The sequence below is a fragment of the Methylobacterium sp. UNC378MF genome, assembly GCF_900103195.1.
Taxonomy (GTDB): domain Bacteria; phylum Pseudomonadota; class Alphaproteobacteria; order Rhizobiales; family Beijerinckiaceae; genus Methylobacterium.
The window spans coordinates 56,626-113,229 of sequence record NZ_FMWU01000011.1 but is presented as its reverse complement, the minus strand read 5'-3'; the positions used below and the strand labels follow the sequence as shown (position 1 = coordinate 113,229).

The window sequence follows — 56,604 nt, the reverse complement described above, 5'->3', positions numbered from 1 at the left end:
TCGGCGAAGAGCGGCAGCAGCACCTCGGCGCGGGCGCGGCTGCGCAGGGCCTCGGCCCGGAGGAAGGCGGCCATCCGGTCCTTGGCGACCCGGCCCCGCAGCACCTGCAGCATCACGATGCGGGCGAGGGGGATCAGCCGCGCGAAGGCCGCCTCGCTCGCCACGGCCTGCTCGGTCAGGAGTTCGGTGAGCAGGAGGTGCATCGACGGGGCGGGGTGCTCCAGGAGGCGCAGGACCTGCGTCTCCGCGTCCTCGGGCCGGAGCCGGCCGCGCAGGAGGTGGCGGGCGAAGGCCAGGACCTCGGGCTTGACGCTGTCGGTGACGACGGCGAGCGCCTCCGGCGTCCAGGCAGACTCCGGCCAGGACTCGAACAGGCCGCGGGCGAAGGCGAGGGTGTCGGGCCAGTCGCTCTCCACGAGGAGCACGGCCTCGGCCGCTGCGGCCTGGAACCGGGCCGGATCGGCCGCGACGGCCGCCATCGCCCAGTCCCGCACCGCCCGGTACGGGTGGCCGCCGAGCCGGGCGATCTGGCGGACGCTGAGGGCCTCCGGGCGCCGATCGGGCAGGAGGGCGGCGCCGAGGCGGCGGGCCCCGTCGGCGCGGGCCTGCAGCAGGCGCCACAGGGTGGCGTCGTCGAGGGCGGCGCACGCCCCCGGCAGGGACTCGCGCAGCAGCGCCACGACGTCGGCTGCGTAGGCGTCGTCGGGCGCCGCGCGGAACAGGCTGCCGATCAGCTCCCGGGCGAGACGTGGCGCGAGACCCGGATCCGCCGCCGCGAGGCGCGCCACCAGGGGCCGGGCGGCCTGCCGGACGGCGCTGCCGGGCCCGCTGGCGAAGGCGACGACCCGGTCCGCGTAGGGCCCGAGCCGCGCGTCGTCGAGGCGCGCCAGCAGGACCAGGGCGGCGATCCGGATGTCCTCGGATTCCGCGCCGATCAGCGCGTCCCAGCTCTCCGGCGGCAGGCCGGCGGCCCCGGCTTCGGACTGCGCCAGGAGCGCGAGGCCGGCGGACCGGACCGCGGCAGCCGGGTGGGCGATCAGGGCGGCGGCGGTCTCGGACGCGACCGGCAGGTCGCGGTCCGGCCACAGGAGGGGCAGGGCGGCGCGCAGGCCCCGGATCGCGGCCGTCGCGGACGCGTCGGGCTCCGGCGGCATCGCCCGCAGCCACGCCACGAGCCGCGCCACCAGCGGCGCCGCGAGCCCGGGGGGCAGCGCCCGCGCCCCGGCGAGGCCCGGGAGAGCCGCCTGCACGTCCGGCTCCGGGCTCGTGAGCAGCGCGGCGGCGAGGTCGGGATCCGACCAGGCGACCGGCGCTCCGGCCTCGAGGCGCCGCAGGGCCAGCGCCCGCGCCTCCGGCAGCGCCGCGGCCAGCAGCGCCACCACCAGGGCAGCGAGTTCCGCGGGATCGGCGATCCCGGCGGCGAGGCGCGCCTGGGCGGTCTGAAAGGCGAAGGTCCGCACGGCGTCGTGCGGCGCCGCCAGGAGGCGCCCGATCTCGGCGGCGTCCAGGGCCGCGCACGCCCGCGGATCCGCGCGCAGCACCCGCAGGCCGAGCCGCGCCACCGGCTCGATCCGCCCCTCGGCAGCGAGGCGGAGCGCCAAGTCCGGGCGGGCGCTCCAGAGATCCGGGAAGGCCTCGTCGCGCCGGTCGGGATCGATGGCACCGGTCTCCAGGAAGGTCAGCGATCCCGCCCGCGGCCGGGCCTCCGGGGCGTGGCGGTACAGGAGCTGGCTCGCCGTCCAGTTGCGGGCGAGCGGCCCCCGCGTCCGTGCCTGCCGGCCCCAGGTCCCGTCCGGCTGCCGCCCCCAGACGGTCCAGCGCGCAGGGGGATCGAGGTCCTCCGGCCCGAGGGCCAGCAGGAAGCCCGCCGCCAGCGCCACGAAGGCCGGGTCCCCGACGGCGCCGCGCTTGCGCAGCGCGCGCCAGATCCGCCGCTTCATGTAGGCGCGGGTGGCGGTGGACAGGCCGAGCCGCGCCTCCGGTCCCTGGCGCGCCGCGTCCACCGCGACGTAGCGCCGGAGGTCCGGGACGTAGGCGTGGCTCCGACCGGACTGGTACATCGCCTGCGCGGTCTCGAAGCGCTGGGCAGTCGCGCCGAACAGGGCGGCGTCGTCCGCCATCTCGGCGTGCTTGAACAGGCGCCGCAGGCCGATCAGGTAGGGCGGCCGCGCCGGCAGGCGGAGCAGGGCCGCGCAGAGCGTCGCGTGCAGGCCGGGCGCCGCCTGCGCCTGCCGGCCGAGCGCCACCAGGGCCGGCCCGACCCGGCCCGGATCGTGCCGGGCGAGGCCGTCCAGCGCCCCGCACAGGCCGTCGACGTCGGCCGCCTCGGCCGGCCGGGCGACCATGCCGGGCAGGTCCGGCTCGGCCTCCGGCGGGCGGTAGGCCCCGGTGAGCGGGGCGGCCAGCGCGAAGCGGGCGAGGTCGCGGACCACGCTTCCGGGCGCGTCGGCGGCGATCGCCGCGAGCACCGGACCGGCCTCCGCGCCCGCCGCCCGGGCGAGCGCCCAGACCAGGGCGTAGCTCGCCCGCGCCGGACCGAGGGTCCGCGCCAGGGCGATCAGGTCCGGGGCGGCCGCGGCCAGCCGCAGCTCGCCGATGCGCCAGAGCAGGCGGTCGCGGTCGCGCTCGGCCCAGCTCTGGTGCAGGCAGGCGGAGAGCCGCGCCAGCAGCACAGCGGCACGGCCGTCGGCCGTCGCCTCGGGCGCGGCGGACGTCTCCGGGCCGTCGACCCGCCGGTAGCCGCCGTTGATCTTGGAGACGACCACGCTGTCGAACACCCGGGCCGCCGCCTCGGCGGTCACGGGCTGGGGCGTCTTGGAGCCCTCGCGCAGGGTCGTGCCGCGCCGACCGTAGCGCGTGTTGACGAAGTAGCGCTCGGGCGTCCCGAGGGCCTCGTTCTCGATCAGGTCGACGTCGTAGACCTTGTCGGAGGTGGCGTCCCGCAGGTGGAGGCGCGCCGCGCGGACGACCCTCATGCCGCCGCGCCGGCGCGCGCGGCCGGGCAGGGCTGCGTCGCAGGGGCGCGACGATCGACGGGTCCTCGCATCCGGGCTCCTCGCGAAACGACCGGGACGGGCCGGCCGGCGAATCGCGGCGCCCGAAGCCGCGGCAACCTGCCCCAGCGGGGCCGCAGGGGCAACCGCATCCACACGGTTCCGTGATCAGGCCTCCGCCGGTCCGGGATCGTCGCGCATCGCGGCGACCCAGAGGGCGGCCCGGGCGAAGGGCTCGGACTGCGCGCCGGAAGCGAGGAAGGCCGAGAGCCGCGCGGCGCTGGCCGGATGCCCCGCCGCGGCGAGCCGGGCGACCAGATCGGCGCCGGCGCGGGCGTTGGCCGCGAAGGCCCGCCGCCCGGCATGGAGGGCGTTCGCCAGGAGCGCGGCCGCCTCGTCGAGGAGCGTGGCCGGCCCCAGTTCCGGCGCCGGCGGGACCGGGTGGCCGGCGCCGTCCGGGACGGCGAGGTCGGGCACGACGAGCCGGTCGACCGACACCGACCAGGGATCGCAGACCAGGGCGCCGTCCTCGATCCGCACCGGGCCGGCGACCTGCCGCACGGGTCCCCAGCGCCCCGAGCACGCGCCCGCGAGGGCGTCCAGCGCCTGCGGCGCGGCGGGATCGTAGGCGCGGGCGAGATGCAGCGTGCCGCCCGCCTCCGGCAGGTCGACGGCGGCCTGCCACGTCTGTGCGCCGGGCGCCCAGGCCTGTCCCAGGACCGCGTCGACGGCGAAGACGTGGAAGGCCTCCAGCCGATCGCGCGGGCGCAGGAAGGCGGGCGGCCGGTCGGCGAGGCGGCGCCGGATCGACGGGACGTCCCGCGCCGCCAGGGGGGCCGGGAGGTCCACGCGGGCGTCCCGCGGCAGCAGGGCCGTCCGGCCCCGGGTACCCTGGCCGAGGGCGAGGAGCCCGTCGGCCCGGCGCCGGGCGACGCTGGTCAGAATCTGGCCCTGGCCGGTGCCCGAGACGGACAGGCCCGGGCTCAGGAGGCGCCCGGGCAGGCCGGCCACGATATCCGCCTCGGCCTCGCCCGGCGCGAACTCGCGCTCCAGGGCCAGGAGCGCGCCGGTGTCGGTATCGGCCAGCGCCACCCGGGCGGTGGCGCCGCGCCCACGGGCGAGGAGCCGGGCGCCCAGCGAGACGAGGCGGGTCTTGCCCATGGCGGTCTCGTAGGGCTGGCCGAGGCCGAGGGCGGCCTCCCCGCCCCGGACGCGGCCGAGGAGTTCCGTGGCGAGCGCCAGGACGACGACGGCGTCGTAGGCGGCGTGGCGCCCGGCATAGGCCGCGAGCTGCCCGGCGAGATCCGCCTCCGCCAGCAGGATCTGCGTGGCGCCCCGCGCCTCGGCCGCCCGCCGCAGCCGGACGAGCGCCCCGTCGTGGGCCTCCGGCCCGGACACCACCCCGGCCTCCAGCAGGCCGGCGACCACCCGGTCGACGGCCTTGGCGAGTCCCTCCTCCGCCGGCGTCGCGGCCGTGTCGGTCCTGGCCGGCGCCGCGCCGCCCAGGCGGATCTCGGCGGCGCCCGCGGCCTCCCGGAAGGCGCGGATCGCCAGCGCTACGTGGGCGCAGCTGCCCCCGGCCGCGCAGTCGCAGCGGGCGTAGCCGACGGCGTCGGGCACGAGGAAGCGCACGGTCGCGGTCGGGAGCCGCGCGGCCGGCACGGCGCCGCGCTCCAGCCCGACCGTAATCCCCACCGCCAGGAGGCGCCGCAGCTCCGCCGCCGCCGCGCCGCCGAGCCCCGCCTCGAGGGCGGCGCCGTCGAGGGTGCCGGGATCCCAGGCGACCGCCTCCGCGGTTGGGATGGCCGCCCCGTCGGCGGTCCCGAAAGCGGCTCCTCCAGCCGGCCCGTCCGCGACGGCCGCGGCCCGGTAGGCGACGACGAGGGCGACCCGGTGGCGGCACATCCCGCTCGCCGGGCAGGTGCAGGTGGCTTCGCCCGGGGGCCGGCCGGGGCCGAGCCGCGTGATTGTGCCGTCGGCGAAGCGCGCCTCGACGGTGCCGTCCTCGGCCTCCGCGAGGGCCGGCCCCGCGCCGGCGGCCACCTCGCGCAGCGCCCGCTTCACCAGCCCGGCATTGGCGAGCTGGATCAGGCCGTCATCCGTGAGGGCGCGGAGGTCGGGGCGGGCCATCGGCGCCGCTCAAGCCCGGATCGCGGCGGCGAGCCAGCCGGCGAGCTCGCCGGGCGTCATCGCGGCGATCTCGGCGCCGGCCGCCACGAGCCGCTGGGCCATCGCGCAGTCGTAGGCGGGCCGCGCCGCCGAATCGAGCGCCGCGAGCCCGAGCACGCGGGTCCGCTGGCCGGCGAGCGCCCGCACCTGCTCGACCAGGGCGGCCTCGCTCGCGCCCTCGTAGAAGTCGGAGACCAGCACCACGATCGCCCGCTCCGGCGCGGTGATCAGCCCGGCCGCGTAGCGCACGGCGCCGCCGATATCGGTGCCGCCGCCGAGCTGGACCTTCATGAGCATCTCGCAGGCGTCGTCGCAGTCGCGGGTCAGGTCCACCACCGCCGTGTCGAAGGCGACGAGGTGGGTGCGGATGCCGGGGAGCTTCCACAGGCAGGCGGCCATCACCGAGGCGTGGATCACCGAATCGAGCATCGATCCGCTCTGGTCGACGAGCAGGATCACCTGCCAGGGCCGCATCTGCCGCCGGTTCCGGGCGAAGAAGTGCAGCCGCTCGACGGTGATCCGCCGGCTCTCGGGATCGTAGTGGCGCAGGTTGTCGCGGATCGTCCGGTTGAGGTCGAGGTCGCGGGCGCCGGGCAGGCGCGTGTGCCGCCGCCGGTCGAGCACCCCCGAGAACGCCACCGCGAGGTCCCGGGCCAGCCGCTCCATCAGCTGCCGCACCACCGCCTGGACGAGCTTGCGGGCCATCACCAGCACGTCGGGCGCCATCAGGTGCTTGGTGCGCAGGACCGCCTTCAGCAGCGTCTCGTTCGGCTCGACCCGGGCCAGCACCTCGGGATTCGTGACCACGTCGTCGATGGCGTAGAGCTCGATCGCGTCGCGCTCCAGCCGCTCGATCGTCTCGCGGGGGAAGAGCGTGTGGACCGCGTTGATCCAGCCCGGCACCGTCAGGGTCGAGCCCTCGCGGCCGCCCTGGCGCCGCTCCCCCCGCGCCGCGCCCTCGGCGTCGCGGCCGTAGAGCCAGTCGAGCGCCTGATCCATGGCGGCCGCCTCCCCCGACAGGGCGCAGCCGGCCCCCGCGCAGGCCGAGTCCGCCGCCTCGCCCAGGATGAGCCGCCACCGCGTGACCGGGTCGAGGCTCACCGCAGCCGCGTCCCGGCGAGGAGACTCGGTCCCCGCAGGAGCTCGCTCGCCGTGACCGGCGCGAGTTCGCCGAAGGTCCGCTGGCCCGGATCCGTCCGGTTGCTCCAGGGCGAGCCGAGGGTCAGCTCACCGAGGGTCTGCTCCCGGTCCTCGAACTCCACCGCGCCGGTGAACAGGCCCTCCGAGAAGGTCAGCGACGCCTGGCCGGCGGCGCCGCCCGGGAAGGTCACGGCGCGCTCGATCCACCACACCACCCCGCCATCCTGGGGCGCCCCGAGGGGCCAGCCGCGGGCGGCCATGCCGCGCAGCCGGTTGGCCTCCACCACGGTCCCGGCGAAGCGGTCGGTCGTGGCGGCGACCGCCTCGGCCTCCGTGAAGGCGTAGGTCTCGCGGGCGAGCTGCGGGAAGGGCTGGACGATCTCGTAATCGCCGAACAGCGCCCCCCAGGCGGCCAGCGCTCCGGCGTCGAGCTGCAGGGGATGGACGAGGCCGATCAGGCCCGGGGCCGCCCCGGTCAGGTCGAGGTCGAGCGGCGCGTCGTCGGCATCCGTGAAGGTCAGGTCCTCGGCCACCCGGAAGGTCAGCCCCGGGCCGGTCCGCGGGTCGGCATCCGCGAAGGTGGCCCAGACGAGGCGCTGGGCGAGGTGGCGCACGAGCGGATGGGCGGCGAAGCAGGGGCCGAACAATGTCGGCTGGACCCGGCGGGCACCGGCGAGCATCGCCTCCAGGCGGGCCACCTGCAGGCTCGCCACGGCCCGCGCGTCCTTCTTCAGGGCACCCCAGCGGGCCACCGCCGCCGCGGCCTTGCCGGCATCGTCGGCCTTGGCGGGCTTGGGCAGGTCCTTGAGCCTCTGGCCGGCGGCGTCCCGCACCCAGGGCTTCAGGGTCTCGTCGAACCCGACCCGGAACCCGCGGGGGCCGAAATCGAGGTCGAGGCCGCCGCGCTCGTCGAGGTCGAGGTCGGGGGCGAGCCGGTCGGCCAGCTCCTCGGGGGTGAGGCCACGGGCCTCGGCGAGCTGGGCGATCTTCTGCCGGGCCTTCTCCTGGAGCCCCTTGAACTTCAGCTTCTCGGCGATGCCGTTGAGGTTCATCAGCGCGACATCGGTGCCGATATCGACCAGCACGTCGAGGCCGGTGACCGCCCGGGCATGGGCGGCCTCGCCCGGCCAACGGCGGATCAGCCGGGTCAGGTCGCGGGCCGTGGCGTCGGTGCCGAACCAGCCCAGCGCGCGCAGGGCCCAGCCGTCCTTGGACGGCGTCCCGGCGGCGATCCAGGCAGAGAACAGGTCCCACGCGAAGGCCGCGAGGCTCGCCTCGGTGCAGGCCTCGCGCACCATCGGCACGCCGGCGTAGACGGCGTCCGGGTTGGTGAAGGACAGCATCTCGCAGAGGGTCAGGATCGCGGCGTCCGGCAGGGCGGTCCCGTCCCGCAGACGCGGCCGGGTCAGCATGGACGGCACGATCCAGGCGGGCGGCCTGCCGACCTTGGCGGGGACGCGGGCGAGGGGGTCACGGTCGAGCACCTGCGCGACCGCCTCGGTCACGTCCGGTGCCTGGTCCGCGTAGCGCGCGGCCACGGACGCGATGAGGGCGCGGCCGTCCGCCCGGTCCTGCGCCAGCACGCGCAGGGCGTGCTCGGCGGCGTCGCGCAGCGATCCGGGCCGGCCCACGGCGTCGGGCAACAGGCGGGTGAGGGCGGTCTCGGGATGGCGGCGCAGCCAGGCCAGGGCCGGCTCACGGGCCTTCTTGAGCTTCGTGAGGGCGCGGGCGGCGGGCACGGCGAGGCGGGCATCGTCCACGGCCAGGACCGCCGGCAGGAGCCCGACCGGATCCGTCTCGACCAGGTCGACGAGGCCCGGCATTGCCCGCTCACCGAAACGCGACAGCGTCGCCCACACGATCTCCGGCCATTGCGAGACATGGAAGCATCCCGCAACGACGCGGGACTGGGCCCAGAGGGCGAGCGCGAGGGGCTCGGGCTGCCGCTCCAGGCTACCGACCAACTTGTGATAGGGCGAGTTCGCCCAGTAATGGCAGGCCCCGTCGATCTGGGCGACGCGCGCGGCCACCCAGTCGATCAGGGCCGGCAGGTCGTCGCGCGGCGGCTCGGAAAGGGGAGGCGGGATCCGGCTCCAGCCCTGCGTCGGGTGTGCCAGTTCGGCGGCCGCCACGAAGGCAGACAGCGCCTCCAGCCCGTCGAGGGTGACGGCGTTCCGCTCCCGCCAGTAGCTCGGGGCGACCTCCGGAACCGCGTGCGCGAACGGCGTCGGCAGGGGCGCGAGGGCGAGGACGAGGTCGTCCCGGGTCCGGCCCTTGGTCCGCCAGGGCGGGTCGCGCAGCACCCGCGGCCAGGCGGCGGGCTCCGCGAGAGGCACCGCACGGGCCTCCGCCAGGGCGTCGAGGATGCCGGCACCGCGCCCGCCCGACGCCGCCAGCCAGCCGCGGACCAGGTCAAGTCCGTGGACGTCCAGCGCGCGGTTCACCCGGGCGCGCAGGGCCGGCTCCGACCGGCCGCCCGCGAGGGCGGCGAGGCAGCGGGGCAGGATCGCGGCGGGATCGGCCTCCAGCGCGGCGTCGAGGGCCGCCGCGACGGGCTTCTCGTGGAGATGGGGCAGTAGGGCCGGCAGCGCGCCGGCCTCCCCGGTCGACAGGATCGCCAGGGCGACCGTGCGGCGCTGCTCGTCGAGGGCGTAGTGCAGCAGCCAGTCGAGGGAGGGCAGGGCCGGCTGCCCGGCGGCGCGGGCAACCGCCAGCAGGGTCGCGGCCGCCTCCGCCGCGTCGACGGCGCAGTAGACGAAGTAGAGGTGGTAGCTGCGCTTGGCGCGCCAGGCCGCGACCGCCTCCGGCGGCGCATCGGCGAGGAGCGGCAGGAAGACCGTGTCGGCCGTCACGTCGATCCCCGCCGACGCGGCGGCCTCGACCACCGCGACGGGCTGGAGCGGGTGCGGGGCGGGCCGGTCGTCGGCCAGGATGAACGCGAAGGCGCAGGCCGCCGGCCAGTCGTGGTCCTCGGCGATCCGCGCGTTCAGGAACGCGACGGCGCCGTCGTAATCGGCCTCCGGGGCGTGCACGAGGGCCGCCCGTAGGGCGAGGTGGAGCGGCTCCGCCCAGGACAGTCGCTGGTAGGCGCGCGGCGTCTTCGGGGTCGGGCGGCGCCGGTCGGCCAGCCGGGCGACGGTCTCCGTGCCGCCCTGGGCCACGGCGTAGCGCAGGATCGCCTCCAGCGCCCGCCGCAGGACGGCGTCGCCGGTGGCGGCCCGGGTCGGATTCCCCTGTCGGTGCGCCTCCGCGGCGTCGACAACCGCGTCCAGCCAGACGGCGAGGCCGTCCCGGTCCGGCGGCGCCCCGGCGAGGCGCGCGGCCTCGGCGTCACCGAGCGCGGCCGCCAGCGGCTCCGCGATCGCCTGCCAGGCCTCCGCCGCGTCCGGGCGCGGGCCGGGACGCAGGCGGGTCGGCAGCGGCACCGCCTCGAAGATTGCGGCCGGGGCGGCGGGGTTCGGGGCGGGCCCGGCCGGGGCCGGCGGAGCCGCGACGGGTGCCGTCTCGTCGGTGGCCGTCGCGGTAGCCGGTTCGGCGGGGATTTCGGCGGCGCTCTCCGGTCGCTCGTCCGTCCCGGACGCCTGAACCGCATCCGCCGTCCGGACCGAGGCGGCCGGGGCGGCGGCGGGTGCCGGAGCCGATCCCTCGGCGCGGACGTAGCCCTTGGCGGTCTTCTCGCGGACGAGCTTGTCCTTCTCCTTCGCGGCCGCGGCCGCGTCGGCGCAGGTCTTGTCCTTGCTCTGGCCCTGGGTGCCGAGGCGCCCGAAGCGGACGGTGAGCGTCGGGCCGGAGACGCCGACCTCCCAGAACTTGGCCGCGCTGCCCTCGACCAGCTCGTAGCGTTCCATCGGCTGTCTCCCTCTCACGCGTCGCCGGCGGCGGCGAGCAGGCTCGGCGTCCGCAGAACCTCGCTCGCGGTCACCGGGTCGAGGTCGCCGAACCGGTGGGTCGCCGCTGCGCGCCAGCCGGTCTCGGACAGGGTCAGGGTCCGCAGCGTCTGGATCCCGTCGCCCTCCGGGCCGGGCCGGTGCCAGAACCCGTCCTCGAAGCGCAGGACCGCGACGAGGCGGGTGCCGTCGGGCAGCGCGACCGGGCGCTGCACCGTCTGGACGTGCTCGCCCTCCATGTCGGTCGACCAGCCCTGGGGCCGCAGGCCCCGCAGGCGGCGGCCGCCCACCCGGACCCCGTCGAAGCGCCGGGTCTCGGCGCCGTCCCGCTCGGCCGCGGTGAACGCGAAGGTCTCGCGGGCGAGCTGCGGGAAGGGCTGGGCGATCTCGTAATCGGCGAACAGGCCGCTCCAGGCCGCCAGGGCGTCCGCGCCGAGGTGCAGGGGATGGACGAGGCCGACCACGCCCTCGGCCGCCGCGACGTCGAAGGTGAGGGCGTCGTCCGCGGCGTCGGTCGGTGAGAGATCCTCCGCGAGGCGGAAGACGCGCGCCGGCGGCGTCGCGGGCGCGGCGTCCGGATAGAGGCCCCAGACCAGGCGCCCGGCGAGGTGGCGGATCAGCGGGTGGGCGGCGAAGAACGGCCAGAACACCCCGGGGGCGACACGGCGCTGGGACGCCAGCATGGCCTCGAGCCGGGTGATTTGCAGGCCGGCCGCCGCCTCCGCGTCCTTGCGCAGAGCCGCCCAGTGCCGGGACGCCGCCTTGGCGGACTCGGGATCGTCCGCCTTGGTCGGGCGGGGCAGGGCGGCGAGCCGCCGGCCCTCGGCGTCGCGCAGGACGGGCTTCAGCGTCTCGTCGAAGCCGACCCGGAACCGGCGCTCGCCGAAGGACAGGTCGAGCCCGCCGCGCGCGTCGAGGCCGAGATCGGGGGAGAGCCGGTCGGCGAGGTCGACCTCGTCGAGGCCGCGCGCCTCGGCGGCGTCGACGATGGCGGCGCGGGCGGCCTCGCGCAGCTGCTGCAGCGGGCTCTTTTCGGCGATGGCGCTGAGGTTCATCAGCGCCACGTCGGTGCCGATCCCGGCGAGCACGGCGATGCCGGCCCGGCCGCGGGGCTTCAGGCCGGCCTGCCCCCAGGCGCGGATCTGCCGGGTGAGGTCGCGGGCGGCGTGGTCGCCGCCGATCAGGGCCAGCGCCTGCAGGGCCCACTCCCCCGTCGCCTTGGCGCCGGCGGCGATCCACGACTGGAACAGCGCGACCGCGAAGGCGTCGAGGCTCTCCGGCGTGCAGGCGGCGCGGACCTGCGCGACGCCCGCGTAGGGCGTGAGCGGGTCCGAGAAGGCGAGCATCTCGCACAGCGCGGTGACGGCGGCGTCGGGCAGGGCGCCCCCGCTCCGCAGGACCGGGCGGGGCAGGGCGGCGGGAACCAGCCAGTCGGGGAGCTTCGGCGGCTTGGCCGGCACCTGCTCCAGCGGGTCGCTGTCGACGCCGGCGGCCACCGCCTCGGGCACGCCGGGATCCCGCTCCGCGTAGGCCGCGACGGCGCCGTCGAGGGCGGCGCGCCCCGCGGGCTCGGCGGCGAGGAAGCGCAGGGCCGCGTCGGCGGCGTCGCGGTCCGGGCCGGCGGGCCCGAGGGTCTCGGGCAGGAGCCGCAGCGCGGCGGTGCGGGGATGGGCGCGCAGCCACGCGGCCGCGGCCGGCCGAAGCTTGCGGGTGCGGTGGAAGGCCCGGGCGGCGACCGGGGCGAGGTCGGCGGCGTCCACCGGCTCGACCTCCGGCAGGAGCTGCGCCGGATCCGCCGCGACGAGGCGGACGAGGCCGGGCACGGCCCGGGCGCCGAAGCGGGACAGCATCACTGCGATGGTGCGCCGCCACGCGACGTAATGGGCGCGCTGCGGCCCGGTCTTCTCCCACAGCATCAGCGCCAGGGGCTCGGGCTGCCACCCGACCATCCGGAACCAGGGCCCGTAGTTGAAGTAGAAGAAGCCCGTGAACTGCTCGCGGGTGAGGTCGAGCCGGCGATCGAGCCACGCCAGGGCCGCCGCGGGATCCGCGTCGGCGGCGGGGACGGGCTCGGCCGGCGGCGGGATCGGCATGTCGTACAGGGATTCCGCCTCGGTGGCGCGGATCCGCGCCGCGAGGTCCGTCATGGACTCCACCAGCGTTCCGGCCTGGAAGTAGAAGGTGCTGCGGTCGAGGGCCTCGTCGGGGTCGAAGCCGTGCGCGAAGGGCGTCGGGATCAGCGCCACCGCCCGTTCCGGCCGGGCGCGCGCGGCCCCGCGCCGCCGCCAGGGCGGGTCCCGGAGCACCGGCGGCAGGGCCTCCGGCGCCGCCTGCGGCGCGCTGCCGGCGGCGAGCAGCCGGTCCAGGCGCCCCGCGCCCCGCGCCCCGTCGGCCGCCGCCCAGGCGCGGGCGGCCTCGTGCCCGTGGCGCTCGGCGAGCGTCACGGCCCGCGGGCCGTAGGCGGGTTCGCCCTTCCCGTGCCCTTTGCCCTGGAGCGCGCCGAGATAGGCCCGCAGCATCCAGTCGGGGAAGGCCGCGTCCGCGGCATCGAGGGCGTCGCGGACCAGCTTGGTGCCCACGAAGGGCAGGAGCGCGTCGAGGGCGTCCGCAGCGCGGGTCTCCAGCAGGGCCCGGGCGATGATCGTGCGCTCGGGACCGACCGCCCCCTCCAGGAGCCAGACGAGGGCGGGGGTGGCCGGCTCGCCGGCCGCGTCGGCGGCGGCGATCACCGTCGCGGCGGCCTCCTCGGCCCCGACATCGCAGGTCGCCAGCGTCGCCCGGTGATACGGCGCAGCGTACCAGGGCGCGGCCTGCGCGGGCGGCAGGTCGACGATCAGCGGCAGGGCGACGTGGGAATTGCCGTAGGCCTTGGGATCGGGCGGGTCGCAGCGCGCCAGCACCGCGCGGGCGGAGAGGGCGTGATCGGCGCCGGGCCGGTCGTCCGCCAAGACCGTGGCGAGCCAGCGCGCGAGGGTGGGCTCCGGCTCCGCCGCGGCGAGCCGGAGGGCCGCCTCCAGGGCCTCCGCGTACCCCGCCTCGGGGGCGGCGGCCAGGGCCGCCCGGACGCCCAAGGTGGTGGGCAGGTCCCAGGCCGAGACCGGCAGGGAGCCGTAGCGGCCCGAGGGGCGGGGCCGCAGCCGGTCGAACAGGGTCACGAGCGTCCCGGTGCCGGAGCGGGCCACGAGCCAGCGGGCGAAATGCGTGAACGCCGCCCGGGCCACCGGCCCGTTCGGTCCGGGCTTGTCACCCCAGGGGCGCTGTCTCAGCGCCGGGCAGGCCGCCTCGATCTGCTCCAGCCAGTGCCGGGCCTCGGCCCGGTCGGGTTCCGGCGGCGCGTCGTCGAGCCGGGCGGCGAGAGCCTCGGCCGGCGCGCGGGCCTCGTCCGGGGCGGTGTCCAGCAGCGGACGGATCCGCGCCACGAAGGCGGCCCAGTCGGTCGCGGCGTCGAGGGGCGCGCCGGGGCGGCTGCGCGTGGGCAGGGGCGTGCCGGTGAAGATCGGGACGCGGTGCGCCTCCGCCCTGGCGGCGGGGGTGGGCGATGTCTCGGCGGCCGCGGTCTCAGCGGATGGGGAATCGACGTCCTGCGCTTCGGCCGCCGGGGAAGCGGCGGCGTTGCCTGTCGCCGCGGCAACCGCTCCGAAGGCCAAATCCGGCCCGGCCGGCGCGGCCTCACCCGCCGGGCGATACCCCTTGCCGGTCTTCTCCCGCACCAGCCGGTCGAGTGCGACCTGAGCCGCCTGCGCACTCGGGAAGGTCTTGGTCTTGGACTGCCCCTGCGTACCGATCCGCCCGAATCTCACGATGAGAACGCTGTCCTCGGTTCCGGCCTCCCAGAACTTCGCCGATGATCCCGCCGCCAGCTCGTAACGCTGCATGCAGTCCTCTCCCCGTGGCGCGGCGGTAAAATTTTCCTTGTCGCGTCTCAGGTCAACCCGTAGCGGGCGAGCCGCGCGGCCACCCGCGCCTCGCGGGCCAGGGCCTCCGCCTGGTCGGCCGGGCGCGCGCGCTGGCGCATCCAGGCCAGGGCCTCGACCTCGGCCCGGGCCGCGCCGAGGCCGCTCCGGCGCAGGATCGCGACGGCGATGCGCTCGCGCTCCCGCGGCGGGAACCACGAGAAGGCCATCCGCAGAGACGGCAGCGCCCGCAGAAAATCCGCGTCGCCCCAGGCGGCCACCAGCCCCTCGACGGACGCCAGGGTGGCGTCGGCGGCGATCTCCTCGCGGGCGAGGGCGAACAGGCCGGCGAGGAAGTCGCCCAGCGTCGCCGGCAGGCCGAAGCGGCGCAGCCGGGCCAGGGCGGCCTCCGGGTCCGATCCGGCCGCCCCGCAGGCGACCCGGAAGCCGAGCGCCGCCCCGGCGAGGGCCGGGGGCGTCTCCGGATCGGCGAGGCGCCGGCCGAGCATCGCGGCGAAGGGCCCGCGCAGGTCGTCGAGGCCCGGAACGTCCGCGCCGGCCTCGCGGAACAGGTCGCGGCAGGCGAGGACCAGGGGGATGGCGCCGAGCCCCGCACGGGGCTCCCGGATGCCCTCGACGACGAACAGCGCCCGGGCAGCCAGGGCGGCGCAGAGGCGGGCGAGGGCCGGCCGGGCCGGCGCGAAGGCGTCGCCGAACCGGTACAGCCGCACGATCCCGGCCCCGGCGGCGCCCAGGGCGGCGGCGTCGTGCGCCGCCGCGATGCCCGCGCTCAGGCGGGCCAGCAGCTCCCCCTCCAGGGTCAGGCCGGCGAACAGCGCGTCGGACAGGGCCCGGGTGAGGACGTCGACGGAGTCGGGCTCCGCCTCGACCCGGGCGGTGATCCGGGCGGACGCGGCCATCTCCAGGGTTCCGCCCCAGACCGAGGCCTCGATCAGGGCGCCGAGCCAGTGCGGGTGGCGCACGAGCGTGAAGCGCTCCCGCGGCAGGCCGGGCTCGGCCCGGTCCGGCCCCTCTCGGGCGATCCCCGGCAGCCCGAGCAGCACCAGCCGGTGGAGCAGGTGCGCCCGCGCCCGGTCGCCCGGCTCGGCCCAGTCGAGATCGATGCGGCGGCGCGCCGGCCCCGGTTCCAGGTCGGCGGCGCGCAGGCGCTCGGCGACGTCGGCCACGAGGGGCGGCTGACGGGTGCCGGGGGCGAGGCGTCCCTCGCGCCGGCCGCTGAGCGCCCGCAGCATCGCGGCGAGCGCGGGGTGGCCGGGTGCGGCGCCGCCGGCCGCCCAGGCGGGCGGGCGGTCGAGGGCGTCCTTCACCAGGGCGGCGAGGGCCGCGTCGATCAGGTCGGCGCGCAGGATCGCCGGATGGGCGCGCAGCCGGGCGAGGGCCTCGGCGTGGACCCGCCAGGCGATGCGGTCGGCGGTGGAGACGACCTGCCCGGCCTCGCGCAGGGCCGCGGTGATCGCGGTCATCGCCCAGTCGGCCGCGGGGGCGAGGCCGGCGGCGGCGACGCGCTCGTAGTAGCCCGGGGCCGGCATGCCGGCCGCGTAGCCCGAGAACCGGTCGAGGCGGGGATAGGCGTAGGGCACCACGTAGCTGCCGGTGCGCAGGTCCGGCTCCGGCGGCGCCGGCTCGGGCCGGGTCCCGTCCGCCCGCGCGGCGTGGCGCCGGACGGCGTCCGCGTGCCAGCCGCCGCAGACGAGGACGACCGGCCGGTCGCCGGCCGTGCGCAGGGCGTGGGCCGCGTAGGCGCCCATGAAGCGCTCGCGGGCCTCTTCGGCGGGATCGTCCGTGCCCGGCGGGCGCAGCAGGGCGAAGTAGCGGTCGAGCCGGGCCGGCAGCTCCGCCTCGGGCGCCGCCTCGGCGAGGACGTCCCAGAGGGCGTCCTGGTCGGCGACGCCGAGGGCGGCGGCGAGCGCCCGCTCGGCCGCCTCCGCGCGGGCCCCGTGCGGATCGGCGTAGCGGTTGGCGCGGCGCCCGAAGGCCGGATCCCAGGCCGGCAGGTCGCAGAACAGCGTCTCGGCACCCACCGCCCGGCCCGCCTCCAGGGCCTGCCATTCCGGCGAGAAGGCGCAGAACGGCGTGTAGGAGGCGGCGCTGCCCGCCGAATCCGCCCGGAACGAGAAGATCGCCACCGGCAGGTCGTGGCCAAGGGCGAGGTCCGGCAGGTGCGGGTTGAAGTCGACCGGCCCCTCGATCAGCACGAAGGCCGGCCGCAAAGCCGCGATCGTGCGCCGGACGAGCCCGGCGCAGGCCGGGGAATGGTGGCGCACGCCGATGACGGTCAGGCGGCCGGGATCCGGCGCGGCACCGCTCATTGCGGGGTGAGGAGGTGCCGCGCCGCGTAGAGCTGGCGCCACGCCGCGCCGGAGCGGCGGCTGACGCGCTGGTCGAGATAGCGGCGCAGGCGGGCGAGATCCTCGGCGTCGTCCTTGGCCGCGGTGCCGGCGAGGCAGGCGACGATGTCCTCCGGCTGGCCGGCATCGCCCCGCAGGAAATGACCCTTCACCCCGATGGCGTGGGCGACGCTGACCGCCTCCGCGGTGCTCATCACGGACGAGAGCCGCTCCATGCCCGTACCCTCCGTGTCCACGGCCTCGCGCAGCTCCCGGAAGCAGGTCACGAGGAGTTCGAGCACCTCCGGATCCGGGCTGCGGGGCACGCCGGAGCGGGTCAGCAGTGCGGTGGCCTCGCGCTGCACCAGGGCGAGCTCGGCCTCGAGATCGGCGATCGGGAACACGGTCTCGAAGCCGAACCGGCGCTTGAGGGCCGCCGACATCTCGTTGACGCCCCGGTCGCGGGTGTTGGCCGTGGCGATCAGGTTGAAGCCCTCCCGGGCGTAGACCATCCCGTCGGCGCCGGTGAGTTCGGGCACGGCGAGCACCCGGTCGGACAGGACCGAGAGCAGGCTGTCCTGCACTTCCAGCGGGCAGCGGGTCAGCTCCTCGAAGCGGACGATCCGCCCCTCGCTGAGGCCGGTATGGAGGGCGCCGGGCACCAGGGCGCGCGGGCTCGGCCCCTCGGCGACGAGCAGCGCGTAGTTCCAGCCGTAGCGGATCTGGTCCTCGGTCAGCGACGCGCCGCCCTGGATCGTCAGGGTCGAGCACCCGCTGATCGCCGCCGCGAGGAGTTCCGAGAGCAGGCTCTTGGCGGTCCCGGGCTCGCCGATCAGCAGGAGGGCCCGGGAGGTGGCGAGGGTGACCATGGCCCGCTCCACCAGCGCGGGCGCGCAGACCACCTTGGCGGGGGTCGCGCCGTCACCGCAGATGAAGCGCCGGACGGCCTGGAGCGAGAGCTGCCATCCGGGCGGTCGCGGCGCCGAATCCTCGGCGCGCAGGCGCGCGAGTTCCGCGGCGTGGACGTCCTCGGCGGGGGGTCTCTGACGCGCCTCGCGATCACCGCCCGCCCGCACCGCCTTCGCCATGCACCCGTCCCCTGCCGTCGCGCCGGCCCTGCCGACGCCTCCTGCGATCGGCAGACCATGCCCCGGCACGGGCGGATCTCTCAAGCGCCCCCGAGCCTCTCCAAGCATCGACGGCTCAGGTGGCGACCCGGAGCGGTCATCCAGTCCGTCCGCGCGGCATCAGGCGATCCAAAACGGCTGTATTTCCGAGACTGCTTACATCGAGACCAAGCACAGCATCAGGATCACGATCTCGAAGACGATCCATCCGCCGAAGACACCAACCAGTTCCCAATCGGTTCTTTCTTTGGACTTGGCCAAAGCGTACATGTTCGACCTCCTCACGGAGCCGATAGGCCGCAGGTGAATTCAATCACAGTGATGGGCTGCAACGTATCCGAATATTCAATCAGATTCTTCGCCCGATTGCAATTGCTCGTCTCGACGCCCGATTGAATGTAAATCAGTACATCGTCATCAGGATCGTACCGTCTCGCCAAAACCGACGCAGAAATATTGCATCGCAGCAGGTTATGTCCCGCGGCCCAATCCGGCCGGGCGTGAACGGGATCCGTCCGGTCGCGTTTCCCCAGGACGCCCGAAGAGGCGTCCTGGGGAAACGCTTGAGGATTCGCGCATGAAGACGTTGATCACCCTGACCGCCGTCGGCCTCCTGGCGACGGCTGCGGCAGCCACGGCCGCGGAAAATCCCGGTGCCGCCGGCGGCCAGGCACCGCACGGTGCCCGCATGCAGGGCTCGCCCAACGCGGCCGGCTTTCCCGGCAAGAGCGATGCCGGCAGGAGCGACACGACGGGCACGACCGGATCTCCGGGCTCGGAGATGCCGAAGCAGGACGGACGGATGAAGGGGCCGCCGAATGCGGCCGGCTTCCAGCCGGGCGGCGATAAGGCCGGCGGCTCGGCCGGGACCCCGGACCGTCGCTGATTCGCGTCCCGCCGCGGTGCGATCCCGGGCCGGTCGGCAAGCCCGGCATCGAAGCCGGAGCCTCGGCCGTGAAGGGCCGAGGCGGCAGCCGGACGGACGGCGCAATGGGGTCGCCCGGGATGCGCGGCGCGCACCACGACATCCCCGCCACGGTGACGGCGATCAAGCGCATCCTGTGCTGACCGACATCGAGGCGGCGCTGGCGGGCGGCGCGCTGGAGGAGCCGCGCCCCAGGGCAGGCGCCAGCGTCCAGGTGCACACCAAGGCGGTGAACATGCCGCTCGTGAATCCGTAGGGGCAGCACGGAATGTGCATCGGCGGGCCGCACGGCCCCCTCCGCTTCGGCGGATCGGTCATCCCGCTGTCATCGGGCTGGCCTAGGGCGGCGCCTTCCGAAGCCACCCGAAGCGATCGCTGGATGCATTTACCCGATGGATTGGTTCGACCCGCCTGACGATTCCCACCTGCCGTCCTCCGCCGATGGGAGCCGGATGCGGTTGTACATCGCCGCAGGGCTGATCGGCTTCGGGGCCCTCGGCATGATAGGCGGGATGCTGCACATCCTGCCCGCTTGACGGGGAACCGGCGCGCCCCGGCGGTCCCGCCGTCTCATGCGGCCTGGATGTCGCTCAGGAAGCCGTCCACCTCCTGCTTGACGGCCATCGACTGCTTGGCCAGCTCGGCGGCTGCGTTGAGCACCTGCGCGGCCGCACCGCCGGTCTCACCCGCCGCCGCCCGGACCCGGGCTACCGTGGCCGAAACGTCCTGCGTGCCCTTGGCCGCCTCGCCGGCATTGCGCGAGATCTCGCCCGTGGCCGCCGTCTGCTCCACCACCGTCGAGGCGATCGAGCCGCTGATCTCGCTCACGCTCGCGATCGTCTGGGCGATCTGCGCCATCGCCTCCGCAGCCTGACCGGTCGCCGCCTGGATCGCCGCGATCTGCCCGCCGATCTCGTCGGTCGCCTTGGCGGTCTGGCCCGCCAGCGCCCTCACCTCGGCGGCCACCACCGCGAAGCCCCGGCCCGCCTCGCCGGCCCTGGCCGCCTCGATGGTCGCGTTAAGCGCCAGCAGGTTCGTCTGATCGGCGATGCCGGTGATCGTCGTCACCGCCGCGCCGATCTGCTCGGCGGCCGCGCGCAGGCCCGCCATGGCGGCATTGGTCGCCTCCGCCTCCTGGGCGGCATGGGTGGCGACCGCGTTGGAGCGGACCACCTGCCGCTCGATCTCCTGGAGCGACGACACCATCTCCTCGGCCGCGGCCGCCACTGTCTGGACGTTGGAAGCGGTCTGCTCGGCGGCGGCGCTGGAGGCCACCGCCTGGCTGTTAGTGTCGTCGGCCACCCGGGTCATGGAGCGGGCGGTGGCGTCGAGTTCCATCGCCGCCGAGGTAACGATGTCCAGCGCCTGGGCGATCTTCTGCTGGAAGGTACGGACGAGCTGCTCGACACGGTCGGCCCGACGCCGGCGGGCCGCCTGGTCGGCGGCCTGGGCGGCCTCCAACTCGGCCTGGGTAAGGGCGTTCTGGCGGAACACCTCGACGGCCTTGGCCATGGCGCCCATCTCGTCGGTGGCGTCCTGAGAGGGCACCACGACGGCGGTGTCGCCCTCGGCCAGCCGCTTCATCGCCGCGGTCATGCCGGCGATCGGCCCGATGATGCTGCGCGCGATCAGCACGGCCAGCGCCCCGCCCAGTCCGAGCGCGAGCCCGACCAGGATGATCTGGACGTTGCGCGCGCGTGCCACCGCGGCGTCCACGGTGCGGGCGTTCTCCGCGACCGCAGCCTCGATCATGTCGCGCGCGACGTCACAGCGCGCGTCGATCAGGGTCGAGATCGGCTTGATGCCGGTCTCGAACACCGACTTCAGACCGTCCAGGGCCGTCACGGTCACCTCGAAGTTCGTGCGGTAGGCCGACAGGCTCTCGATGACCGCCTTGGTCAAGGCGGCGAAGCCGGCGGCGCCCTCGGAATTCTGAAAGGTCTTCAGAGCGGCTTCGGCCTTCTCGACATTCTTCGCGAAAGTGGCCGGCCCGTTCGTATCAAAGGTCGCCAGGAAGCGCCAGTTGGCGACGCGGACCAGCAGCACGGCGCTCTCCGCGGTCTGGGCACGGCCGAGCAGCGACTCGCTGGCGCGCGCGCGCACCTCGGCCACCAGGGTGTTGGTCGCGTTGGTCAGTTCGTCGCCGCCCGTGAACAGGCGCGCCTTAGCCTGGCTCAACGCGATGCCGGCCGCCGCGAGGCGATCCAGCTCCGGCTTCAAGGTGCGGGCTTTGTCGCGGATCTCGACGTAGAGCTTGCGGCGCTCCTGGACGAACGCGAGCCCGATCAGCTTCTCGGCGGTCTCCTCGATCTCGCGCCGCGTCTGCTCCAGGACGGCGAGCCGCTCGGGCGCGGGCGCGAGGTGGTACTGCTCGCCGAAACCGGTGAGGCGCACGGCGAGACCGTTGACGACCAGGATCGTCCGCGCGATCTGCTCCAGGCGCCCGCGGACATCGTATTGCTCGCTGACGACATCCTGCTGATGGACCGAGTACCCTCCGATACAACCAGCAATCAGAACAAGTAGAGCGAAGCCTACATAGAGGCGCCTTCGAATACCTATTCTCATAAAATCTCACTCCGAGCACAGATCAAGTCATAATCGCTCCATCTGTAATCCTTCCGCGACGCCCCATACAAGCATCAATTACAGGCTTGGAAAAGCAGCAATTTTACCATTCTGTCATGATCGCTTTTTGGAGCCCAATGCTATCGCAATCAGCAGATCAAACTGCATGGTCCACCCTCTCTCATCCTATCTCTGGAACGCGATAGGAATTGTTCTGGATTGGCCAACGTCGGCTTCCACGAGCGCGGCGCCTGCCCCGATCCCGTCCTCCGCCGCGCGGTCCGGAGAGCCCGCGCCGCCGCCCCGGCCGAACCGCGCGTAGAGCGCCGGCAGCACCACCAGCGTCAGCAGGGTCGCGCTGATCAAGCCGCCGATCACCACGGTGGCGAGCGGCCGTTGCACCTCCGCCCCGGTGCCGGTGGCGAGCGCCATCGGCACGAAGCCCAGGGAGGCGACGAGCGCGGTCATCGCCACGGGCCGAAGCCGGGTGAGCGCGCCCTCGCGGATCGCCGCCCGCAGCGGCCGGCCCTCGGCGACGAGTTGCTTGATGAAGGTCAGCATCACGAGGCCGTTCAGCACCGCCACGCCCGAGAGGGCGATGAACCCGACCGCGGCCGGCACGGACAGCGGCATCCCCCGCAGCCACAGGGCCGCGACGCCGCCGGTGAGCGCCAGCGGCACTGCGCTGAACACGAGGAGCGCGTCCCGCGCGCTGCCCAGAGCCGAGGTGAGCAGCAGGAAGATCAGGAAGAAGCAGACCGGCACCACCACGGTCAGCCGCGCCTGAGCCGAGGCGAGGTTCTCGAACTGCCCGCCCCAGGTCACGGAGGAGCCTGCCGGCAGAGTCACCTGAGCGGCGACCTTGCCTTGCGCCTCCGTCACCAGCGAGCCGATGTCGCGCCCGCGGACATTGGCGGTGACTACCACCCGGCGGCGGCCGTTCTCGCGGCTGATCTGGTTCGGCCCCTCGCTGACCGAGAACTGCGCCACCTGCCGCAAGAGCACGGAGGCGGCCTTGCCGCTCGGCCCCGGGGGGAGGGGGACCGGCAGGTTCTCCAGGGCCTCCCGGTCCTCGCGGACCTGATCGGTCAGGCGCACCACGATCGGCACGCGCCGGTCGCCTTCGAACACCGCCCCCGCGTCCCGGCCGCCCATGGCGGCGCCGATCACCTCCTGGATCGCGCCGGTGCTCAGGCCCAGCCGCGCCGCCTCGGTCCGGTCGATCCGGATCTCGAAGACCGGCAGGCCGGCGATCTGCTCGACCTTCACGTCATCGGCGCCCGGGATCCCGCGCAGGATCGCGGCGATTCGGTTGGCGGTCTCCAGCATCGGCTCGAAGGCGTCGCCGAACACCTTGACGGCGAGGTCGCCCCGGGTGCCGGCCAAGAGCTCGTTGAAGCGCAGCTGGATCGGCTGGGAGAACTCGTAAGTATTGCCGGCGAGCTCGCTTAAGGACGCCTCGATCTGCTCCCGCAGCGCGGCCTTCGACAGGGCCGGATCGGGCCACTCCGCCTGCGGCTTGAGCATCACGAAAGTGTCGGAGGAGTTTGGGGGCATCGGGTCGGTGGCGACCTCGGCGGTGCCGGTCTTCGAGAAGACGTAGGCGACCTGCGGGAACTTCGCGATCGCCTGCTCGACCTTGAGCTGCATCGCCTGGGACTGCGTCAGGGAGGTGGACGGGATCCGGGTGGCGTTGAGCGCGATGCTCTTCTCGTCGAGCTGCGGGATGAACTCGGTCCCGAGCCGGGCGGCGAGCAGGCCGGCGCCCACGAGGAGGAGCAGCGCCGCCCCCACGAACGGAGCCGGCGCCCGGATCGCCGCGGCGAGGAGGGGCCGGTAGAGCGCTTTCAGGCCGCGCATCAGCGGGTTCTCCGCCTCGGTGAGGCGACCGGTGAGCGCGATCGCGATCAAGGCCGGCACGAAGGTCAGCGACAGCACGAAGGCCGCGGCCAAAGCGAGGATGACGGTCACCGCCATCGGCTGGAACATCTTGCCCTCGACCCCCGTGAAGGTCAGGAGCGGGACGTAGACCAGGATGATGATCGCCTGCCCGTAGAGGGACGGCTTGATCATCTCCTCGGCCGAGGCCCGCACCGTCTCCAGGCGCTCCTCCAGGGCGAGCCCGCGCCCGAGGGCGTGCTGCCGCTCGGCGAGGTGGCGCAGCGCGTTCTCGGTGATGATCACCGCCCCGTCGACGATGAGCCCGAAATCGAGCGCCCCGAGGCTCATCAGGTTGGCCGAGATTTTTCCCTCGACCATACCGGTCACGGTCATCAGCATGGCGACCGGGATGACGAGGGCCGCGATCAGCGCCGCCCGGATGTTGCCCAGCAGCAGGAACAGGACGACGACGACGAGACCTGCGCCTTCCGCGAGGTTCCTGGCGACAGTCCGGATCGTCGCCTCGACGAGCTGCCTCCGGTCGAGGATCGTCTGGACGGCGATGCCCGGGGGCAGGGCGCGCCGGATCTGATCCAGGCGGGCGTCGACGGCGGCCGCCACCGTGCGGCTGTTCTCGCCGATGCGCATCAGGGCGGTGCCGATGACGGTCTCCTGGCCGTTCTCGCTGGCCGAGCCGGTGCGCAGATCGCGCCCGATCCGCACCGCGGCGACGTCGCGGATCCGCACCGGCACGCCGCCGCGGCTCGCCACCACCACGTCGGCGATCGCCTCCGGGCTCTCCAGGCGGCCGGCGGCGCGCACCACGTAGCTCTCGCCATTGTCCTCCAGGTAGCGCGCGCCCTGATTGGCGTTGTTGGCCTGGAGCGCCCGGGCGATGTCCGCGAAGGAGAGGTCGAGGGCGGTGAGCTTCGTCGGGTCGGGCTGGACGTGGTACTGCTTCTCGAACCCGCCGATCCCGTCGACGCCGGCGACCCCCGGGACCGCCTTGATTTGCGGTCGGATGATCCAGTCCTGGACCGTGCGCAGGTAGGCGACCCGCTCCAGCTCCGTGCGGAGGTCCTGTCCCTCCGGGGTCCGGTAGCTCCCGTCCGGCTGCCAGCCCGGCCGGCCCGCCGGCACGACGTTCCGCTCAGGGAGCGGCGCGTACTGGATCGACCACATGGTGATCTCGCCCAAGCCCGTGGAGATCGGGCCCATCCGCGGTTCGACCCCGGAGGGCAGGTCCTCCCGCACCTGGGCGATGCGCTCGGCGACCTGCTGGCGGGCGAAGTAGATGTCGACGGATTCGGCGAAGACCGCGGTGATCTGCGAGAAGCCGTTGCGCGAGAGCGAGCGGGTGTACTCGAGCCCCTTGATGCCGGCGAGCGCCGTCTCGACCGGGTAGGTGACCTGCCGCTCGACGTCGGCCGGCGACAGGGACGGGGCCAGGGTGTTGATCTGGACCTGGTTGTTGGTGATGTCGGGCACCGCGTCGATGGGCAGCTTCGTGAGCGCGGCGGCGCCGAAGCCCGACGCCAGCAGCACGAGGAGCAGCACCAGCCAGCGCTGGCGGACCGAGACGGCGAGGATGCGGCTGATCATCGGCCCAATTCCTCAATGATCGTGGTCGGCGTCGGCCTTGCCGAGCTCGGCCTTCAGAAGGAAGGAGTTGCCGACCGCGATCTCGGCCCCGGCCGCGAGCCCGGCGGTGACCTCGTAGGAATCGTCGTCGGACCGGCCGAGGGTGACCGGCCGCTTCTCGAACCCGTCCGGATTGCGCACGAAGACGACGCTGCGGCCCTCGATCGTCTGCACGGCTGCCTTGGGGATCCGGACCGGGACCGCATCCTGCGCGATCTCGATCTCGGCGGTGACGAAGGTGCCGGGCCGCCACGCGAGGTCGGCATTCGGCAGGGCGACGACCACGCGGGCCGAGCGCGTGTCGGGGTTGAGGAAGGGGCTGACGAAGATCACCCGGCCTTCCGCCCGGCGCTCCGGCTCCCCTGCCCGGCCGGGCGTGACCGTGACGCGGGCGCCCTCCCGCACCTGGGCGAGGTCGAGGGTCGGCACCGACAGCTCGATCCAGACGGTCGAGAGATCCGCCACCGTGTAGAGGTCCGCCGGATCGCCCTCCTTGCCGACCGCCGTGCCGACATCGACCTTGCGCTCGACGATGCGGCCGGCGATCGGCGCCCGGAGGGGGTAGCGGCGCAGGCTCGACTGGTTCGGCGTGGCCTCGTCGCGCTTCTGGGCGGCGGCGACTTCGGCGGCGTCGAGGCCCAGGGCGGAGAGCTTCTGTCGGGCGAGGTCGACCCGGAGCCGGTTCTCCAGATAGGCGGCGCGAGCGGTCTCGAAGGCGGCCTCCGAGGCGCTGCGCGAGGCGAGCAGCTTCTGCTGGCGCTCGAAGTTGATCGTCTGCAGCTCGGCCTGGACCAGGGCGGTGAGGTACTCGCTCTTGGCGTCGGCGACCTCGCGGCTGTCGAGGATGGCGACGACCTCGTTCACCTGCACGGCGTCGCCGAGGCGCTTGCGCATCTCGGCGACGGTGCCGACCACCCGGGCCGGAACCCGGGCGATCCGGTCGGTGTCGGGGGTGATGGTGCCGGGCACGAGGAGGTGGCGCGCCAGCGTGCCGCCCGTGACCGTCCGGGTGGTGATGTCCTGGCCCGCGACCTGATCGGGCCGCATTCGGATCGCGCCCTCGTCGTGGGCCTCACCGTCACGATGCGCGTGGTCGGCGTCTGCGTGGTCGCCATGCGCGGGACCGTCGCCCGCGTGATCGTCGGGCGTGGCCTTCGGCCGGTCCGGTGCGGCGGCGGCGTATTGATGATCGCGGCTGCCATCCGGCGCGCGTGCGCGCCCGGCGGCCGCGAGGGTCTGCCGGAGGAGGTCGGGCAGGGCGGGAACGGCGACGCCGAGTGCGATGCCGGCGGCCAGGAGCACCGCGGCGACGGCCACGGACAGGACAATGCGCATGGGAAAACTGCTCGGCCGGGACGCCGGCAGGCCGCGCGGAGCGGCCCCGGACGGTCCCGTTCAGGTGTCGTGAGGATGAACCCGGAGGCCGGTTCGGCGTCCGGGCGGGGCGCCGCAAGCGGGCGGCGTCAGCTCACGCTCGCGGAGGCCGCGGCAGCCGGTCGGGGCTGATGGAGGGGCGGCCCTGGGCGAGGGCGGCGGGCAGCGGCCGGCCCGGGACCGCGGGGGGCGCGACATCGGCCGCCTCCAGGCGGGCTGCCTGATGGCAGCCGCAATGGATGTGCTCCGAGAGGCCTGGATCGACATTCGCGGGCGCGGCCGGCGCGTCGAGCACCGGCCCCTGGCTTCGGCTGTGATGGCCGCCCGCATGGAAGGCGAGATCCGCCGCGAGGCCGGCAGGGGGGGTGGCGACGGCCAGGGCCAGAACGAGCGCGAGCATGCGGGCGACGAGCGCCCACCAGCCCCGCGCCCCGGCCGGACGCCTATGCCGAACCCTGAAGGTCATCGCCGCCCTTATGGTCCATCCGAGGCCGAGGGCACAAGGTCGGGGATCGCCAGACCAGGCCCGCTCAGGCCGCCAGCTTCAGGACCCAGTCGTAGAAGTCGGCCCAGGTCTCGGCCGGAGCCGGCGGCGCCGCGGCCGACGATCTCTCCGGCTCGGCCGCGGCCTGGGCGCGGACATCCCGGGGCGCGCAGCCGAACTCGGCGCGGAACGCCTGGGTAAAATGGGCGGGACTCTCGAACCGCCAGCGATACGCCACCTCGGAGATGCGGGCGAAGCGCCCGTCGCCGGTGGCGAGGTCACGATAGGCGCGAGCGAGCCGGCGCTGCCGGATATAGCCGGACACACCCCCGAGGGGGACGAACAGCCGGTACAGGGCGCTGCGCGAGACGCCGAACCGCCGCCCGATCGTCTCGGCGGTCAGATCCGTGGAGGCCAATTCGGCCTCGATGAAACGCCGGATGGCGACGAGCAGGGGCGCCAGCTCGGCTGACCCGGCGCCCCCCTCGTCCTGCGGCAGGCCCAGGGTCGCCGCACCGAGCAACGCGGCGGTCGCCTCGGCCGCCGCCGCGGCCTCCGGTGCCGAGAACCCGGTCGCGTGCGCGCTGAGGGAGCGCAGGTGGTCGTTGAGCATCCGGCCGAACGGGGTCGCACCGCGGATTACGGCTCCGTGCAGCGAGTCCAGCACGCTCTGGCGGGAGCCGAAGAGCGGACGCGGCAGCACCACCGTGATGGCTTGGTAATCGGTGGAGCAGGCGGAGAGCGGCTGCGACAGGTCGAGCAGGCAGATATCGCCCGGGGCGCACTCCCGCTCCTTGCCGCCGATCGTGACCCTGGCCTGCCCGGAGACGCGCATATGGGCGACGATGTGATCGATGCCCATCCGGGCCGCGAGGGCCCGCTCGCGCACGAACCGGAGGCCGGAGGCGCGGGCACTGCAGACGATCGCGGTGCCGAGATGCCGAACCTGGGACTGCCCGCGGAAATCGGACAGATCCTCCCGGCGGATCGTGAAATCCCAGAACGGCGCAACGGCGTCGCGCCACGCGTCGGCCTGACGATGGCCCGGGCTCTCGCCGATGAGCTGCAGGATCGGTTTGGTTCGCATCGCCTGCATAAGTCCGGACCGCGCGCACAGCGCCGGCCACAGCTTTAGTATGGCGATTCTGCCTGCTTAGAAAAGTGGCACTGCGTTCCAAACACCGGACCCTGGACCGCATCCCGGCCCGCCGGGCTAGGGCGCCGAGTAGCGGCACCAACCACGGGCCCCAGACTGGACCCGGAAACAGAACGTCCCGCAGGCCGGGTGGCCGCGGGACGGGAAGTTGCACGGTTGTGAGGATCGAGGGCTTCGACCCTTATGGTTAACCCGAGGTTACCGCCCGCTCGGCGCCGCACCGCTGCCGGTGGCGCCGTTGCCGGTGCTGTTGTCGCCCGCGGGGGCGCCGGAGGTGGCGGTGTTACCGTTGGGCGTGCTCTGCGCGGCGGCCATCCCGGCGCTGCCGGCGACGAGGGCGAGGGCGAGCAGAGCGGATTGAACGGTGCGGCTGGTCATGGCTCTCCTGAATCCCGATCGGGTTCGCGACGCGCCGGCCCATGCCGGCATGGGCTGGAGAACCGATGCCCGGCGCACTCCGTTCCCGCTCGGGTGAGGCCGGAGCGAATCGGCCGCAGCCCACAGATGTTCGCGCGGGCGCATCCGGCCCCTGCGGGAAGCCGCGCTGCCGCGATCGTGGATCGGGCAGCCGTTGGGCTCGGCCCGGCGGCGCGGGCCATGCGCCGCGAGTTTTCCACCGGGAACACCCGCCAGCCCCCCAAGCTTGTTCGAAGGTCGAGACCGGGAGCGGGGCGTGAAGGTGTTCCGGATCATGCAGGCGGCGACGGGCGCGATTGTCTGGATCGGTTCGGCGCTCGATCCCCTGGCGGCTCTCGACGCGATGGCGTGCGCCGCCGGCTTCGGCGACCGCACCCGGATCCCGAGCCACCTGCGGGCCGGAGGCCTCCACGTCGAGGAACGGGAGGCCTGATCCGCACCGCGCCCGCCAACGAGTCCGGAGGAGGATCATGACCAAGCTGTTCATCGCGCAGGTGCGCGACGCGGGGGGCGAGCGGCCGCTCGTGACGATCCGCGCCGAGGCCGAGGGCGAGGCGCGCCTGTTCCTGGCGGCGGCCTACCCGGACGCCGAGATCGCCCACGTCGCCGAGCCTGGCGACTGGACGAGCGATGCCGATACCGGATCCCGGGCCGGAGATATCCGCGAGCATCCCGGCGTCACGTGGCAACCCCCCTCAAGTCTGGCGGGCTGAGGCGCGTTCCGCGGGACCGACCGCCATGGCTGCCATGCGCATCGCGGAGAATCGGACGTTTGCCGACAATTGGAGCGATGTCATTCACGCGCCCTCAGGTCTGCGCACCGAGGGTGCGGTATGAATTCCGCCGATCCGACACCGCGGCTGTTTGCGGCCACGGCCGCCCTTACCGGCGCCGGGATCCTGATGTGCCGGACCGAGCCGTCCTGGGACGGCATCCTGATCGGCCTGTTCTGCCTCGGCCTCTGGGCTCTGGGCACGCTCGCGGCACGGCCGGGACGCCCGGCGCGGCCCGCGCGGGCGATGCGCCCGGTCGTGCTGGAGGCGGTTATCGTCGAGACGCCCCGGTCCATGCCGGAGCTGCTGCCCGCACCCCGACCGGTGACCAGCGATCGCCCTCGGCCGGGCGCTCCCCGCCTGCTGGACGTGCCGACGCATCGGCAGCGCGTGGTCGAACGCTACACGCGCAAGCGCGGATAGGGCGCCGGTCGCGAGCTTCTGCCGCACCCCCGATCCCGGTCTCCCTGCGTTGCCCGCAGCCACTCAGGAGATCAGCATGGCCGACAAGTCCGACGTGACGACCTATACGGTGAAGCAAGCCCTGGCGGCCCAGGTCGCCGACCATATCGAGATCGCGATCGAGGCCCAGGACGGCACCAAGCTCAAGCTCGTTGCGACCGCCGATCAGCTCGACGCCCTCGTGGGCGACCTGGAGACGATCCTGGATGCCGACGACGCGGAGGGCGAGGCCGTCTGAGCAGACCTGAAGCGGACCCGCATCGGCGAGCCGACGCTGCGTCCGCTCAGTTCCACGGCCGGTCGCAGGTCCTGACCGCTACACCGGTGGCCGCCTTTGCGAATCCCGCTCAGGCGGCCCCCAATTACGCCGGGGCAAGCAGGGGGCCGCCATGCGGCCGTCGCCGGATCGGATGAAGCGGCTAGGATTGCGCCCCACCCACCGAATCGAGGAGGCCTGGATGTCCCGCAGGGTTCCCACAATCCGGACCGGCCTCCAGCCCGCGCCCGGGATCCCGCTTCGCCGCTCCGGCGGCGCGCCGGCCCCGTGACCGGGCGGGAGATCGCCATGGCCCCGTCCGAGACCCCGGCCCCCTACCGGCTTCAATGCATCGTCCACCGGGAGAGCGCCGGCGGCATCATCATCCACGACGAACAGATCCCAGGTCCCGTCGAAGCGGCGGCGATCGATGCCGCGAAGGCCCGATTCGCACATCTGCTGGCCGGCCGGGCGGGCTCGGCGGCTTTGCGGGATCCCCTCGGTCGGGTCGTCTGGTCGGCCCGGCAGAACGCGCCGCCCGGCACGGCAGGATCCCTGCGCCCCTAGGATTCCTCGGGCGCGTGCCGTCAGGTGAGGTGGCGCGGCTCCAGATCGATCACCGGGCCGCCCACGTCGAAGAAGTCGTCCTCATAGGGGAGCACCTCTTCCAGCTCCTCGGTCTCCCGCCGCCCGAACGGCATCAGCGCGGACAGAATTCCGAGGCAGAGTGCGCCGGCAACGAAAGCAACCAGGATCGCGATGCTCATGACGGAACACTCGGGCGCAGCCGGCGGCTGCCTCAGGCCGTCGGAAGACTAAGGCCGGGCTCGGGCACGCCGCAATCGAAATCGCCCGATCGCCACCTCGGACGCCCCGGGAGCCCCTCCCGAGCGCCTCCGCCGGCGCGTCCGGGCAGGCCGGGCGGGGCGCCATGCGGTCCGGGCCGCGAAAACCGCCCCGAGTGATTCGCGCTTGCCTCACCGCGGCGCCGGCACCTTGTCCTTCTGGCGATCGACCTCGTCGCGGATGCCGCGGCCGGCCATGAGGATCTCGGTCATGAAGGCCGCGATCGCCGCCACGGTGCAGACCAGCGCGGCCCCGAAGCAGGCGAACAGGACGGAGGCGGTCGCCGCATCGCGCAACGCCCCGACGAACAGGGTCAGCACGGCCAGACCGATCAGCCCGCCCCCCAGCGAGGCCAGGACCACCGCCACGTCCAGCACGAAGGAGCGCCGCCGCAGGAAGGTCAGGCGGCGGGTGAGGCGGGCGGCCTCGGCTTCCGTCGCCCGGGCGGCTTCCGCCGAGAGGCCGTCGACCTTGTCGGAGATCCGGCCGAGGCGGGTCGAGAACACGTTGAGCAGCGTCGCCAGCGCCGAGAGCAGGAAGGCGGGTGCGAGCGCCACCTGGATGATGTGGGCGATGCTGTCGGGCTCGGTCGCGTTGAGGGAGAAGCCGAACATCGGCGCGCTACGCTCGCAACCGCGTCACGTCCCGGCAGGCCCGGGCACCGGCCCGGACGGACGCGCCGACGCGAAAATGGCCCTGGACCAAGCGGATCACCACAGGAGACCTTCCGCCTGCAGCCCGGCCACGAGAAGGAACAGCGCCGAGAGGAATGCGACCGCGATGTAGGGGGCCGGCGTATCGGTCACCGAAGCCTCACGGAGGGAGCGAGGCAGACGTCTCCGGTCCCGGTCCGGACCGGCATCGAAGGCAGCGCGACGGGAGCCATGCGCGTTTCCTGAAATCTCCACGGAAGACGACGGCAGCAGATAGGGTCCTGACGCGCGCCGGGGAAGTCGCGGCCGCCGTGCCCCTGCGGGCGTGGCGTCCTTTTCTCCACAGGCCGGCCGGAGCGGAGTCGGACCGATTTTCCGACGACGGGCCGCCGCGCGAGATCTTCCGATCCCCAGCAGATCCAGTGGCCGCGGCGACCGCCGAAAGAAACACGCGCGCCGGCCCAAGACCCGGATTGAGCCCGGATCACTATTCGATCACCCGAAACAGCCGCCGGATGCCGGAAGGTCCGGGCCGCGGCCGCGGCGAGCCACCGCGCAACGGCCCGATACCATCCTGAATCGCGGAACATCTCCGGCGCCGCGCCTGCGCGCGCGCCGGGACGTCGGCGGCGGTCGGTCGTAAATTAATGTTAACTGCTCTGCGGGGTGCCGGCGGGCTTGCGGGCTGCCCGTCGGTAGGATCTATTCAAGCCCGAAGCTTCCTGGTTGGTCCTGGGAACGTTCACCAACAAACTGCAGCCCCGTCCGCATCCGTGCGGCGGGGCATTTTGTTTCCCGAAACGCTCCGATACACTTCCTCGACTTGGCTTTGAACAATCCGTCTCGGGATGTGCTCCAGCGCACCTGGCTGTTGGGGGCTGAAAACCGCGATTCCGGGCTGTTGCAGCGATGCACTATCGCCCCGCCGCGTCCTGTCGTTCTGTCGCCGGGTAAACATCCCGTCCAACGGGAGACAGAGGACCAGATGATCAAGAAGCTTCTTCTCGCGAGCGCCGCCACGGCCCTCCTGACCGGCGCCGCCTCGGCCGCCGACCTGCCGCGCCGCGCCGCCCCCCCGCCGGTCTTCACCCCCGTCCCGGTCTTCACCTGGACCGGCGCCTATTTCGGTATCAACGCCGGCTACGCCTTCGACGCCAGCAGCAACAACACCAACAGCTTCGGCGTGCCCGCCCCGTACGGCAATGGCACCACCGCCTTCTTCAGCCAGCGCAACCAGGAAGGCTTCTCCGGCGGTGGCCAGGTCGGCTACAACTTCCAGTTCACCCCGGGCTCGGGCGTGGTGGTCGGCATCGAGGCCGACGCCCAGTACCTCGACTTCGGCCGCAGCCGGAACAGCGCGTTCCTCGTCGGCCCGCTGGCGCCCGGCTACTACGTCACCGATCCGCGCGGCCTCTCCAGCCTCGACTTCTTCGGCACCGTCCGCGGCCGCATCGGCTACGCCTTCGACCGCGTGCTGTTCTACGGCACCGGCGGCTTCGCCTACGGCTCGGGCAGCGCCGACCGCTCCTTCGGCGGCTTTGCCGGCAACGACAGCTTCCGCACCGGCTACGCCGTCGGCGGCGGCATCGAGTACGCCCTGCCCACCGACTCGTTCCTGAACTTCTTCCGCTCCTCGGCCGTGACGCTCAAGGTCGAAGGCCTGTACGTCAACCTCGACCGCAACACCCGCAACCAGGGCGCGTTCGTCATCAACGCCGCCAACAACTTCCCGGTGGCCTACAACAACATCGGTCGCCGCGACGACGAGTTCGCCGTCGTCCGCGCCGGCCTGAACTACAAGTTCGGCTCGTACTAAGATCCGCGTCCGATCGCGCCCCCCGCACCCGCGGGGGGCTGCGTCCCGGCGGCCAGATAGCGCGAGGCCCTGTCTGCGGACGGGCCGCATCGTCTCTCGACCTGAGCATCCCCAGCCCGATCAAACTGGCCGCTTGAGCCGAGGAGCGTCCCGGGAGCCATTCCCGGGACGTCTTGCGTTGGGCCGACGGCCCTCGCGCGTCGCGCCTCAGGCGTGGACCGCGTGCGCCAGTTGCGCCTTCGACATCCGCGAGCGGCCGGGCACGTTCTGCGCCCGGGCCTTGCGCATCAGCTCGGTCTTCGTCGTCTCCGACGTGCCGGATGCCGTGCCGGCCTTGCGCGCCGCGGCAGCCTTCTCGGCGGCGGCCTTCGGCTGCTTCGAGAACTGCTTGCCCTTGCGGGTATCGGCCCGCTTCTTGGCCGTGCTGGCGGCGTATTCCGTGTCGGTCAGAGTCTCGCGGGCCTTCTTGGGCAGGTAGCGCTCACCGGTCTCGCCGCTCGCTTTGCCCGACTTGGTGCCCCATTCCTCGTCGGTCCATTGCTGGAGATGGTTGTCAGCCGTCTTCTTGCCGGCGTAGCCGCCACCCTCCTTCTTGTATTCGGCAGTCGCGATCTGCGCCTTGCGCGCCGACCACTGACCAGGCTTCCCACCCTTCTCAGACTTCGTGACCTGCGTCTTGACCTTGTCCCACAGTTTGGGGTCGGTCTTCTTGGCGGTTCCTGACATCGTCGCGCCTCGCGAAAAAGATTTGGCGGACAACACGAGCCCGGCGGCTGTGTTCCTGCGGCGCGTTCGCCCCACCCGCGCCCGACGGCCTCCGTCGCCCCGGCTGGTATCGCTGGACCCGCCTGCCGCTTGATGGGTTGGCCCTAAGGATCGGCCGCTTGGCGCGATCCGCCGAGGGGCCCGATCGCGGCAGGCGGCGGCGCCCGTGGATCCGAATTATCGCGAGGGATGCAGCATGGCCGACGCGCCCGACGACACCCAGGCTCAGCGGCAGCCCCATGGCAAGCCGGAGAGCGCGGGACTGGCCAACACTCCCCTCGACACCGCCACCGGCACGGTCAAGCCGCAGGACGGCCCGATGGAGAGGGCGGGCACCGAGAAGGAGGAAGCCCGCCGCGGCGGGACCAGCCTCGGGGCGGAGCGCGACCGGCCGAGCGGCGGCCAGGGCTGAATGCGCACACGAGAGAGGAAGACGCAGCATGCAGATCCGGCACAAGCCCCTGCGCGAGCAGGTCATCGTCATCACCGGCGCCTCCAGTGGGATCGGCCTCGCCACGGCCCGGGCGGCCGCGCGCCGCGGGGCCCGTGTCGTCCTGGCGGCCCGGAACGGCGCCGTCCTCAATGACATCGTCCGCGACATCCAGGAGCAGGGTGGCGAGGCCCGGGCCGTGGTGACCGACGTGTCCCGTCGCGAGGACGTCGAGGCCCTGGCCGCCGAGACCCTGCGCGCCTATGGCGGCTTCGATACCTGGGTCAACAATGCCGGCCTCTCGATCTTCGGCCGCCTCGAGGAGGTCTCGGACGCGGATCATCGCCGCCTGTTCGACGTCAATTTCTGGGGGATCGTCTACGGGTCGACGGTGGCCCTGCAGCACCTGAAGCGCGCGGGCGGCGCGCTGATCAACCTGGGCTCGGTCGCCTCCGACCTCGCCTTCCCGATCCAGGGCATGTACTCCGCCTCGAAGCACGCGATCAAAGGCTTCACGGACGCGCTCCGGATGGAACTCCAGGAGGAGGGTGCCCCGGTCTCGGTGACGCTCATCAAGCCGGCCTCGATCGACACGCCGTTCCCGGAACACGCCAAGAACTACATGGCGCAGGCTCCGAAGCTGCCGCCGCCGGTCTACGACCCCGCGGACGTCGCGGAGGCGATCCTGTACGCCGCGGAACACGGGCCGCGGGACCTCTATGTCGGCGGCGGCGGCAAGCTGATGAGTTCGCTGCGCAAGCGTGTCCCTGCGGTGACCGACTGGATGGGGGCCCGGATTGTGGCGAAGACCCAGAAGGGCGGCGTGGCCGGCAAGGACCGGGACGGCGCCCTCCGCGCGGCTGGCCGCGACGGGGCCGTGCGCGGCAGCTCGCCCCACCATGTCATGCGCAGCGTCTACACGCGGGCCTCGATCAACCCGGTCCTGACCGGGATCCTGCTGGCTGGCGCCACCGCGGCCGCGGCCTCGCTCCTGGGTCGAGCCGACCGCCGATAGTGCCCTGCGCGGGAGCCCGCTCCGCCGGAGCGGCCTCCCGCTCGGCGGTGCGGGCTCCCGCGCAGGCCTCGGTCGGAATGTTTGTTTCTCGACGGTTATGGCGGAGGTCAGCCCATATTCAGGACCGATAACCATTCTACCCGGGTCTTGCGCCGGGCCGAACCGGCGCGGAACCGAACAGAAGGTCTGATGATGATGCACGTGAAGATGATCGCGGCCGCCGCGGCTGTCGTCGGCGGCCTCGGCCTGGCCTCCGCCGGCGCGGCGCCCCTGGCAGTCGCCGGCGCCGATACGATCAGCGGTCCCGCCGCGGTCAGCACCGTCGCTTTCGGCTGCGGTCCCGGCTGGGCACCCGGCCCATACGGGCGCTGCCGGCCGATCTACCGGCGGCCGCGCTTCTACGGCCCGCGCTGCTTCTTCCGTCCGACCCCGTGGGGACCGCGGCGCGTCTGCCGCTAGTGACGTGACGCGACGGCCTGGCGCCGAACCGTGACACGAGCCGTGGGTTGAGACAGGGGCAGGTCCCGCCTCCGAGGAGGCGGCGGCCTGCCCCGTCCCGTTGGTGACGCGGACGGATCGGGGCGGAATCGGACATCCGGCCCATCCGCCAATTCGGGCCTCCGACGATGCCGGGGATGTCACGATCGGGACCGCAGGCGGTTCCGCTCCGGTTGGAAGTACCGATGGCCCAGGATCAGAGCGGCGGCGCGAACCGCTCCGCGGCAGAACGTGCGGCGGCCGCGCGCGTCGCCCGCAAGCGTCTTGGCCCGGACGGCTGCCCGGTGCCGGTGCCCGACCGGCGCGATCCGGCCGAGCACGCGTGCGATACCGCGGCCCCGGAGCCGGCCCCCTCTGGCCAAAGGACGCCTTCGGGCTGGCCCGGAGAGCCGCGCTCCATGGGCCCGAAAATCCTTGCGCGGGCGCGGGAATAAACCCTGCCGCCGGGCGGTTCCAGATCGTGTGGCACAAGGCTGCAGGCTGGAGCACCAGGGCAGGGATTCCATGGCTTCGCAGGCTCTCGACGCGACGGCCCCGGACCGGCCGCCGACATGACGACCCTGGCGCGGGCGCGTTTCAGCCAGCTCGTTCTTCCGCGCCTCGATGAAGGCTACCGGCTCGCGCACTGGCTTACCGGCAACGCCACCGACGCCGAGGATGTGATGCAGGAGGCGTGTCTGCGCGCCTACCGGGCGATCGAGGGATTTGCCGAAGGCAATGCCCGGGCGTGGTTCCTGACCATCGTCCGCAACACCGGCTATTCCTGGCTGCAGCGGCACCGGCCGCGGGCGGTGGTCTTCGCCGACGACCTCGCCCCCGCGGCCCGCGCCGAACTGGAAATCGGGGGTGCCCTGACCGAGGCCGCGGAGACGCCCGAGGCGACCCTCATCGCCCGCGACGATGCGGGGCAGCTCGCCCGGGCGGTCGAGGCCCTGCCGGTGGCGTTCCGCGAGGCGCTGGTCCTGCGGGAATACCACGGCCTCAGCTACCGGGAGATCGCCGGTGTGACCGGCGTCCCGATCGGGACCGTGATGTCGCGCCTCGGCCGCGCGCGGCAGCACCTGCTTGTACGGCTCGCGAAGGAAGGGCGATGACCGACGACGAGACCCTCCTGCTCCTCAGCGCCTACGCGGACGGCGAATTGTCTCCCGGCGAAGTCCTGGCCATGGAGCGCCGTCTCGCTGCGGACCCCGACGCGCGGGCGATGGCGGAGCGCCTCCGCGCCCTCTCGAACACCCTGCGCGGAACGCTGGCCGGAGCCCCCGCCCCGGAATCCCTGCGGGCGCGCGTCATCGCGCAGATCGGCTTCTCCGACCCGCACCCGTCCCGCGTCGGGCTTCGGTCCTGGCTCGGATCCTGGCGGGCGCTGGCCGCGACCCTGCTCGTGGGTCTCGTCGGCGGGGCCGCGCTCGGCGGCGGAGCCGCCTATCTCGATCGCCCCGGCGGCGCCCCGGATACCGGTGAGGCCGTGCTCGCCGGCCATCTCCGCGGCCTCGCGGCTCCCCAACCCTTCGACGTCGCCTCCTCGGACCGGCACGTGGTGAAGCCCTGGTTCAACGGCCGGACCACCATCGCGCCCGATGCCCCCGACCTGTCCGACCAGGGCTTCCCGCTGGCCGGCGGCCGGGTCGACATCGTGGCCGGCATCCCCGTGCCGACCCTGGTCTATCGCCGCGACCGGCACGTGATCAGCGTCACGGTGATCTCCGCCACCGACGGCGCCGCCGGCGAAGAGCGGCGGGACGGATCCACGATCGAGCGCTGGCACCTCGGCGACCTCACCTACTGGGCGGTGTCGGATCTCAATCTGCGCGACCTGCGTGCCTTCGCCGACCTGTTCCGGACCCGCACCGGGGGCCAAGCCGGGTTGAGGCGGGAATAACGGCTCTCCGAGTCGGGTTATTGCTGATATCGTGATGTCGATCCGACGAGGATCCCAGCGTGATCAGTCAATCGCAACTGAAGACCCGCAGAGCCGAAAATCCATCCGAGGCCGGACCCGCCCGGGCGTGGCGGCATCAGGCCGGCGGCGCTCCGACCATCACGGACCCGTCCCTCGTGGAGGCGGCGCTCCACCTCCTGGCGGAGCATCTCGAGCAGGGGCTCGCGGTGACCGACCGGTGCGGGCGGGTTCATTTCCTGAACCACGCCGCGCGGGCCTTCATCGAGCAGGGCCTCCTGCGCCTGGAGCAGGGGGGCCTGCGCGGCGCGACCCCCGAGGACAGCGCGGCGCTGCGCCGGATCATCGCCCGCTGCACCGCCGGGGATCGCGGCGGCTCGCTGCGCCTGGAGAGTGCGGGCGGGACGCTCCTGGTCGCCGCCTGCGCGATCCCAGGGTCCCTCTGCCCGATTGCCGAGGGCGCCGTTCTCCTGCGCCTCATCGATCCCGCAGCCCCGAACCTGCCGGATCCCGGCGTTCTGCAGGACCTGTTCGGCTTCACGCCCGCGGAGGCGGCCCTGGCCGTCGACATCCTGGCCGGGAACGACCTCGCGGCGAGCGCGACACGCCGCCGGATCACCCGGAACACGGCGCGCGTGCATCTGCGCCACCTCTTCGAGAAGACGGGGACGCGCCGCCAGGCCGAGCTGATGCGCCTGCTCCTGCTGTGCCCGCAACCGATCGTCGGCGCCCAGCCCGGCACGTAATAAATATTCGCTCCGGTTGTCTCCAGTATTCCAAACAGGTGACGCGGATATTCTACAATAAAGCGACGCTGATCCGGCCGGTCGTGGACGAGCCACGGATCCTTCGGCGAGGCGGAGCCTGAATCATGATCCTCTCGGTCCTGGAATATGCTCGGAAAAACCGCATCGCGGCGCGAAATCTTCGAATCCTGTCGGCGCTCGACGACGAGATGCTGAGCGATATCGGGCTCGACCGGCGCACGCTCCGCACCTTCTGCGAGAACGGCTGCTCGCACGTGCCGCCCCCGCCGAGTCAGGCCGAGGCGCCCTGGGCAGTCGTGATGCCCGCGACGCTGGGGATCGCCTTCCGCTGAGGCGCCCCGGACCCGACCGGGACGTTCAAATCGCGATGCAGATCTTGCCGAAGTGGCGGTTGCTCTCCTGGTGGCGGAACGCCGCGACGAGGTCGTCGAGGGGGTAGCGGCGGTCGATGACCGGCCGCAGCCCGCAGGCCTCGATGCCGCGGATCATCTCGATCTGATGGCGCCGGCTGCCGACCAGCACGCCCTGCAGGCGGATCTGCTTCAGGAGTGCCGGCACCAGCGGCAGTTCGCCCGCCACGCCCGAGAGGATGCCGATCACCGAGATGTGGCCGGCGACCCGCACCGCGGCCATGGACTGCTCCAGCGTCCCCGGCCCGCCGACGTCGAGGACGTGGTCGACGCCGCGCCCGTCCGTCAGGCGCCGGGCGGTCTCGCCCCAGGCCGGATCGGCGCGGTAATTGATGACGTGGTCGGCGCCGAGGCCGCGCAGGTGCTCCAGCTTGTCGTCGCTGGAGGAGGTGGCGATGACGGTGGCGCCCGCCGCCTTGGCGAATTGGAGGCCGAACAGCGAGACGCCGCCGGTGCCCTGCACCAGCACGACGTCGCCGCTCTTCAATCCGGCATCGGCATGGAGCGCCCGCCACGCGGTCAGCGCGGCGGTGGTGAGCGTCGCCGCCTCGGCGTGATCCCAGCCCCGGGGCGCATGGGTGAAAGCGGCGGCCGGCGCGGTCACCCGCTCGCGGGCATAGCCATCGATCCCGTCGCCCGGGACGGTGGCGAAACCCTCGACCAGCGGCGTGCCCTCGGCCCAGGTCGGGAAGAACGTGCTGACCACCCGGTCGCCCACGGTGAATTCGGTCACGCCCGGCCCCACGGCCTCGACCTCGCCGGCGCCGTCGGACATCGGGATGCGCGGCTCGCTCGGCCCCCAGAGGCCGCTGACCACGGCGTAATCGTGATAATTGAGAGAACTCGCCCGCAGGCGGACGGTGATCGCGCCGGGCCCGGGCTGCGGCACCGGCCGCTCGCCGAAGCCGACCTTGTCGAATCCACCGCCCGGCTGGACGATCACGGCCCGTGCTGTCGATCCGGTCATGACGCACCTGTCGCTCCGCGGCCTCGGCCGCCGGGGGGCGGACACTGACAGGCCGCGCCGCCAACGTCGAGGGCCGTCCCCGTCCGCCGGGGCGGAGCGGGCAGCCGGGGCGGGATGTTCCGGCCCGGATCGGCGCGCATGCGCCGCGCGCCCTTGCCGCCGCGCGCCCTTGCCGCTGCGCGGCACCGGCGGCTAGGTCACGGATCACAGCCCGTTCGTGGAAGGAGGCTCGACCGTGTCGACCGAGCGCGTCGTTCTGACCGAAAGCATAGCGCCGACAGCGTCCAAGATCTTCACGCAAGCCGGGATCGGCGACATCCGGCAATTGCCTCGCGCCGTCAGCCCCGATGACACCCGCGATCTTGCCGATGTCACTGTCCTCGGCATCCGTTCGCGCACGCAGGTCACCGCCGCGCTTCTCGACGCCCTGCCGGATCTGACCGCCATCGGCTGCTTCAGCGTCGGCACCAACCAGGTGGACCTCGAGACGGCGCGTGCCCGCGGATTGCCCGTCTTCAACGCGCCGTTCTCGAATACCCGCAGCGTCGCCGAACTCACGATCGGCGAGATCGTGATGCTGCTCCGGCGCATCGTGCCGCGGTCGATCGCGGCACATGAAGGCGGCTGGGACAAGTCGGCCTCCGGCGCCTTCGAGGTGCGCGGCAAGACGCTGGGTATCGTCGGCTACGGGAATATCGGCGCGCAGCTCTCGAACCTCGCCGAGGCGATGGGCATGCGCGTCATCTTCTACGATCTCACCGACAGGCTGCGCCACGGCAACACCGAACCGGCCGAGAGCCTCGAGGCGCTGCTTGCCGCCAGCGACGTCGTCAGCCTCCATGTTCCGGAAACGCCCTTGACCCACGGGCTGATGAGCGCGGAGCGGATCCGCGCGATGAAGCCCGGTGCCTACCTGATCAACAACAGCCGCGGCACGGTCGTGGATCTGGACGCCCTGGCGGCGGCGCTGCGCGACGGGCATCTCGCCGGAGCCGCGATCGACGTCTTTCCCGTGGAGCCCACGTCCAACGCCGAGCGCTTCGTCTCGCCCCTGCAGGGCCTGCCGAACGTCATCCTCACCCCCCATGTCGGCGGCTCGACCGAGGAGGCTCAGGACCGCATCGGCGCGGAGGTGGCCCGCAAGCTGGTCGACTACATCCAGACCGGCTCGACGCTCGGCGCCGTGAATTTCCCGCAGGTCCAGCTGCCGCCGCGCCTGTCCGGCGCGCGCTTCCTCCACGTGCACCGGAACGTGCCCGGCGTGCTCGGGCAGATCAACGCGATCTTCTCGGGCCGGTCGCTCAACATCGACGCGCAGTACCTGCAGACGGACGGCGAGTTCGGCTATGTCGTGGTCGATGCGTCGGTGCCGTCGGGCGAGGCGGAAGCGGTGCTCCGCGCGCTGCGGGCCATCGACGGCACGGTCCGGACGCGGCACCTCCGGCCGGCGGGGTGAAGACCCCGATCCAAGAGGTCCGGGACCTTGTGCGGGTGCAGGGCAGAGCCCTGCTGAGACGCGCCATCAGGGCTCTGCCCTGACAACCCGCCAAAGGGCTCAAGCCCTTTGGAATCCCGGGCTCATCATCCGGCCTGCGGCGAGGCGCCGGCACGCGGCCGGCGCCCCCGGCTCAATGCCGCGGCAGGGTGTGCAGCGCCCTCAGGAAAGCGTCGACCTCCGCGCGGGTGTTGTAGAAGGCCAGCGACGCGCGCACCGATTGGTCGACCCCGAACCGGCGCAGGGCCGGAAGGGCGCAGTGATGGCCCGAGCGCACCGCGATGCCGTGCGCATCGAGGTGGCGGGCCACCGCCTCGTTCTCCTGCCCCTCGATCACGAAGGACATCACGCTCGCCTTCTCCCGGGCCGTGCCGATCAGGCGCAGGCCCTTCACGTCGGCAAGCCCGCCCTGCGCATACTCCAGGAGGTCGTGCTCGTAGGCGGCGATGGCCGGCATGCCGATCCCCGCGAGGTAGTCGAGCGCCGCCCCGAGACCGACCGCCCCGGCGATGTCGGGCGTGCCCGCCTCGAACTTCTCGGGGGCACCCTTGTAGACCGTCTTCGCGAAGGTGACGTCCTCGATCATGTGGCCGCCGCCCTGCCAGGGCGGCATCGCGGCGAGCAGATGCGTCTTGCCGTAGAGCGCGCCGATCCCGGTCGGTCCGAACACCTTGTGGCCGGAAAAGACGAGGAAGTCGGCGTCGAGGGATTGCACGTCCAGCGGCATGTGCGGCGAGGATTGCGCCGCGTCGACCAGCACCGGCACCCCGTAGGCGTGGGCGAGCTGGATGATCTCCCGCACCGGGTTCACGGTGCCCAGCGCGTTGGCCACCTGCGTGACCGAGACGATCTTGGTGCGGCCCGACAGAAGCGCCGCGTATTGCTCGAAGATGATCTCGCCGCGGTCGTTGACCGGGATCACCCGGAGCGTCGCCCCGGTCTGCTGCGCCAGCAATTGCCAGGGCACGATATTGGCGTGGTGCTCGATGGTCGAGACGATGATCTCGTCGCCCGGGCCGATATGGGCCCGGCCGTAGGAGTTGGCGACGAGGTTGATCGCCTCGGTGGTGCCGCGCAGGAAGACGATGTCGTCCTTCGACGGGGCGTTGAGGAAGCGGCGCACCGCCTCGCGGCCGCCCTCGAACAGGTCGGTGGCGCGCGCCGCCAGGGTGTGGGCGGCCCGGTGGATGTTCGAGTTGTGCCGCCCGTAGAAGTCCGAGGTCGCGTCGATCACGGCTTGCGGCTTGTGGGTGGTGGCGGCGTTGTCGAGCCAGACCAGCGGGTGGCCGTTGACGCTCTGGTGCAGGGCCGGGAAGTCCCGGCGGACATGCTCCACGTCGAAGGGCGCCGCCACCGGGCTCGACCCGCGCGACGTCACCCGCGGCGCCGGGCCCGGGGTGCGGGCCGGCTCCAACCGGGGGCTCGCCGGCGCCTTGCGGGCCGGCCCGGGGCCGAGGTTCAGGAAGTAGTAGTCGCCAGCCGGCGCCTCGGGCGCCCGGGACAGCTTTCCGGTCCGGGCGAAGCTCTCCTGCGCCTCGTCGACGCCGGCCTTCGACGGGTCGGCCGGCACGCGGTGCGGGGCGAGGGCGTGCGCGAAGGCGTTGGCGCGCGGGTGGTCCGCGGCGATCTGCCGGTGCAGCTCCGGACCGCCGGGGAGGGCGGCCGCCAGCTCCGGGGCGCCGGCGAAAGAGAAGTCCGGCAGGACGGGGCGCGGGCTCGCCGGGTGGACCGGCGGGATCGCCGCCACCTCTGCGAAGGCCGGGCTCGCGGGCGCGAGGTTCGGCACGGTCGGGCCGGAGAGGCCCGGCAGGCCGACCGGCGGTGCCCCGAAGGCGCGCGCCGCCAGCGCCGACGCGTCCGGCTGAAAGCCGGCGGGCTGGCCGCCCGCGGGGGCCGAGGGGACGCCGAGGGGCGCGCTCGGCAGCGGCGCGCCGCCCGGGGCCTGGGGCAGGCTCTCGAGAGCCTGCGGGACCTGGGGGCCGGCGGGGATCGCCGGCGCGAAGGGCTGGCTCGCGGCCTGCCCCTGCCCGTAGATCTCCCGGGCGAGGCGCCCGACCAGATCCGCGTGGGCCAGCTCGCCCGGGCTCGCCCCGGGCAGCCCGAGGGTGAAGGCCTCAGGCGTAGTCATGGTAGTTGCCCAGCAGCACGTTATCGAGACGGGCGATCGCGTCCTCGACCAGCACGGCGGCCGAGAAGTAGCGGGTCACGAGGTGCGAGGCGATCGAGTGGTCGTTGGTGCCCATGTAGCGCACCGACAGGCCGGGCTCGATCTCGCCGGTCACGCCCGACTTCTGCAGGCCGACCACGCCCTGCTCGCCCTCGCCGACGCGCAGGAGCAGGATCGAGGTGGTCTCGGCGCCGGTCACCGGGTCGATGTCGACCGGCAGCTTGTCGCTCGGCACCAGCGGCACGCCGCGCCAGGTGATGAAGGGTGCGCCGAACAGGTGGACGACGACCGGCGGCACGCCGCGGCGGGTCGCCTCCCGGCCGAAGGCCGCGATGGCGCGGGGATGGGCCACGAAGAAGGCGGGCTTCTTCCAGACCAGGGTCAGCAGCTCGTCGAGGTCGTCCGGGGTGGGCGGGCCGCCGCGGGTGGGGATGCGCTGGCGCGGGCCGACCTCGCCCAGCAGGCCGAACTGCGCGTTGTTCAGGAGCTCCCACTCCTCACGCTCCTTCACGGCGTCGACCGTGAGTCGGATCTGCTCGCGGAGCTGGTCGATCTCGTTGGAGTAGAGGTCGGTGACGCGGGTATGGGTGTTGAGGATCGTCTGGATGGTCGAGAGGTGGTACTCGCGCGGGTCGACCTCGTAATCCACGAAGGTCGTGGGCAGGCGCGGCTCGCCGGTATGGACCGCCAGCAGCTCGATCCCCTGCTCGCCGTACGAGTTGGTGTGGCCTTTGAGGCGGTCGCGCTCCTCGCGGTACTGCGCGATCTTGGCGCGAATCTCCTCGCTCTCCACCGCGGCGGCGTCGAGGGTCAGGAGGGTCACGGCCGACAGGGCCTTCACGGCCGGGGCGGGCGCGCTCTCACCGGCGAGACCGGCATCGCCGAAATAATCGCCCTTCGTGGCCAGCCCCTGGCGCAGGCGGCCCTTGTAGGGACCCGAGAAGGTCAGCTCGACGGTGCCGTCGGCCACCACCGTGAGGCTGCGGCCCGCGGAGCCCTCCTCGTGGATCACCGCGCCGGCCTTGTGCTGGCTCTCTGTGAACTTGGCCGCCAGCGCCGCCAGTTCGGCATCGCCCAGCCGGCTGAACAGCGGCACGGCCCGCAGGGAGGCGGGACGGATCGCCCGGCCCTTGCTGTCCCCCTTGTCCTCGGCGGCGAGATCGATCCGGCCGGGGCGCGCCAGCACGACGGCGCGGCGGTTGACGCGGTAGACCCCGCCCGCCACGTCCACGAAGGGCAGGAGCCGGAGCAGCCAGCGCGGCGTGTTGGCCGCGTTCTGGACCGAGGTGACGGTCGCCGTCGCAAGATTGCGTGCCGCCGTGGCGCTCACGCTCAGACCCGGTCCGCTCATCGTTCGTCCTCACTCCATCCAGGGTTGCAGGCGCGCCGCATCAATCCGCAGATGATGGTTGGCCCCGCAGCGCGCACGGGGCGGGCGCAACACGTATTGATCAATGTTTGACGACGATAGCAGACCAAGAGATCGTATTATCGTCGGTCGAAGGATGTATTTTCCGGCAATTAGACGATCATCGTCTGCCGCTCAGCCAACCGCAGCGCATCCGCGCTCGGCACGATCTGGATAAAGGTCGATTCGGCCGAGGGTCAACGAAACGATTTCCCTATTTTATGCCGTTTCTTGGAAATAGAACCTCTGGCATGCACAACGCATAGGACAAGGCAGCAGCCCCATTGCCGGATCAGAGAATTTAATTTTATCGGATCGGCACACGTGCCGGGATCCGGACGACTTTGTTTTACGGGAAGATTTTTTCGTCTCGCCTCAGATCCCATCCCCGTAGCCGAAGGATTGGTCCATGCTAAGCGCCGGCTCCTCGCCGGCCGGCAGGCGCGAGACGACCCGGGCGGGTACACCGGCGACGGTCGTGTGGGGCGGGACGTCCTGCAGCACCACCGCGGCGGCCGCGACCTTGGCGCCCGCCCCGACCCGGATGTTGCCCAGAACCTTGGCGCCGACGCTGAGCAGCACCCCGCGCTCGATCTTGGGATGCCGGTCGCCACTCTCCTTGCCGTTGCCGCCGAGCGTCACCGACTGGAGGATCGAGACGTCGTCGGCGATCACCGTGGTCTCGCCGATCACCACCCCGGTGGCGTGGTCGATGAACACGCCGGAGCCGATCCGGGCCGCCGGATGGATGTCGCAGCCGAACACTTCCGAGATGCGGCTCTGGACGTGCAGTGCCAGGGTCGCCCGGCCCTGGTGCCAGAGCCAGTGGCCGACCCGGTAGGCCTCCAGCGACGCCAGCCCCTTGTAGAACAGGAACGGATCGAGGTAGCGGCGGCAGGTCGGGTCGCGCTCGCGGATCGCCACGAGGTCGCGCACCGCGTGGGCGCCGGCCTGCGGATCCGCCTCGAAGGCCGAGAGGCACAGGTCGCGCATCGACAGCCGGGCGAGGTCGCCGTCGCCGAGCCGGTGCGCGAGGCGGTAGGCGAGGGCCTGCGCGAGGGTGGGCTGGTCGAGAATCGTCGCCTGGATGATGCCGGCATAGAGCGGCTCCTCGATCAGGGCCGCCGCGGCCTCGGCGCGCAGGGCCGCCCAGACCTCGTCCTCCGCGGTGCTGCGGCTCGTGATGCGCAGGGGCGGCTGGACCACGGCCATCGTGGCACCCGCGGCGGGCACGGCAGAGTGATGCATCGGTCGCCGCCGATCACGCGGCGGAGCGGAACAGGTCGGGCAGGTAGCGCTCCAGGGTGTCGTGCCCCTGGAACTTCACGTCCACGGTGGCCGGGGCCTCGCCCGAGCGGTGGATGCCCACCACCCGGCCCCGGGCATGCCGCCAGATCCCCAGGATCTCGGCGAGGTCGAGCCGCGCGAACACGACCTCGTCGCCCTGCATCATCGTCGCTGAGGCCATGGTGTCGGTCCCCCTTGGATCGGCCGGTCGCGGCGTCCCGGTTCTGCCGCCGCCGGCGCCCGAACCAGGATCGGCGCCGATGGCGAGAAGTCTTTTCCGGATGCCCCGGTCCGGCGGAGAAGGTTTCGACCGCGCACGGCCGAAGCCGGAGCATCATTTTCGCTAAGTAATTGTTATAGAACGATATTTACGCATCGCCCCGCATTTGGCAAGCCCAGCGCCAGGCCGACGGGAGCGCGACCGATCGCGGCCGCGACGCCGGTCCATGCCCGTCGGCCCATGCTTCTGCTCCGGGATGCGCCTTCGACGAACGACCTGCGCTGCAAGTCTTCGTCAATTTGGCAGCACATTCTCAGGCCCGGCCTCTAGATTGAAGAGGTCGACCCGCAGTCGACGCAGAGCCGGATGGAGGTTTGCCGTGATCGCCAGCAAGAAACGGATCGCCCTGATGACTGCTCCGTGTCGGCCGTGTTGCCGCGTCCAGGAGGAGGAGAGCGCACGACATCAGACACGAAAGGCGACCACCGATGCTGACCTATGAAACGACCCGCAACGCCCGTCCCGGCCTGAGCGCCGAGCCGGCCCGGGCCCTCGGCCGGACCCTGTCCCGGAGCATCCGCTCCCATCCCTCCCACGAACGCGCCGCCCTCGCGAGCGCCCTCGGCGACGGCCTGATGCCCGACGAGGTCGCCCGGATCCTCGCCGGCCGCCCGGTGGCCGAGGCCTTCCCGATCCGCTGGGGCGAGAGCCCGGAAGCCTACGCGTCCCGGGCCGTGTCCGAGATGTTCGTCGCCTACCTCCAGTAGGCACGCCGCGCCGGCCTCCCCGAACACGAACGACGGAAACCTGTCATGTCGGTCTTCCCCCGCGGGCGGAAGCGCCGGACGGGGACGGCTGCCTGCGCCCTCGCCCTGGCGCTGGGTGCCGCCGGCCCGGCTGCCGCGTACCCGCCGAAGGGCCGCGAAGCGGCGTCTTCGGCCGACAGGCCGGACGTCCCGGCCCGGCTCACGGTCGGGCCGGGCGGCCGGGACCTGCGCCTCGCGGGCGATCTCACCGAGGGCATGGCCGTGCGGGTCGCCGCCATCCTCGCCGCGCACCCGCAGATCGCGCGCCTCCATCTCACCAGCGACGGCGGCCTCGTGGAGGAGGGCGCGGCGATCGGGGCGCTTGTGGCGGCGCGAGGGCTTTCCACCTACGTCCCCGATGCCTGTGCCTCGGCCTGCACGCTGATCTTCGTCCGCGGCCGGACGCGCTACCTGGGGACCGGCGGCCGGCTCGGCTTCCACGCCCCCTACGAGATCGGGGCGCAGGGCCGGATGCGCCCGGTGGATTCCGCGCCGGAGCGGGCGGCCTACCGGGCCGCCGGCCTGCCGGCCGCCTTCGTGGCGCGGGCCCTGGCGGTACCGCCGGCCGGGATCTGGATCCCGACGGCGGGGGAGCTGCGCGCGGCCGGCATCGTCACCGAGGTCGTCGGCCCGGACCGCTTCCCCGATTCGACCCTGGACGCGGATCCGAGCGCGTCCGGGGCTCGGGCCGCGATCCTGCGGAGCCTGCCGATCCTGCGCCAGGCCGAGGCGGCGGGGCTCGACCCGATCGCCCGTCGGTACCGGGACGGCTACGCCGCCGGCCGGCCGGAGGCGGAGGTCGCCGCGGGCCTGAGGCGGATGGCCGCCGGCTACCTGCAGCGGCGCTTCCGGGCAGCCGATGATGGGGTCGTCCGGGCCCTGGGACACCAAATCCTGGCGACGCTGCGGCGTACCGAGACGCAGGATGTGGCGGCCTGCGGCATCCTCGCGGCCGGTGACCTCGTGGCGCTCGACACGCGTCTGCGGGCCGAGAGGCCTGCATCGCACGGGCTCGCCCCGCTCCTCGCCCGGACACAGGCCGCGCGGCCGGACGGGGCGGACGCGTCCGCCACAGTCCCGGATGCCGCCCCGCCAGCGGATTGCGCCGCCCGGATCGCGGAGACGCGGCACGCCCTCGACCTGCCGCCCCGGGAATCGGCCGCCGCGCTGCGCGCGCTGTTCCTCGCTGGGCCGCAGCAGATCCTGGCGAGCCGGGCCGGGCCGTAGCGGCCCGCGCACCCTCGACTTGCCGCGCCGGCGCCTATCTTCGCACCCAAGGCCACGCCTCGGAGCGGTCGGTCGGAGATGGGAGTCGCCGGATGCCGGATTATCGCCTGCGCGGGGCGGTTCGTGGCGCGGATGGGGAGATCGGCGCGCCGCGCGTCGACGAGGAGCTCACGGCCGCGGACGCGAAGGAGGCGGTCCGACTCGCCAACAGCCGCTCGCTGGCGATCGAGGACGAGGCGGTGAACGCCCTGTGGCTGGTCGACGCCCACGGCACCCTGCTCTGGTCCCTGCGCCGGGCCGACCTCGAGTCCTGATGCGGGCCCTGCGGTGAGCCGGTGCCGTCAGGCCGGCGCGCGGCGGCGCGTCTCCGGCGGCGCGGCGGCACCAGGACACTCGGCACCGCCGAGATACAGGAACCGAACATCATCCCGCGCCCGCAGGGACGCGGCGCTGCCGGCCAGCGCGCTCCGTCCGTTCTCCAGCACGACGGCGTGGTGGGCATGGCGCAGGGCGAGGCGGACATTCTGTTCCGCCACCAGCAGGGTCAGGCCCTCGGCCTGGTTCAGGCCCGCCAGCACCCTGTAGATCTCTTCCACAACCTGGGGGGCGAGTCCCGTGGACGGCTCGTCGAGGACGAGCAGCCGGGGCCGTCCCATCAGCGCCCGGCCGATCGCCGCCATCTGCTGCTCGCCGCCCGAGAGCAGGCCGGCGGCGACGCCCCGCTTCGCTGCGAGGCGCGGGAACAGGCCGTAGACCCGCTCCAGGTCGGCACGAACGGTTCCGCGGCTCGAGCCGCGCCCGAGGCCGCCCGCGACGAGGTTCTCCTGGACGCTCAAGCCCCGGAAGCAGTGGCGCCCCTCCAGCACGCCCACGAGCCCGGCACGGACCAGGTTATCGGTCCGGGTCCGCGTCACGTCCCGTCCGTCATAGGCGAGGCGCCCGGCCGTGACCTGCCCGCGCAGGGCCGGGAGCAGGTTCGACACCGCCCGCAGCAGGGTCGTCTTGCCGGCGCCGTTGGCGCCGACCAGGGCGACGATCTCCCCCGCCCGGACCGCGAGATCGACACCGTGCAGAGCGTGCACGGCGCCGCCATAGACGACCTCCAGCGCCTCGACCTGCAGGAGCGGCGGACCGGCGCCGTCGCTCATCGGCCCGCCGCGGCGGCCTGCTGGCCGCCCTGGCTGTCGGCGGCTTCCTCGGCCGCGCAGTCACGCGGGGTGATGCCGTGCTCCTTGGCGTAGGCGGTCGAGGACGCCTCGATGATCGGGCGCAGGCTCGCCCAGTCGGGGGCGATCCAGTCGGACACCACGTTCCACCGCGCCCCGTCCCATTGCTGGAAGGTGACGCGGCCCTCGCCCTCGTGGTTGGCGCAGGTGACGGTGATCGAGTGGAACAGTCCCTTGGCGCCGAGCGCCGCCACCCGGGCCTCGTCGAGGCGCAGGTGCTCGAAGCCCCAGCGCACCTCGTCGCCGGTCAGCGTGCGCTGGCCGAACTTGCCTTGCGCGATCCGCACCGCCTCGACGTTGAGGATGCCGTTCAGCACCCCGAGATTGTGGTAGACGCTGCCGATCCGTTTCCGGTCGGCGAGGTTGCCGTTGCCGGCCCCGTAGACCTTGCCGACGACCTCCTGGATCACCGGGTAGGCGGTGCCCGACGCCTGGGTGGTGATGGCGACGTAGCCCTTGGCGGCGTCGCCCGCCGGGACGACGTCCTCCTCCGAGTTCGACCAGACATTGCCGACGATCCGGTCGGCCGGGAAGCCGGTCTTCTGGGCGGTCTTGAGGGCCACCGGGTTCATCACGCCCCAGCCGCGCAGCACCACGAAATCGGGCCGCAGCCGCCGGATCGTCAGCCATTGCGATTGCTGCTCGTTCCCGGGATGGGGGACCTCGATCTGCTCGACGGTGAAGCCGTACTGCCTGGCGAGCTGCGCGTAGATCGGGATCGTCTCCTTGCCGTAGGGCGAGCCGTGGTAGAGCACCGCGACGGTCTTGCCCTTGAGCTTGTCGAGGCCGCCCGCGCGGGTGCCGAGATACTGGATGATGCCGCTCGTCTCGCTGTAGGGATTGAGCAGCAGCGGGAACACGTAGGGGAAGACGCGCCCGTCGGTGGAATCGGTGCGGCCGTGATTGATCGTGATCAGCGGCACCTTGTCGGCGCTGATGCGGTCGATCATCGCGTAGGCGATGCCCACGGAGAGCGGGTTCCAGGCGGCGATGCCGGGCCGGGATTTGAGCCGCTCGTAGACCTCGACGCCGCGCTCGACCTCGTACTGGGTCTCACCCTCGCTCCAAGTGAGCTTGACGCCGTTCACGCCTCCGTCCCGGGCGTTGATCAGGTTGAGATAGTCGATGAAGCCGCCGAAGAAGCCGGTCCCGCCGGCCGCATAGGGGCCGACCCGGTAGCTCTGGAGCGGGAAATACTGCTCGTCGGCCCACCCGGCCCGGGGGGCCGCGCCGGCGAGCACGACGGTGCCGGCGAGGAGCGCGGCGCGGAGACGGGTCTTCAGGGGCATGGTCGTCCTGGGGTTGGTCAGACGGGGAGAGGATCAGGCAGCGCGGCGGCCGAGGCGGCGGCCGGCCCGGTCGAGAAGGGCGGCGAGGCCGGCGGGCTCGCGGATCAGCACGGCGACGATCAGGGCGCCGAGCACCATGCGTTGGACCATCTCCAGGGTGCCGGAATCGAACCCGTCGCCCAGGACCGCCGCGCCGAGGCGGGAAAGGAGCAGGGGCAGCACCGCGATGAAGCCCGCGCCCAGGAAGGCGCCGCGCAGGGTGCCCAGGCCGCCGATGATGACGATGAACAGGATCTGGAAGGAGCGGTCGAGGTTGAACCCCGCCGGCTCGACGGTGCGCAGATACGCGAAGGCCCACAGCGCCCCGGCGATGCCGATCACGAAGGACGAGACCGCGAAGGCCAGGAGCTTGGTCCGGGCGACCTTCACGCCGACGAGGCGGGCGGCCGTCTCGTTGTCGCGGATCGCCACGAGGTTGCGGCCCGTGGGGGAGGCCACGAGGCGCCATGCCAGGACGGTCAGCAGCGTGACCACGCTCAGCGAGAACAGGTAGCGCCCGCGCGGATCGTCGAAGGACAGGCCGGCCACCACCAGCCCGGGCGCCGTGATGATGCCCGAGGGGCTGTCGTTGGAGATCCAGCCGATCCGGTTCAGTGCCCAGGCGACGAAGAACTGCACGGCGAGCGTCGAGACCGCGAGGTAGAAGCCGCGCAGCCGCAACGCCGGCAATCCCGCCACCAGCCCGGCGAGCGCCGCCACGAGGCCGCCGAGCAGGATCGCCGCCGGCAGGGGCAGGAATGGCAGGCGCAGCGACAGGTTGAAGGCCGCGTAGGCCCCCACTGCCATGAAGGCGGCCGAGCCCAGCGAGAGCAGACCGGCATAGCCGGTGAGCAGGTTGAGCCCGAGGCCGGCCAGCGCCAGGGCCAGGAACGGCGTCAGGAGCGCCTCGAACAGGTAGCTCGTGCCGGTGAGCGGCACGATCCCGTAGGCCAGGACCAGAAGGGCGGCGAGGCCGAGAACGCCGGCGGACGGGCGCGGGCGGGGCGCCGCGAGGGGCAGGGCATCCATGGCGGCCTCAGACCCGCTCGACGGCGCGCAGGCCGAACAGGCCCGAGGGCCGCACCAGCAGGAACCCGAGCGCCGCCACGTAGGCGATCCAGCCCTCGATCCCGCCGCCGATGACCGGCCCGAGATAGACCTCGGACAGCTTCTCCACCGCGCCGACGATCAGCCCGGCCACGATCGCCCCGGCGATGGAATCGAAGCCGCCGAGCACGAGCACCGGCAGGGCCTTCAGCACCACCAGCGACAGGGAGAACTGCACGCCGAGCCGCGCGCCCCAGAGCAGCCCCGCCACCAGCGCGACGATCCCGGCGGCGATCCAGACCGCCGACCAGATCCGGGGCAGGCGCAGGCCGGTGTTGAGGGCGGCCAGCGGATCGTCCGCCACGGCCCGGAAGGCGAGGCCCGTGCGGGTGTAGCGGAAGAAGGCGGAGAGCAGCGCCACCATCAGGCCCGCGACCGCGGCGGCGAACAGGTCGAACCGGCTGACCAGCACGCCGCCGAGATCGATCGGCGTGTCGTCGATGCCGAGGTCGAGCCCGTGGACCTGCGTGCCCCAGGCGAGCTGGGCCGCGCCCTCGATCACGTAGGCGACGCCCAGCGTCGCCATGAACAGGGTGATCGGCGGCTGGTTCACCAGCGGCCGCAGCACCAGGCGCTCCACGCCGAGCCCGACCACCACCATCACGGCGAGCGTCGCGGCGAGCGCGGCGGCGAAGGGCAGGCCGCGCTCGGTCAGGCTCACGAAGGTGAGGGCGGCGAACAGAACCATCGCGCCCTGCGCGAAGTTCAGCACGCCCGAGGTCTTGTAGATCAGCACGAAGCCGATCGCCACGAGGGCGTACATGACGCCCGACAGCAGGCCGCCGACCACGACCTCGGCCAGGAAGGCGAGATCCGGGCTCATGCGGCCTCCGCGTCCGCGTCTTCATCCGCGAGCCCCAGATAGGCGGCGATGACGGCCGGGTCCGCCTGCACCTGCGCCGGCGTGCCGGTGGCGATGCGGCGGCCGTGGTCGAGCACGGTCACCCGGTCGGACAGGCGCATGACGACGCCGATATCGTGCTCGATCAGCACGATCGCGGCCCCGGACGTCTCCCGCGCCGCCCGGATGAAGCCGGTCATCTCGGCCTTCTCGGTAGCGGTCATGCCGGCCATCGGCTCGTCGAGGAGCAGGAGCCGCGGCCGGGCCACCAGCGCCCGGCCGAGTTCGACCCGCTTCTGGAGCCCGTAGGGGAGGCGGCCGGCCGGACGGTCGGCCACGGCCCCGAGTCCGAGGCGCCCGATCACCGCCTCGGCGGCGTCGCGGTGCGCCAGCGCCTCCCGCCGGGCCGCCGGCAGGCCCAGGATCTGAGCCCCGAGCCCGGCGCGCCGCGCCGCCGCGAGCCCCGACAGGACGTTGTCGCGGACGCTCAGGCCCGCGAACAGGGCCAGGTTCTGGAAGGTCCGGGCGACGCCGAGCGCGGCGAGCCGCCCGGCGGGCACCCGGGCGAAGGCCTCTGCGCCGATCCGCACCCGCCCGGCCTGCGGCGCGTAGAGGCCGGTGACCGCGTTGATCAGCGAGGATTTCCCGGCGCCGTTCGGCCCGATCACCGCATGGATCTCGCCGGCGCCGACCGCGAGATCGATCTCCGCGAAGGCCACCGTGCCGCCGAAGGCGAGGGACAATCCCTCGATCGACAGGACCAGCCCCGCCCGGTCGCGGTGCGGGCTGCCGCCGGCGACAGGGAGCGCGGCCGGGCGGGCGGCGGAACGGGGAAGGGGACGTCGCCCCTCCGGACCCGATCGAACAGGGCGCAGCGCAGGCTGCATGATCCGGACTCCGTCCAGGATAGGCCGCCCGGATCGGCGCGAACCGACGGGCCCCGTTGAGGAAAGACGAGACGCAGGACGAGAACCCGACCTGAACGGATATCTTGCTGCTCCCGCTCGTCAAATCCTGCTGTGCGGCAGCATCGAAGTCAAAAGCACAGTCTTTCCAATTTCGAGACGACACGCGAACATTCTCCCGTCACACGGCGGGGTGACGAGATCACTTCCACCGCCGCGCCGACGGGCCGTTCGGCACTGCCGGATCGTGCCGGTCAGGCGTGGCGGCGCGGCTTGAATCCGGGTCCGGATTCAGGCCCGTCAGGCGGGCAATGAGGACCGAAAGACACCTTGCGGTAGCACAAACTAATCTACATAAGTATTATTGGAGCGAAACTAAATGTAGGCTCGCGCTCCCACGCCATCGTGGAGAAGCCGCCATGCCAAACCCGCTCGCGCACAAGCTAAATCGCTACGTTCGGCTCTCGGAAGACGACCGGATGTGCTTGGCCGATATCATGAGCCCGAGCCGCATGGTCGCCGCGCGCACCGACATCATCCACGAGGGCGAGGATCCGCGCGCCATCAACGTGATCCTGGACGGCTGGGCCTGCCGGTACCGCCAATTCGCCAATGGGCGCCGCCAGATCGTCTCGCTCCTGCTTCCGGGCGATCCGTGCGATCCGCACGCCTTCCTCCTCGACGCGATGGATCACACGATCGGCGCGATCACGCCGGTGCTCCTCGGCCAGATCTCCGGCACGGCGATGCAGGATCTGACCGCCCGAAACCCGCGGCTCGATCTGGCCTTCCATCGCGAGGCCCTGGCCACCGCGGCGATCCAGCGCGAGTGGACGGTCAGCCTCGGCAGCCGCACCGGGATCGAGCGCCTCGCCCACTTGTTCTGCGAGCTCCATGCGCGGCTGGCGGCGATCGGGCTGACGGACGGGAATACCTGCGCGATGCCGATGACGCAGAACGATCTCGGCGACGCAATGGGCCAGACCAGCGTGCACATCAACCGGACGCTCCAGGAGCTGCGCGGCATGGGGCTGATCACCCTGCGCAGCCGGCGCCTGACCATCCACGATCCGGTCGCGCTCGCCCGGCTCGCGCATTTCGACATCGCCTATCTCCACCTCACGGAGACCGAGCGCGCCGCCGCGCGCTGAACCCTGCCCGCCCCGTGGCGATTGAGCCAGGTTGAACGACATCCGGAGTGGCCCGGCATGACAGACCCTCGCGATCCGGCGGAGCGCCTCGCGGCCCTTGAGGCCGACAATGCACGCCTGCGCCGGCAGCTCGACGCCGCGGGTCTGCCGGACGGCCTGCGCCACGGGATGCGCAACACGATGGCGATGATGCGCACCGTCATGCACCGGTCCGCCGAGCGCACCGCGGATGTCGAGAGCTACGTGGCGCATCTCGACGGCCGGTTCGGAGCGGTGATGCGCGTGCAGGCCGCCACGGACGCGTTCGGCGAGGCCGACCTGCACACGCTGATCTCGGACGAGCTGATGTTCCACCTCGCGCGCGAGGGCGAGCAGGCCACCCTCGCCGGCCCGCGGGTGCGCCTCCGCCCCAAGGCCGCCCAGGTCGTCGCGCTGGCCCTGCACGAGCTGACCAGCAACGCCGTCGAACACGGATCCCTGGCGCTCCCGCAGGGCCGGATCCGCGCCGCGTGGCGGGTGAGCCGGGAGGCCGAACCGCCCGTCCTCACCCTCGACTGGGCCGAGACCGGCGGCAGCGGAATCCGGGCATCGGACCGGCGCGGCTTCGGCACGGACGTGCTGACGGAGATGCTGGCCTACGATCTCGGCGCGGCGGTCGACCTGCACTACGAGCCGGACGGGCTGCGCTGCACGATCCGCCTGCCGCTCACCGCTCGGATCGGATGCCACGTGGCTGAGGAGCCGGAGTCGGCCTGGGACGGCGATATCCGGTGAGGTCCGGCGCGATCCGGCACGAAACGCGCCCCGTGCGCCCGCCGGCGCCCGCCGCCCTCACGATGCCGACGCCGCCCGCACCTGTCCGGTCATCTGGGGCAGCGCACCGAGCGCCTCCATGGCCCGGTTCGGGCCGGGCAGGAGCAGATAGTCGAGCGTGAAGCCGGCAAATTCCTGCAGACGCTCGAGATTCGGCACGCGCACGCTCTTGCGTCCGCTCTCGATCAGCCCGGCCCGGCGCAGATCCGAGAGGACCCGCGAGAGATGGACGTTCGAGAGTCCCGCGGTGTCGGCCAGTTCCGACTGCGCCAGCGGAAGGCGATAGTCGGGCTCCAGGCCGAGGCCGACGGCATTCAGGCGGGCGAAAAGTTCGCAGATGATGTGGGCGACCTGTCTGTCGGCGGACCGGCGCCCCACCCCGACCAGCCATTCCTGCAGGACGGCCTCGTCGACCAGAATCGACCACCACACGGCGCGGTAGATGTTGGGCCGGACAGCGGCAAGTTGCTTGATCGTCCGGTAGGGCACGGAGGCGACGGTGCAGGGCGTCAGCGTCGCCACGGAGTGGATCGCCCGGTCGAGCAGGGATGCGTGCAGATCGCAGCCGTCGCCGGGAACGAGGTAGGCGAGGATCGATCGCCCGCCGTCGGGCAGGAGCTTGTAGCGGCAGGCGAACCCGTCGAGGATCACGTAGGCGGCGTCGGGCCGCTCGCCCTCCGAGACCAGGTCGCGGCCGGCATCGACCTGCGCGACATCGCGCGTCGCGGCGTCCAGCGCGGCCACATCACCGTCGTCCAAGGATGCGCGCAGCGCCAACTTGCGAAGGAAGGGGTTCAAGGGATCTCCCGCAGGTACCGCCCCGCGCACGGAGCCGCGCAAGCTTAACGCGCGATCGTCCATCCTTACTCCCCGGCGTCATCAAATTACCGCCTCGTCCCGCCCCATCTTCCGACGGCCCTGATCTGCGGAAACATGCGACGATCACCCGTGTCGGCGCCCCAAGGGACGTCCGGCGGAACCCGCCCAGAGCCGGATTGCCCCGGATCGCGGCAGACACCGCGAGGGATGCCGGGACGCGGATTGAAGTCCCTGCCGGCAGCC

The 56,604-nt window shown here is 73.0% G+C and carries 48 protein-coding genes (1 of these 48 only partly in view); 21 read left to right on the top strand and 27 right to left on the bottom strand.

Features of this window, described 5'->3' with window-relative positions:
• The 7 genes from BLT59_RS13425 to BLT59_RS13395 form a co-directional block, all read right to left on the bottom strand.
• Positions 1-2,975: the 5' portion of a hypothetical protein gene (locus BLT59_RS13425; RefSeq protein ID WP_091780602.1), read on the bottom strand. The gene continues 151 nt to the left of window position 1, outside the view; only the first 2,975 of its 3,126 coding nucleotides appear in the window; the start codon lies at positions 2,973-2,975; the stop codon falls past the left edge of the window.
• Positions 2,976-3,161: 186 nt separating this feature from the next.
• The gene (locus tag BLT59_RS13420; protein WP_091780597.1) at positions 3,162-5,123 is read right to left on the bottom strand and encodes a hypothetical protein; all 1,962 of its coding nucleotides are present in this window, start codon (positions 5,121-5,123) and stop codon (positions 3,162-3,164) included.
• Between the two features lie 9 nt (positions 5,124-5,132).
• Positions 5,133-6,263, bottom strand: coding sequence for a VWA domain-containing protein (locus BLT59_RS13415; protein WP_091780594.1), 1,131 nt, complete (start codon positions 6,261-6,263; stop codon positions 5,133-5,135).
• Positions 6,260-10,150, bottom strand: a complete 3,891-nt coding sequence (locus BLT59_RS13410) for a DUF4132 domain-containing protein (RefSeq protein WP_091780591.1) — start codon at positions 10,148-10,150, stop codon at positions 6,260-6,262. The genes BLT59_RS13415 and BLT59_RS13410 overlap by 4 nt, the downstream gene beginning before the upstream one ends.
• A gap of 14 nt (positions 10,151-10,164) precedes the next feature.
• Entirely contained in the window at positions 10,165-14,064 is a 3,900-nt protein-coding gene (locus BLT59_RS13405) for a DUF4132 domain-containing protein (RefSeq protein ID WP_091780588.1), read from the bottom strand.
• A 47-nt stretch (positions 14,065-14,111) separates the two neighbouring features.
• Entirely contained in the window at positions 14,112-16,412 is a 2,301-nt protein-coding gene (locus tag BLT59_RS13400) for a DUF5682 family protein (RefSeq protein ID WP_091780583.1), read from the bottom strand.
• Positions 16,409-17,518, bottom strand: a complete 1,110-nt coding sequence (locus BLT59_RS13395) for an ATP-binding protein (RefSeq protein ID WP_091780578.1) — start codon at positions 17,516-17,518, stop codon at positions 16,409-16,411. Before BLT59_RS13395 ends, BLT59_RS13400 begins: the two co-directional genes overlap by 4 nt.
• 616 nt (positions 17,519-18,134) lie before the next feature.
• Here BLT59_RS13395 and BLT59_RS13390 point away from each other — a divergent pair.
• Both BLT59_RS13390 and BLT59_RS31285 read left to right on the top strand, forming a co-directional pair.
• The gene (locus tag BLT59_RS13390) at positions 18,135-18,443 is read left to right on the top strand and encodes a hypothetical protein (protein WP_091780570.1); all 309 of its coding nucleotides are present in this window, start codon (positions 18,135-18,137) and stop codon (positions 18,441-18,443) included.
• Positions 18,444-18,874: 431 nt separating this feature from the next.
• Positions 18,875-19,018 (top strand): hypothetical protein, encoded by a 144-nt coding sequence (locus BLT59_RS31285; protein ID WP_173009258.1) that lies wholly within the window; start codon positions 18,875-18,877, stop codon positions 19,016-19,018.
• Positions 19,019-19,052: 34 nt separating this feature from the next.
• On the opposite strand, the gene BLT59_RS13385 is transcribed toward BLT59_RS31285, so the two are convergent.
• From BLT59_RS13385 to BLT59_RS13360, 6 genes are all read right to left on the bottom strand, one after another.
• On the bottom strand, positions 19,053-21,050 hold the full coding sequence (locus tag BLT59_RS13385; protein ID WP_091780563.1) for a methyl-accepting chemotaxis protein: 1,998 nt from the start codon (positions 21,048-21,050) through the stop codon (positions 19,053-19,055).
• 186 nt (positions 21,051-21,236) lie between these two features.
• Positions 21,237-24,533 (bottom strand): efflux RND transporter permease subunit, encoded by a 3,297-nt coding sequence (locus BLT59_RS13380; protein WP_091780555.1) that lies wholly within the window; start codon positions 24,531-24,533, stop codon positions 21,237-21,239.
• Between the two features lie 12 nt (positions 24,534-24,545).
• Positions 24,546-25,907 carry an efflux RND transporter periplasmic adaptor subunit gene (locus BLT59_RS13375; protein ID WP_091780545.1) on the bottom strand — a complete coding sequence of 454 codons (1,362 nt, stop codon included), beginning with the start codon at positions 25,905-25,907 and terminating at the stop codon, positions 24,546-24,548.
• 133 nt (positions 25,908-26,040) lie between these two features.
• A complete protein-coding gene (locus tag BLT59_RS13370) occupies positions 26,041-26,412 on the bottom strand; it encodes a hypothetical protein (protein WP_091780542.1) in 372 nt (123 codons plus the stop codon).
• A gap of 64 nt (positions 26,413-26,476) precedes the next feature.
• Complete coding sequence (locus BLT59_RS13365; RefSeq protein ID WP_091780842.1) at positions 26,477-27,517, bottom strand: AraC-like ligand-binding domain-containing protein; 1,041 nt, start codon at positions 27,515-27,517, stop codon at positions 26,477-26,479.
• 267 nt (positions 27,518-27,784) lie between these two features.
• The gene (locus BLT59_RS13360) at positions 27,785-27,964 is read right to left on the bottom strand and encodes a hypothetical protein (RefSeq protein ID WP_091780538.1); all 180 of its coding nucleotides are present in this window, start codon (positions 27,962-27,964) and stop codon (positions 27,785-27,787) included.
• A 295-nt stretch (positions 27,965-28,259) separates the two neighbouring features.
• Here BLT59_RS13360 and BLT59_RS31280 point away from each other — a divergent pair, with 295 nt between their 5' ends.
• From BLT59_RS31280 to BLT59_RS13340, 5 genes are all read left to right on the top strand, one after another.
• Complete coding sequence (locus BLT59_RS31280; RefSeq protein WP_175544009.1) at positions 28,260-28,436, top strand: hypothetical protein; 177 nt, start codon at positions 28,260-28,262, stop codon at positions 28,434-28,436.
• 37 nt (positions 28,437-28,473) lie between these two features.
• Positions 28,474-28,716, top strand: a complete 243-nt coding sequence (locus BLT59_RS13355) for a hypothetical protein (protein WP_091780535.1) — start codon at positions 28,474-28,476, stop codon at positions 28,714-28,716.
• 120 nt (positions 28,717-28,836) lie between these two features.
• The gene (locus BLT59_RS13350) at positions 28,837-29,199 is read left to right on the top strand and encodes an energy transducer TonB (protein ID WP_091780532.1); all 363 of its coding nucleotides are present in this window, start codon (positions 28,837-28,839) and stop codon (positions 29,197-29,199) included.
• 76 nt (positions 29,200-29,275) lie between these two features.
• On the top strand, positions 29,276-29,476 hold the full coding sequence (locus BLT59_RS13345) for a hypothetical protein (protein WP_091780529.1): 201 nt from the start codon (positions 29,276-29,278) through the stop codon (positions 29,474-29,476).
• Positions 29,477-29,803: 327 nt separating this feature from the next.
• The gene (locus BLT59_RS13340; protein WP_091780838.1) at positions 29,804-30,061 is read left to right on the top strand and encodes a hypothetical protein; all 258 of its coding nucleotides are present in this window, start codon (positions 29,804-29,806) and stop codon (positions 30,059-30,061) included.
• Between the two features lie 20 nt (positions 30,062-30,081).
• Here the strand turns inward: BLT59_RS13340 and BLT59_RS13335 are convergent, their stop codons facing one another.
• Together BLT59_RS13335 and BLT59_RS13330 are read right to left on the bottom strand one after the other, a co-directional pair.
• Entirely contained in the window at positions 30,082-30,261 is a 180-nt protein-coding gene (locus BLT59_RS13335; protein ID WP_091780525.1) for a hypothetical protein, read from the bottom strand.
• Between the two features lie 210 nt (positions 30,262-30,471).
• Positions 30,472-30,954 (bottom strand): DUF2721 domain-containing protein, encoded by a 483-nt coding sequence (locus BLT59_RS13330; RefSeq protein WP_091780522.1) that lies wholly within the window; start codon positions 30,952-30,954, stop codon positions 30,472-30,474.
• 1,024 nt (positions 30,955-31,978) lie between these two features.
• Between BLT59_RS13330 and BLT59_RS13325 the strand changes: the two genes are divergently transcribed.
• Complete coding sequence (locus BLT59_RS13325; RefSeq protein ID WP_091780519.1) at positions 31,979-32,809, top strand: outer membrane protein; 831 nt, start codon at positions 31,979-31,981, stop codon at positions 32,807-32,809.
• A 207-nt stretch (positions 32,810-33,016) separates the two neighbouring features.
• Here the strand turns inward: BLT59_RS13325 and BLT59_RS13320 are convergent, their stop codons facing one another.
• A complete protein-coding gene (locus tag BLT59_RS13320) occupies positions 33,017-33,535 on the bottom strand; it encodes a DUF5872 domain-containing protein (protein ID WP_091780514.1) in 519 nt (172 codons plus the stop codon).
• Positions 33,536-33,770: 235 nt separating this feature from the next.
• On the opposite strand from BLT59_RS13320, the gene BLT59_RS13315 reads away from it, so the two are divergent.
• From BLT59_RS13315 to BLT59_RS13280, 7 genes are all read left to right on the top strand, one after another.
• Positions 33,771-33,986, top strand: coding sequence for a hypothetical protein (locus tag BLT59_RS13315; protein ID WP_091780510.1), 216 nt, complete (start codon positions 33,771-33,773; stop codon positions 33,984-33,986).
• 28 nt (positions 33,987-34,014) lie between these two features.
• Positions 34,015-35,019 carry an SDR family oxidoreductase gene (locus BLT59_RS13310; protein ID WP_091780507.1) on the top strand — a complete coding sequence of 335 codons (1,005 nt, stop codon included), beginning with the start codon at positions 34,015-34,017 and terminating at the stop codon, positions 35,017-35,019.
• A 192-nt stretch (positions 35,020-35,211) separates the two neighbouring features.
• Positions 35,212-35,478, top strand: coding sequence for a GCG_CRPN prefix-to-repeats domain-containing protein (locus BLT59_RS13305; RefSeq protein WP_091780835.1), 267 nt, complete (start codon positions 35,212-35,214; stop codon positions 35,476-35,478).
• A 590-nt stretch (positions 35,479-36,068) separates the two neighbouring features.
• Entirely contained in the window at positions 36,069-36,611 is a 543-nt protein-coding gene (locus BLT59_RS13295; protein WP_091780501.1) for a sigma-70 family RNA polymerase sigma factor, read from the top strand.
• The gene (locus BLT59_RS13290) at positions 36,608-37,399 is read left to right on the top strand and encodes an anti-sigma factor family protein (RefSeq protein ID WP_091780497.1); all 792 of its coding nucleotides are present in this window, start codon (positions 36,608-36,610) and stop codon (positions 37,397-37,399) included. Before BLT59_RS13295 ends, BLT59_RS13290 begins: the two co-directional genes overlap by 4 nt.
• A gap of 59 nt (positions 37,400-37,458) precedes the next feature.
• Positions 37,459-38,163, top strand: a complete 705-nt coding sequence (locus BLT59_RS13285; protein WP_091780493.1) for a helix-turn-helix transcriptional regulator — start codon at positions 37,459-37,461, stop codon at positions 38,161-38,163.
• A gap of 125 nt (positions 38,164-38,288) precedes the next feature.
• A complete protein-coding gene (locus BLT59_RS13280; RefSeq protein WP_091780490.1) occupies positions 38,289-38,516 on the top strand; it encodes a DUF1127 domain-containing protein in 228 nt (75 codons plus the stop codon).
• Between the two features lie 25 nt (positions 38,517-38,541).
• On the opposite strand, the gene BLT59_RS13275 is transcribed toward BLT59_RS13280, so the two are convergent.
• Entirely contained in the window at positions 38,542-39,561 is a 1,020-nt protein-coding gene (locus tag BLT59_RS13275; protein ID WP_091780487.1) for a zinc-dependent alcohol dehydrogenase family protein, read from the bottom strand.
• A gap of 235 nt (positions 39,562-39,796) precedes the next feature.
• Between BLT59_RS13275 and serA the strand changes: the two genes are divergently transcribed.
• Positions 39,797-41,017, top strand: a complete 1,221-nt coding sequence (gene serA, locus BLT59_RS13270; protein WP_091780484.1) for a phosphoglycerate dehydrogenase — start codon at positions 39,797-39,799, stop codon at positions 41,015-41,017.
• A 172-nt stretch (positions 41,018-41,189) separates the two neighbouring features.
• Here the strand turns inward: serA and BLT59_RS13265 are convergent, their stop codons facing one another.
• The 4 genes from BLT59_RS13265 to BLT59_RS13250 all read right to left on the bottom strand — a co-directional run bounded on the left by BLT59_RS13265 (position 41,190) and on the right by BLT59_RS13250 (position 46,099).
• Entirely contained in the window at positions 41,190-43,184 is a 1,995-nt protein-coding gene (locus BLT59_RS13265) for a family 2A encapsulin nanocompartment cargo protein cysteine desulfurase (protein WP_091780481.1), read from the bottom strand.
• On the bottom strand, positions 43,171-44,574 hold the full coding sequence (locus tag BLT59_RS32145) for a family 2B encapsulin nanocompartment shell protein (RefSeq protein WP_091780478.1): 1,404 nt from the start codon (positions 44,572-44,574) through the stop codon (positions 43,171-43,173). The genes BLT59_RS13265 and BLT59_RS32145 overlap by 14 nt, the downstream gene beginning before the upstream one ends.
• A 432-nt stretch (positions 44,575-45,006) precedes the next feature.
• Entirely contained in the window at positions 45,007-45,879 is an 873-nt protein-coding gene (gene cysE / locus BLT59_RS13255) for a serine O-acetyltransferase (protein WP_091780475.1), read from the bottom strand.
• Between the two features lie 13 nt (positions 45,880-45,892).
• Positions 45,893-46,099, bottom strand: a complete 207-nt coding sequence (locus tag BLT59_RS13250; protein ID WP_091780472.1) for a hypothetical protein — start codon at positions 46,097-46,099, stop codon at positions 45,893-45,895.
• Between the two features lie 527 nt (positions 46,100-46,626).
• Here BLT59_RS13250 and BLT59_RS13245 point away from each other — a divergent pair.
• From BLT59_RS13245 to BLT59_RS13235, 3 genes are all read left to right on the top strand, one after another.
• Positions 46,627-46,905, top strand: a complete 279-nt coding sequence (locus BLT59_RS13245; RefSeq protein ID WP_091780469.1) for a hypothetical protein — start codon at positions 46,627-46,629, stop codon at positions 46,903-46,905.
• Between the two features lie 45 nt (positions 46,906-46,950).
• Positions 46,951-48,171: a COG3904 family protein gene (locus BLT59_RS13240; protein ID WP_091780465.1), complete on the top strand. Its 1,221-nt coding sequence runs from the start codon at positions 46,951-46,953 to the stop codon at positions 48,169-48,171.
• A gap of 92 nt (positions 48,172-48,263) precedes the next feature.
• Complete coding sequence (locus BLT59_RS13235; RefSeq protein WP_091780462.1) at positions 48,264-48,485, top strand: hypothetical protein; 222 nt, start codon at positions 48,264-48,266, stop codon at positions 48,483-48,485.
• A gap of 27 nt (positions 48,486-48,512) precedes the next feature.
• Here BLT59_RS13235 and BLT59_RS13230 read toward each other — a convergent pair whose 3' ends face one another.
• The 5 genes from BLT59_RS13230 to BLT59_RS13210 are packed head-to-tail and all read right to left on the bottom strand — an operon-like array spanning position 48,513 to position 53,560.
• Positions 48,513-49,319 (bottom strand): ABC transporter ATP-binding protein, encoded by an 807-nt coding sequence (locus BLT59_RS13230; protein ID WP_091780459.1) that lies wholly within the window; start codon positions 49,317-49,319, stop codon positions 48,513-48,515.
• The gene (locus BLT59_RS13225; RefSeq protein WP_091780456.1) at positions 49,316-50,686 is read right to left on the bottom strand and encodes an ABC transporter substrate-binding protein; all 1,371 of its coding nucleotides are present in this window, start codon (positions 50,684-50,686) and stop codon (positions 49,316-49,318) included. Before BLT59_RS13225 ends, BLT59_RS13230 begins: the two co-directional genes overlap by 4 nt.
• A gap of 33 nt (positions 50,687-50,719) precedes the next feature.
• A complete protein-coding gene (locus tag BLT59_RS13220; protein ID WP_091780453.1) occupies positions 50,720-51,754 on the bottom strand; it encodes a branched-chain amino acid ABC transporter permease in 1,035 nt (344 codons plus the stop codon).
• Positions 51,755-51,761: 7 nt separating this feature from the next.
• Positions 51,762-52,655: a branched-chain amino acid ABC transporter permease gene (locus BLT59_RS13215; RefSeq protein WP_091780450.1), complete on the bottom strand. Its 894-nt coding sequence runs from the start codon at positions 52,653-52,655 to the stop codon at positions 51,762-51,764.
• Complete coding sequence (locus tag BLT59_RS13210) at positions 52,652-53,560, bottom strand: ABC transporter ATP-binding protein (protein ID WP_091780447.1); 909 nt, start codon at positions 53,558-53,560, stop codon at positions 52,652-52,654. The genes BLT59_RS13215 and BLT59_RS13210 overlap by 4 nt, the downstream gene beginning before the upstream one ends.
• A gap of 437 nt (positions 53,561-53,997) precedes the next feature.
• Between BLT59_RS13210 and BLT59_RS13205 the strand changes: the two genes are divergently transcribed.
• Together BLT59_RS13205 and BLT59_RS13200 are read left to right on the top strand one after the other, a co-directional pair.
• Positions 53,998-54,729, top strand: a complete 732-nt coding sequence (locus BLT59_RS13205) for a Crp/Fnr family transcriptional regulator (RefSeq protein ID WP_091780442.1) — start codon at positions 53,998-54,000, stop codon at positions 54,727-54,729.
• A gap of 57 nt (positions 54,730-54,786) precedes the next feature.
• Complete coding sequence (locus BLT59_RS13200; RefSeq protein ID WP_091780439.1) at positions 54,787-55,503, top strand: HWE histidine kinase domain-containing protein; 717 nt, start codon at positions 54,787-54,789, stop codon at positions 55,501-55,503.
• A 57-nt stretch (positions 55,504-55,560) separates the two neighbouring features.
• Here the strand turns inward: BLT59_RS13200 and BLT59_RS13195 are convergent, their stop codons facing one another.
• Positions 55,561-56,340: a Crp/Fnr family transcriptional regulator gene (locus tag BLT59_RS13195; protein WP_091780436.1), complete on the bottom strand. Its 780-nt coding sequence runs from the start codon at positions 56,338-56,340 to the stop codon at positions 55,561-55,563.
• Between the last annotated feature and the right edge of the window lie 264 nt (positions 56,341-56,604).

Coding starts and splice junctions, on each gene's coding strand:
- BLT59_RS13305 (WP_091780835.1), top strand. CDS start 35,212: ATGATGCACGTGAAGATGATCGCGGCCGCCGCGGCTGTCGTCGGCGGC.
- BLT59_RS13320 (WP_091780514.1), bottom strand. CDS start 33,535: ATGTCAGGAACCGCCAAGAAGACCGACCCCAAACTGTGGGACAAGGTC.
- BLT59_RS13330 (WP_091780522.1), bottom strand. CDS start 30,954: ATGTTCGGCTTCTCCCTCAACGCGACCGAGCCCGACAGCATCGCCCAC.
- BLT59_RS13385 (WP_091780563.1), bottom strand. CDS start 21,050: ATGAGAATAGGTATTCGAAGGCGCCTCTATGTAGGCTTCGCTCTACTT.
- BLT59_RS32145 (WP_091780478.1), bottom strand. CDS start 44,574: ATGAGCGGACCGGGTCTGAGCGTGAGCGCCACGGCGGCACGCAATCTT.
- BLT59_RS13410 (WP_091780591.1), bottom strand. CDS start 10,150: ATGGAACGCTACGAGCTGGTCGAGGGCAGCGCGGCCAAGTTCTGGGAG.
- BLT59_RS13325 (WP_091780519.1), top strand. CDS start 31,979: ATGATCAAGAAGCTTCTTCTCGCGAGCGCCGCCACGGCCCTCCTGACC.
- BLT59_RS13390 (WP_091780570.1), top strand. CDS start 18,135: ATGAAGACGTTGATCACCCTGACCGCCGTCGGCCTCCTGGCGACGGCT.
- BLT59_RS13230 (WP_091780459.1), bottom strand. CDS start 49,319: ATGAGCGACGGCGCCGGTCCGCCGCTCCTGCAGGTCGAGGCGCTGGAG.
- BLT59_RS13275 (WP_091780487.1), bottom strand. CDS start 39,561: ATGACCGGATCGACAGCACGGGCCGTGATCGTCCAGCCGGGCGGTGGA.
- BLT59_RS13360 (WP_091780538.1), bottom strand. CDS start 27,964: ATGACCAGCCGCACCGTTCAATCCGCTCTGCTCGCCCTCGCCCTCGTC.
- BLT59_RS13205 (WP_091780442.1), top strand. CDS start 53,998: ATGCCAAACCCGCTCGCGCACAAGCTAAATCGCTACGTTCGGCTCTCG.
- BLT59_RS13215 (WP_091780450.1), bottom strand. CDS start 52,655: ATGAGCCCGGATCTCGCCTTCCTGGCCGAGGTCGTGGTCGGCGGCCTG.
- BLT59_RS13265 (WP_091780481.1), bottom strand. CDS start 43,184: ATGACTACGCCTGAGGCCTTCACCCTCGGGCTGCCCGGGGCGAGCCCG.
- BLT59_RS13250 (WP_091780472.1), bottom strand. CDS start 46,099: ATGGCCTCAGCGACGATGATGCAGGGCGACGAGGTCGTGTTCGCGCGG.
- BLT59_RS13280 (WP_091780490.1), top strand. CDS start 38,289: ATGATCCTCTCGGTCCTGGAATATGCTCGGAAAAACCGCATCGCGGCG.
- BLT59_RS13220 (WP_091780453.1), bottom strand. CDS start 51,754: ATGGATGCCCTGCCCCTCGCGGCGCCCCGCCCGCGCCCGTCCGCCGGC.
- BLT59_RS13315 (WP_091780510.1), top strand. CDS start 33,771: ATGGCCGACGCGCCCGACGACACCCAGGCTCAGCGGCAGCCCCATGGC.
- BLT59_RS13395 (WP_091780578.1), bottom strand. CDS start 17,518: ATGGCGAAGGCGGTGCGGGCGGGCGGTGATCGCGAGGCGCGTCAGAGA.
- BLT59_RS13240 (WP_091780465.1), top strand. CDS start 46,951: ATGTCGGTCTTCCCCCGCGGGCGGAAGCGCCGGACGGGGACGGCTGCC.
- BLT59_RS13210 (WP_091780447.1), bottom strand. CDS start 53,560: ATGCAGCCTGCGCTGCGCCCTGTTCGATCGGGTCCGGAGGGGCGACGT.
- BLT59_RS13310 (WP_091780507.1), top strand. CDS start 34,015: ATGCAGATCCGGCACAAGCCCCTGCGCGAGCAGGTCATCGTCATCACC.
- BLT59_RS13375 (WP_091780545.1), bottom strand. CDS start 25,907: ATGCGCATTGTCCTGTCCGTGGCCGTCGCCGCGGTGCTCCTGGCCGCC.
- BLT59_RS13335 (WP_091780525.1), bottom strand. CDS start 30,261: ATGAGCATCGCGATCCTGGTTGCTTTCGTTGCCGGCGCACTCTGCCTC.
- BLT59_RS13200 (WP_091780439.1), top strand. CDS start 54,787: ATGACAGACCCTCGCGATCCGGCGGAGCGCCTCGCGGCCCTTGAGGCC.
- BLT59_RS13350 (WP_091780532.1), top strand. CDS start 28,837: ATGAATTCCGCCGATCCGACACCGCGGCTGTTTGCGGCCACGGCCGCC.
- BLT59_RS13225 (WP_091780456.1), bottom strand. CDS start 50,686: ATGCCCCTGAAGACCCGTCTCCGCGCCGCGCTCCTCGCCGGCACCGTC.
- BLT59_RS13245 (WP_091780469.1), top strand. CDS start 46,627: ATGCTGACCTATGAAACGACCCGCAACGCCCGTCCCGGCCTGAGCGCC.
- BLT59_RS31285 (WP_173009258.1), top strand. CDS start 18,875: ATGGATTGGTTCGACCCGCCTGACGATTCCCACCTGCCGTCCTCCGCC.
- BLT59_RS13295 (WP_091780501.1), top strand. CDS start 36,069: ATGACGACCCTGGCGCGGGCGCGTTTCAGCCAGCTCGTTCTTCCGCGC.
- BLT59_RS13290 (WP_091780497.1), top strand. CDS start 36,608: ATGACCGACGACGAGACCCTCCTGCTCCTCAGCGCCTACGCGGACGGC.
- BLT59_RS13420 (WP_091780597.1), bottom strand. CDS start 5,123: ATGGCCCGCCCCGACCTCCGCGCCCTCACGGATGACGGCCTGATCCAG.
- BLT59_RS13365 (WP_091780842.1), bottom strand. CDS start 27,517: ATGCGAACCAAACCGATCCTGCAGCTCATCGGCGAGAGCCCGGGCCAT.
- BLT59_RS13235 (WP_091780462.1), top strand. CDS start 48,264: ATGCCGGATTATCGCCTGCGCGGGGCGGTTCGTGGCGCGGATGGGGAG.
- BLT59_RS13345 (WP_091780529.1), top strand. CDS start 29,276: ATGGCCGACAAGTCCGACGTGACGACCTATACGGTGAAGCAAGCCCTG.
- BLT59_RS13370 (WP_091780542.1), bottom strand. CDS start 26,412: ATGACCTTCAGGGTTCGGCATAGGCGTCCGGCCGGGGCGCGGGGCTGG.
- BLT59_RS13400 (WP_091780583.1), bottom strand. CDS start 16,412: ATGAGCGGTGCCGCGCCGGATCCCGGCCGCCTGACCGTCATCGGCGTG.
- BLT59_RS13405 (WP_091780588.1), bottom strand. CDS start 14,064: ATGCAGCGTTACGAGCTGGCGGCGGGATCATCGGCGAAGTTCTGGGAG.
- cysE (WP_091780475.1), bottom strand. CDS start 45,879: ATGCATCACTCTGCCGTGCCCGCCGCGGGTGCCACGATGGCCGTGGTC.
- BLT59_RS13380 (WP_091780555.1), bottom strand. CDS start 24,533: ATGATCAGCCGCATCCTCGCCGTCTCGGTCCGCCAGCGCTGGCTGGTG.
- BLT59_RS13340 (WP_091780838.1), top strand. CDS start 29,804: ATGGCCCCGTCCGAGACCCCGGCCCCCTACCGGCTTCAATGCATCGTC.
- BLT59_RS13355 (WP_091780535.1), top strand. CDS start 28,474: ATGACCAAGCTGTTCATCGCGCAGGTGCGCGACGCGGGGGGCGAGCGG.